Source organism: Litoribacillus peritrichatus (assembly GCF_039537985.1).
Taxonomy (GTDB): Bacteria; Pseudomonadota; Gammaproteobacteria; order Pseudomonadales; family Litoribrevibacteraceae; genus Litoribacillus; species Litoribacillus peritrichatus.
Map to the genome: position 1 here is coordinate 1183995 of NZ_BAABBN010000004.1, position 57671 is coordinate 1241665.

Consider the following 57671-nt stretch of genomic DNA (forward strand, 5'->3'; position numbering starts at 1 on the left):
TGCAATTTGATGGCTCGATAAGCTTGCGTCGGGTCACTTTGCGTCGATGAGAGAAGTATCTATTTTTCTAGTTTATTGATAAATGGATGTTATGTTGAATGATTGTCAATGCTATATTGACAATCATGGACACTCTTGATGGTATGAAAACAGTGATTGCAGTAGTGGAGACGGGTTCTTTTACTGCAGCAAGTGAGCGCTTGGGGTTATCTAAAGCCTTGGTGAGCAAGTATGTTGGTGAAGTTGAATGCAGTCTTGGCGTTCGCTTGTTTAATCGATCAACAAGGCGGCTGGCCTTAACGGAAGCAGGACGTAGCTATTATGACCAGGCCTTACCTTTATTAGATGAATTCTCCGCATTAGTCGATAACGTTTCCGGCGATCAATCAAGCCCCAGAGGACTTCTGAGGATTAGCGTGCCAGTGGCTTTTGGTGAAATGGAGCTTTCCCCGGTTGTTCCTAAATTTCTGAAATTGTACCCGGATTTGCAGATTGATCTTCAGCTTTCTGATCGAATGATTGATATGTTAGAAGAGGGGATAGATGTTGTGATCCGTATTGGCGGTGTGGATGACTCAAACCTCATTGCCAAGCACATCAAAGACCTTCCTCTTATATTGTGTGCCTCTCCCGATTATCTTGAAGAACACACCTCCCCGACAAACGCCAATTGCATCGCGAAACATAATTGCATTATCGACAGTAACTTTCGTATTGGAAAACAGTGGCCAATTGTATCTCCTGATGGCGAAACATCCTCAATAGAGGTTCAATCCCGAGTGGCGGCTAACAGTCCAAGAGCGGTTAAGGAAATTGCTCTGGCTAGTGGTGGTATCGGAATGATCCCAAAGTTCATTGTCGAGAAAGAGCTGGCTGATGGAACGCTGGTGGAAGTTTTACCTGGTTATCGCACACTGGAATTTGGATTATTTGCGATTTATCCGCACCGAAGGTATTTGCCGAGAAAAGTTCGTTGTTTTATAGATTTTTTGGTCGAGGAGTTAGAAGGCAGTTAATTGGCTTTGTAGCGTTAAAAAGTCCCCTTTATTTACCCAATAAAGGGGACTAGATAAATCAATACCTATTGATCCGCTCGGATATTAATCCAGCTTAGATACTTCCCAGCTCTTTAGTAGCTGTTCGTAAGGTACTGTTTCTCCAGGTGGTTTTTCGTTCGGCAGTTTAGCCTTTGGAGAACCTTCCTGAGACAACCAGTATTCTGCATCACGCTTAGGGTTCAACTTCGGACCACAGTCACCTTGTACTTTAGAACGCTCCAGGCGCTTAAGTACTTTGTCCTGTGCTTTTGCCAAACCATCAAGCGCTTCTTGCGGCGTAGATTCACCACTTGCAGCTTCTGCAATGTACTGCCACCAAAGCTGAGCCAGCTTAGGGTAGTCCGGTACGTTAGTACCCGTTGGCGTCCACTGCTTACGCGCTGGACTGCGGTAGAACTCAACCAAACCACCTAACTTAGGCGCAACATCTGTCATTGCTTGAGAATTGATGTCTGACTCACGAATAGGCGTCAGGCCAACCAACGTTTTCTGCAAGGAAACCGTCTTAGACACAGTGAACTGAGCATACAACCATGCAGCCAGGCGGTTTTTCTCTGGTGTTGATTTCAGGAACGTCCATGAACCAGTGTCTTGGTAACCCAGCTTCATGCCTTCTTCCCAATACGGGCCTTTCGGAGAAGGGGCCATACGCCACTTAGGTGTGCCGTCTTCGTTCATGACCGGCAGACCTTCTTTGGTCATGCTTGAAGTAAAGGCGGTATACCAGAAAATCTGCTGTGCAATGCCGCCTTGAGCAGGCACTGGGCCAGCTTCTGAGAACGTCATGCCTTGTGCTTCTGGTGGCGCATATTGGCGCAGCCAATCAACGTATTTGGTGGTTGCGAACACAGCTGCTGGGCCATTAGTTGCACCGCCGCGCTCAACACTTGAACCAACGGGTTGGCAGCCCTCTACACGGATGCCCCATTCATCAACAGGGAAGCCGTTGGGTAGGCTCTTGTCGCCGGCACCTGCCATTGAGAACCAGGCATCGGTGAAACGCCATCCAAGTGATGGATCTTTCTTGCCGTAGTCCATGTGACCATAGACCGGCTGGCCGTCGATTTCTTTTACGTGCTTAGTGAAGAATTCTGCAATGTCTTCATAGGCAGACCAGTTTTTAGGTACACCTAACTCGTAGCCGTATATGTTTTTAAACTGTTTTTTCAAGTCAGCGCGAGCAAACCAGTCAGCACGGAACCAGTAAAGGTTAGCGAACTGTTGATCGGGCAGCTGATAAATCTTACCGTCGGGACCTGTGGTAAAGTCGATGCCGATGAAGTCTTCAAGATCAAGTGTCGGAAGGGTCAGATCCTTCGCTTCGTTTTTGATCATGTCAGAAATAGGTACAACTTTACCGTAGCGGAAGTGCGTACCAATCAAATCGGAATCGTTGATGTATGCGTCGTAAATACTACGACCAGACTGCATTTGTGTTTGCAGTTTTTCAACCACGTCACCTTCCTGAATTAAGTCGTGGTTGACTTTAATGCCAGTGATTTCTTCAAAGGCTTTAGCCAGTACTTTTGACTCGTATTCATGGGTTGTGATGGTTTCGGAAACAACGTTGATGCTCATACCACGAAACGGCTTCGACGCTTCAGTGAACCATGCAAGTTCTTTCATCTGGTCTTCTTTACTCAGACTGGACTTAGTGAACTCTTCATTTAGCCACTTTTTAGATGCATCAGAAAACTGATCGGCGTAAGCCGTTGCACCCATAGCGGATAAAGAAATGGCTGCACTGAGTACGAGTCCCTTCGATATTTTTGTATTTATTTTCATGTCTAGCCTCTTAAATAGCTATCTCAAGTTTCGCGTAGACCAGCTTTACATAAAGCTGGCTCGTAAGCGGGCTGCACTGACATTGCACAGCCTTCTTAATGTCTTCTCCGGGGTGGTAGTTATCCCCATCGAAGTACAATTCCTACCCATACCACAGATATGGCAAGTGCAATCCATAAGCTGACTTCGCTTACCCCCAAAAACAACAAGTGGATAAATGCACTGCTTAATAGTCCTATAAATAGTCGATCCCCTCGTGAGGTCTCGATAGGTAGAAAACCTTTGCGCTCCGTACTTGGAACTTTAATTTCGTAAATGGTCATACAGATCAATATACAAGCGATGACGCTGAAGAATATTGCTGTTGTGGGTGTCCATGCCATCCAACTCATCATAAAAATTACTCCTGTTTCAGCCCATTTGACTACTGTCCAAATGGGTTGGCTGAATGTTTAAACGCGTCCCAGTGCAAAGCCTTTGGCGACGTGATTTCGAACAAACCAAATGACCAGTAATCCAGGCAGAATGGTGAGCACCCCAGCGGCAGCGAGGACGCCCCAGTCAATGCCCGCAGCCCCGACGGTTCGGGTCATGATGGCGGCAATGGGTTTGGCGTCAACAGAGGTCAATGTTCTTGCCAAGAGCAACTCGACCCAAGAGAACATGAAGGCGAAAAACGCAGTCACGCCAATGCCTGAGCGAATCATTGGTAAGAAGATTTTGACGAAGAATTTCGGAAAACTGTAACCATCGATGTAGGCCGTTTCATCAATTTCACGCGGCACACCCGACATAAAGCCTTCCAAAATCCAAACTGCCAATGGAACGTTAAACAAACAGTGGGCAAGGGCGACAGCGATGTGGGTGTCGAACAAACCAACGGATGAATAAAGTTGGAAAAACGGAAGTAAGAATACCGCTGGTGGCGCCATGCGGTTGGTCAGCAGCCAGAAGAACATCTGCTTATCACCCAGGAACTTGTAGCGGCTGAATGCATATGCAGCCGGCAGAGCCACTAACAGGGTGATGATGACGTTCATGGTGACATAAATCATCGAGTTAAAATAACCGGTATACCAGGTCGGGTCTGTAAAGATTACGATGTAGTTTTGTAATGTAAATTCCGAAGGCCAAAGGGACAAGCCACCGAGAATTTCTTCATTGCTTTTGAACGACATGTTCAGCAGCCAATAAATAGGTACCAGTACAAACAAAATGTACAAGGTGATACCAATTGCCTTTTTGCGTGTCATTTCCATGGTGATCTCCTTATTTGTCCTTATCCATGTGGCTGATTGTTGTGAAGAACAACCAGGAAACGAGTAATACAATTAAGAAATAGATCAACGAGAACGCCGCCGCCGGGCCTAAATCAAATTGACCAATCGCCATTTTGGTTAATGTCTGGCTCAAAAATGTGGTTGAATTACCCGGACCGCCACCAGTAAGAACAAATGGCTCGGTATAGATCATGAAACTGTCCATGAAGCGAAGCAGAATGCCGATCACTAACACATTTTTCAATTTTGGAAGTTGAATGTGGCGGAAAACGGCCCATTTTGAAGCTCGGTCAATTCTGGCGGCCTGATAAAATGCTTCAGGAATGGCGCGCAAACCTGAGTAGCAGAGCAGTGCCACTAATGGTGTCCAGTGCCATACGTCCATCAACAATACAGTTGCCCATGCGTCGAAGGGATTGGATGCGTAGTTGTAGTCAATGCCCATGCCCGTCAGTGCTGATCCGAATAAACCGATGTCGGCACGGCCAAAGATTTGCCAAATGGTGCCCACTACGTTCCATGGGATAAGCAAAGGAATTGCCACTAAAATCAAACAAACTGAAGCCATTTTACCCTTGGTTGGCATCATGAGTGCGATACCAATACCGAGAGGTATTTCAATGGCAAGTACAGCGAATGAGAACATGAACTGGCGAAGTAATGATTCGTGGAGACGAGTGTCTCGCAGAATTTCACTGTACCACTCAGCGCCTACAAAATAGGCGTTATTCTGATCAAAGATGTCCTGAACGGAATAGTTCACAACAGTCATTAACGGAATGATCGCCGAGAATGCTACGAGTAGAAATACCGGCAGAACTAAGAACCAGGCTTTGTTGTTTTCTACTTTTCTCATGACAGCGCCTCCTCAACCAGATATTCGTCGATGTACAACTTTAACCATTGAGTTGGAAAGTTAACGTAAGCCGATTTGGTTGGGGACACAGCATTCTCTTCCAAAATCGCTTTAATTTCCCATTCACCTAATTTCACGGTAAGCACTTTGTAGGTACCAAGATCTTCTTCATATTGAACTTCACAAGGATACGAGCCTTCGGTGGGTTCTTGGGTTACCTGGACAAATTCAGGTCGGATACCGATTTTAAAGTTTTTAGAGGGAGAAGCCTGAAGAATTGCATTTAACTCAGACGATAACGGAATTTCAGTATCACCAAACAGAACGCCATGGGGGGTGCGTTGAACCGGAGTGATGTTCATGCCCGGGCTGCCAATGAAGTAGCCCACAAAGGTGTGGTTCGGCTTTTCAAACAGTTCACGAGGTGTGCCAAACTGAACGATTTGTCCGTCGTACATCACTGCAATCTGATCAGCGAAGGTTGATGCTTCCAGCTGATCGTGCGTTACATACACCATGGTGATGTTGAATTGCTCGTGAATTTGCTTGAGCTTACGGCGCAACTTCCACTTCAAATGCGGGTCAATAACGGTCAGGGGTTCGTCAAATAAAATGGCAGAAACATTATCACGTACCAAGCCTCGACCCATGGACACTTTCTGCTTTTCATCGGCAGTGAGGTTTTTTGCTTTTTTCTTGAGTACGTCCTGCAGTTCAAGAATTTCAGCGATTTCATTTACTTTGGCGATGACTTTTGCTTCAGGGACCTTCTGGTTACGGAGCGGAAATGCCAAATTGTTGAATACCGTCATTGAATCGTATACGACCGGGAACTGGAAAACCTGCGCGATGTTTCTGTCTTCCGGCGGTATTTCATTCACTACAACATTGTCGAATAATATCTCACCACCAGATGGCGCCAGCAGGCCTGAAATAATGTTCAATAGCGTACTTTTGCCACAGCCGGAAGGGCCAAGCAAGGCGTAGGCTTTACCGTGTTCCCAGACGTGGTTCATTTCCCGAATGGCATAATCTTCCGGGCCACTGGGATTTTTGCTGTAGCTGTGAGCCAGCGATTTCAGATGAATCTCAGCCATGAGCTGCACCTCCTAATACTGAAGAAGGCGCCTTGATCAGGTTGCCCTCCATATCAAACACGAATAATCGATGTGCGGGCAGATAAACATTCACATCCGTATCTGTGTGAAACTCATACACACCTGATAACTGCATGACTAACGGGAAGTGCTTGTTACGAACGTGCAGGAAAGATTCCGAACCGCTGATTTCAGATAGCTCAACGGTCACTGCAAGCTCAAGATCGTCGTCGTTTTGTGGAACCAGGCCAATGTGGCTCGGGCGAATACCAAATTTATAATCGCCCGCAGGTAAATCCTGAAGTTCCTGAACTAACGGGAAATGAATGGCTTCACTGATGAATACCTGGCTGTCGGTAATTTTACCGTCCACGAGATTAATCGGTGGCTCACTGAACAGTTCTGCCGCATCAACATTGCTCGGGTTCCGGTAAACGTCAGCGGCCGGGCCAGTCTGAATTAGGTTACCTTCGTGCAGTAGGGTCGTGGTGCCGCCAAGGGCTAATGCTTCGTTAGGTTCTGTAGTGGCATAAACCGCAATGGTGTTTCTGGCTTTGAACAAATGTCTGAGCTCTTGCCGAAGCTCTTCACGTAACTTGTAGTCAAGGTTAACCAAAGGCTCATCAAACAACACTAAACTGGCGTCTTTGACCAGCGCTCGTGCCATTGCTGTTCTTTGTTGCTGTCCGCCGGATAATTCCATAGGCAATTTTTTCAGGTGTTGTTCAATGTGCAGTAATTCCGCAACTTCCTGTACTCTGCGCGTAATCTCGGACGACTTCACTTTTGCTAATTGAAGCGGCGATGCAATGTTGTCCCAAACCGTCAGGTTTGGGTAATTGATGAATTGCTGGTACACCATAGAGATGTTGCGTTTCTGTACCGGCACGCCAGTCACATCAACGCCATTCATTAACACGCGACCGGAGGACGGTTTGTCTAATCCGGCCATTAAACGCATCAAAGAGGTTTTTCCCGCCAGTGTTCTTCCGAGTAACACGTTGAAAGAGCCGGGCTCTAAACTGAGGTTGGCATTATTGATGTGTGTTTCACCATCAACAACCCGACTCACATTTTCTAAAGTAAGCGACATTTAGCTGTCCTTTCTTATTTTTGTAATTACAAACACTGCTTCACAGTTCAAACTCGATCTGTTCAGAATATTCGTTATCGATAAATTCCATTCAGGGGTCACGAAACAGCAAGTAGGATGCCAAAGTTCTTAATGATTACAATGCGGTGTCATTAACTGTTTGTTTTTTAAAGTTTATTTTGTAGTATGTTCAGATTCTGTTTAGTCCGTTGAACAGTTTTTTGAAAGAGTGTTCATTCGCTTTGTTGTTGACATTGAACAGTTTTGAACAGTTAATGTGAACAGTTTTAATGTGATCTGAGACGGATTTAACCAATTATCCAGGTATTTATAATTTTCTGAGAGTTTTGACTGATGCAAGTAATATCACCTTCAAAAGACCAGGATGAGCTGATAGAAAGCTCATGGCGTCGTTGCCGGAAGTATGGGTTGGATCATCACACTTCGCCGTTCTTACAGAAGCTTAGTCAGAGCGATTTTAGTTCCATTGTTGACGAACATCAGACCTTGGTGACTACCACCAACAATGAAGTTTTGCCTTATTACGAAAACATTCTTTCAAATACCCAGTGTTTAATTGTACTCACCGACAACCAAGGGCAATTGCTTGATAGTTGGGGTGATCAGCGCTTTCTGAACCGTAATATGAAAGAGTTTTTTACTCAGGGAGTCAGCTGGTCGGAACGTTATAATGGCACCAATGCTATCGGTACGGTATTAGCGACAGGTAATGCGGTTCAGGTGGAAAAAGATGAGCACTTTCTGAAAGCCAACCGATTCATGATAGGTTCAGCTGCGCCGATTCTGAATTCAAACAAAGAAATGATTGGCGTTCTGGATGTTTCCAGTGATGCGTATTTACCCCAGGCGCACACCTTTGGTTTAGTTAAATTGATGTCTCAGTCAGTTGAGAACAGATTAATCATGAGTGCATTTCAACAAGAGCACTTTGTTCTCACTTTTAATACCAACCTGGAAAACATAGACAGTGCCTGGTCGGGGTTGGTTGTATTTAATGAGCAAGGCATAGTAATTTCAGCCAATCGAAGAGCTGAGTTGATCCTTGGTCATGACATTGCACTCAGCAAAGTCTCCAATATTTTTAATTGCTCTCTGACGCACTTCAAAAACCATCCGGAAAATTTACCCATACCTTTGGTGGCGCTTGGAAAATACGAAATGCTTGGCGTCATCAAACGTCCGGTTAATGTTGGTATAAAAGTGAATGACTTTCGTAAGAACACTGCTGTCTCGCCAGCAATGTTGCCGGGTACCGAAGGTCAACAACAGACAAGCAGTGATGAAATATCGTTGGATCGAATCGGCTTTGGCGATGAGCGGGTTGCAAAGTGCATCCGACAAGCTGAACGTATCATTGAGAAAGAAATTCCTATCCTGATTCATGGTGAGACCGGGGTAGGAAAAGAGGTGTTTGTAAAAGCGTTACATGAAAAAAGTGCTCGTAAACAATACCCTCTGGTCGCGGTGAATTGCGCTGCAATTCCGAGTGAGTTGGTTGAATCTGAACTGTTTGGTTATGAGAAAGGTGCCTTCACAGGCGCCAGTGCCAAAGGTGGAATCGGACTGATCCGTAAAGCCAATAAAGGCACACTGTTTTTAGATGAAATTGGCGAAATGCCGGTGAAAGCTCAGGCTCGTTTATTACGGGTGCTGCAAGAAAGAAAAGTGACGCCTCTGGGGTCGACCGAGTCTTATCCTGTGGATATTAAGGTAATTTCTGCGACGAACCGATCACTAAAAGACGATGTCGAGAAAGGCTTGTTTCGACAAGATTTGTATTATCGGGTGAGTGGTTTGAACCTTGAGATTCCCCCGTTAAGAGAGCGTTCAGACAGAAACGACTTGTTTAAAGAACTGCATCGAATTCATCGCAGTGAAGAGCAGGCCGCCGAACTGTCTGATGAAATTTTGAAATTATTTCAAAAGCACCCTTGGCCAGGAAATATTCGCCAGCTGGTGAGTGTGATTCAGATTTCGTTGGCCATGGCAGATGATGAGGTGATTCGGCCAGACCACTTGCCTGATGACTTCTTTGAGGATATACGCCGCCAGGAACGATTGGCCTTGGAGGAGGCCATCACAGAGAGTCACCCTATGAACCGCAATCTGAATAATGAGGCAATATCTTCCTCTGTTGCTCATCAACCTGACCAGGATGTTTTCGATGTGTATCAAGCCAACAAAGGAAATATATCCCGAACGGCTAAGGCACTTGGTATTAGCCGGAACACCCTGTATAAACGGCTTAAAGAGCTTAAAATAAAATGATTTTGGTTGTTTTGTAGCAATCTGCTACAATCATTGATGTCTACATCAATTTGGAGTTTTGCTATGGCTAAAGCGTCTTCCCCTGTTCGGTTACAGTCAGAACTTATGCAAGCGGCGGCCATCGTCGGTCAAAGAATGCATCGCAGTACGGCTGAGCAAATTGAATACTGGGCTGCATTGGGCCGAAGTGTCTCTAATTCTGTTAATCCGGATAACCTATTGGCTGTAACCAGTGGTTTGGCACAGTTAAAAGTCATTCCCATTAACGCACCAACGATTGACCCGGACGATGTGTTTGCAAGCATTGAGAGGGATCGCTCATTAGGTCGTTTGTCTGAGTCAGTCACGGATGTGCCTGTGAAGTACCAGGCGTCTGTAAAGTATCCTGGCCAACTAGAACAAGTAGCGTCAGATGGAACAATCATTGTCGGTCAGTTCTCGATGGGCAAGTTCACACCAATGGAGCTGAATCAGTAGCATGACAAGGAAGCAACTGTGGTTATTGGTTGGCGGTAACGGATCAGGGAAGAGTACCTTTTACCGCAATTGGTTAGCGCCTTTGGGTTTGCCGTTTGTAAATGCCGATATCATTGCAAAAGAAATTTTTCCTGAAAGCCCGGAACAACACAGCTACGAAGCGGCATTAATTGCAGAAGAAATGAGAATGTCGCTGTTGCAAGAAGGTCGGAGTTTCTGTTTTGAAACTGTGTTTTCGCACCCAACGAAAATTGATTTTGTGGCCAAAGCAAAAGCTCTTGGCTATGAAGTTATCATGGTATTCATTCATCTTGGCCAAATCCAACTGAATAAAGCACGTGTTTCGCAGCGTGTCGTTAGCGGCGGGCATGACGTCCCTGAAGACAAGATTGAAAGCAGGGTGCCCAGAGTCATTGAGAACGTTAAAACGGCCATACCGTTGTGTAATCAAACGCGTATTCTTGATAATTCCAGTTATCAGGACCCATACAAACCAGTGGCTGTCATTAAGGAGGGGCACATTAATGAAATTATGGACCCCATGCCTGAATGGGCGTTGTACTTACTAAACTACGCCTAATCATTCAAAGTGTCTTGCTCGTTTGATTTTCAACTGCAAACTCATCGAGCGTGTAGGCATCGGTCATGTACTCAGGCTTTTCCAGCGGCGCTCTTTGCATTGGCATAGAGGCCTTTGCCAGCGACAATTTTTTAAGTACGAATGGGCCGTTTTCTTTAGCATCCTGAATCATTAAACCTGAAAAATTAAGTTCAACCCAATGACGTCCCTTGTCGAATGACTGAGATACTTGGGTTGTTCCGACTGCAATATTGGTACTGCTGTAGAGCGATCCCTGAATATAAAACCGGCTTGATTGCTCTACGTCCACCTCCGCTTCAATCACAAGATTTCCGTCCGATGTAAGTTTATCCCTGAAGCTTCCTGTTAGCTGAATGTCTGGCTTTGAGACGGTAAAGGTAATGGCGTCAGTGATTGAATGTTCTTTACTATGAATCAAAACCTTATAAATGCCTGGTTCGCTGATGTCCAAGCTGCTATTTGCCAAATCAATAAGTGCTGTGTAGTGACGATCGCCTTCATTATCTACCAGTGCTATCTGACCAATGTTTTTATGGTTGAAGATCACTTCCGTAGAAAAGTCGGATGCTAATTTATTCCCATCCACATCCTGAATAAAAGCATGAATGGAGACTTCATCGTCTTGGAGGTAATATTTTTTATTGCTCCAAAGGGTGAGCCCGAGCGATTGTTCTTCGTTGAGTGTGGTTCTTTCGTCAATGGAGTATCGCTGAGTCAGAGGGTCTTGTGCTTCAGAAACAAAACGGCGATTCTCCGGTGGGTATCGTTTGTAGTTATCGAAATCTTCAATTAACGCTTGCTGAAGTTGCGTTTTTTGGGCTTGGAAACGAAGCCGTTCAATGGGGTGCTGAGGTGTTTTGGCCTGAAGCTTAACTGCACTCTTTAACGTTGGTTCGTTATGATCGCTAAAACCAAAATGTGTGTCTGTAACCACTGGATTTGCTGATTCGATCGGCTTTATGTTTTTACTGGCAGTTATGGTTTGATCTTTCTGGTCATATCCGAGCCAAGCTAGGAACAGAGCAACGACAGGTAATAACCAATATCTCGATTTCATGACAGAACTCTTTGGTGATTCGTGAGGAAAAACAGAAAGACTCTAAGCAGGAAATGGCTTAGAGTCTTGATATTGCTGCGCTTATTGAGTGCAAGCGGCAATACGCCCGGCGATGTTTTGTCCATCACCACAGGTCATGTCATCTTCAACACTCACGTAGTTTGGTGAGGCAATGCCCCCATTTCGCTCAGAATCATGGTCAGTGTAGATGCTGGCCATTGTGTATGTACGTGGCGTTCCTTTATTTTCGTTATTACAACGGAAAATCGGGCTGCCATAAGCGACGCCCCAGAATGTTTTGTATTGGTTCAAGTCATCCCAAAGATTACGCTTTGGTGAGCCTGCACAGCCCATTTGCGAAGCCAAATTGATGTAACCATCATCTTCACCGGTTAAGAAACCAGCCGACGCGCCTTGAGCCCCCGGAAAGCTCTTGTAACCTCCCATGGCATAAACCGGTGCAGCCAGGTTGGTGCCGATCATGTTACGAGCCAGGTATGAATCATTCGTCTGTAGCCATTCAACGCTTGGGTTACAGTCTTTACCCAAGAAAGCCATATTGACTAGGGAATCCAACCAGCTGCCATTACAGACTCGATCCGAACCTTCAGTACCACCCATCGCACCGCCGAGGGTGAAAATACCTAATACGTCTTGAAATGCTTCGTCATAAGGTACGGTGGTGGTTGAACCGTCTGCATTAAACGCTGTATTGAAGTAAGGTGATCCGGCAGTGGCATTTCCCGCCATAAAGATCATCTGCTGTGCTCCCTGACTGTGAGCAACTACGTAGAAATCGTCCGATGCCGCACATTGAGTTCCCGCTTGATCATGGGTGTAACCATCGCCATTGCCTGCCTTAATGGACTTCATTTGTCGGGCAATTTCGCCAGCCGTTTCATTGCGCCAATACGGGTAGCCACTTTCGTCAGTGGAGTCGTAACCAACGATGGCGTAATTATCGGTTGGTGAATCTAATAGATAGGCCAGGAAATCACTGCCCTGATACTCATCAAAGTACGAGTCTCGCCAATAATCCAATGCGGGTTGATTGGTGCCGCTTTGAACGTTGCCTTGTGTACCATGACCGTGAACCATGATGTAGCAACTGTCCGCAGAGGCTGTATTGCTCATTAACGCACTGGTTAATGCCAGAGTACCGGCGAGGGTCGCTGTGCCTTTCGCGAAAGATGAAAAGCGTTTGGTGTTCTTTGTTTTCATTAGTAGTGGCCTTATTGCGTATTATTTTTATTTCGCATCCTGCCTCGGGCTTCTCCATGTATTACACCGTTTGCTCCTAAGATGACCTTAAGAGTCTGAAATTGTTGTGTAATTAAGCCTTCACCAATGTTAGTTGTTCTTCAGAATGGCACCATGACCGGGGCGGACAGATACAAATGCCAAAGCGGCCATTATTGTTTTCTGGCGGCGATGGTTGTGATTTATTACCTGTCTTGTGTTTGTTTTTTATGCAGGGGGGTTATTTCGGGGTGTTTTGTTTGTATAAGTTCGGAGCGATGCCAAACCACCGCTTAAACGCCCGGCTGAAGCTGGCGGCACTTTGGTAACCAAGCTCAATGGCCAGTTTTTCAATGGTGATGTCTTGTTTTTCAACACGCTTTAAGGCAATTCGTTTTCGTTCATTCTCAAGCAGTGTTTTATAAGAGACGCCTTGGCTGTTTAGGTGGCGGCGTAAGCTTCTTGAACTCATACAAAGCTGTTGACTGAGGGATGCCATTGACACATCGGTAAATGACATATGGCGAATGGACTGTTTAACCCTTTGTATTACTTGTTGGTCTTTCTGAGTTTGCTTTAACTGTTTCTGGCAAAGGGCTTCATTTTTCTGGGCGTAGGCCTGATTACTAAAGATAATGGGCTGTAGAAGCGTTTCTTTTGGAATAATGACCCGGTTTGCACTGCAATTGAAGCGGACTTTATTTCGGAAAAAACGAGCATAATGATGCTCAGATGCTTCTGTTGTTTCAGGCTTGTCATAACTGAATTCAAATTCAAGTGGAAAGTTTTTTTGTCCTAAACAAAATTTCCCCAGACAATAAAGAATGGCGAAGCTGTATTCCACAAAGTGAGGAAGCGCCTTGCCTAACGGTATTTTTTCCTCAATAGAGAAAACACCGTAATGATCTGTAATGTCCAGATTTAATTCCATTAGTTGAGTGAATAAGTGTTGATATTGAGTCAGTAGCTCCATGGCGTTTTGGGTATTTTTGCTGCACATGACCCGACAGGCTAAGACACCATCGTGATTAATAAAGAACTGTTCTCCCATATGAAGCGCATAGGCCGGATCACTGGATAGTACTCGTGCATTATGGATTAGACGTAAATATTGCCCGACTTCAAGAGCGCCCTCAAACTGAGTCAATTCATGTAGAGAAATGTTAGTCTGGTCCAACATTTTATGAATGGAGTGGCCCTGATTCACAATCATCTTAATCAGAGGTTTAATGTCCGCCAGTTCCATTTTGCGGACAGACTTAGCTGTGCTGGGCACAGCGCGGCCCCTTTTATTTAGTGGGTAGCGGGAAGCCCCTGAATGACACTCAAGAGAAGTTAGTACCATAATCACGTCAGAATTATTTTTATTATTGCATTTGATCGACAAATTAATCGTTTGATAGACAGGTTTAAATGGTTTTGTTGAATGCTTGTTTAATTTAAAGCACTTTGGAGCGGGTTGTGGGGTGGTTAGGACTCTTGGTCAGGTTTTTTTGTTAGTGACTCTTTGTTAGTGGCTATTCGTGATTATTTATCCGAGTCTATGTAGTTTTTTAGCATAAAGTTTCGTTTTTCAGGCGTGAGCTTTTGTATGTTTTGCCAAATGAGTTGGGTGTTTTCTGGTGATTTTTCTGCATATTGATGTGAAAAAACCAAATACCATCGGGTTGTTAAAAAGGGGATTTGAATGGCTGTGAGTTCTTTATTCAGGTCTAAATCATCGATGATTGCATGGCCGGTGAACTTTTCAATGACGTATCCGTCAATTCGGCCTTGGGCAACCATAGAGAAACCTTCTTTGGGTAGGTAGGTTCCATCGTTCAAGACGCCTAAGTGGTCCAGCTTTTTATGAACCACGTAACCGAGAGGCGCAGAAAGACCATTATTTATATTATGAAACTTTGTGCCATCCCAGCTTAATTTTGTGTTGTTTCGAACGAATACTAAGTATTCAACTGTCCATAAACTGGCTTTTTCATTTGGAGGTTGATTGTCCGGTTTATAAAGCGGCGGGTACTTCGCCCAGGATTCTCGATCAGGCTCCCAAATAGACGCAAATAAACCATCGGCAAGTCCTTGCTCTACACGCCATTTACAACGTTTCCAGGGCTTTCTCTCGAATTGAATTTCAAGAGGATAAGCCGCAAAGTTAATGATTTCCAGCAGAAGACCAGGTCGACGAACCGGCACGTTATCTGTGCCTGTCATGTAGGGGTGTAGGTGCTGATTTTCGTAGCAAAGCAGGGGCCCTTGCTCATCGGCAAGCGCAGGCACGCTTAAAAATAACGCAACAGCGTATAGGCAAGCAATTCGAGTTGTTTTTTGGGGCAACGTGTTTAGAACGGCAATACAATACAACATGAGCATTTGCCTCGGCCGAAATCATGCCTGAATGCAGAAAATAAGACGAACTGTACCGATATATGTTAGTTCATTTCTGTTATTCCGTATTTAGACCAAATGGTTTTTAAATGCTCAAGAGATTCCAGTTTGTCTAAAAACAGGTTGATTTCTTGGACGGTAGGGACAGAGTTGTCTCTGACCAGTATCGTGTGATGGTACTCTTGATCCAAAATCTCTGAAACTAACAGAGTTTCTTGCAACAATGGCTGAGCTTTAAACAGCTTTTGTAAAAAGGATTTTGTTACTACTGCAATGTCTCCTCGACCCGAGGAAATCATATTGACACTGCCCTGGTGGTCTGAAGTCAGTAGAATGTTGAAATTTTCATTCAGGTATTGTTCATTGCTGTTAAAGTTGGCAAACCCGTAGTGGTAACCCCTGATGCCGACCAGTTTTTTTCCTTCCAGCGAATTAAAGTAATGTTGAGTACGCTTTGGCTTTTTTAGCGCAATGTAAACCTCAGAGCCTTTTAGATACACCTTCGAAGGTTTTACTGGATAACCTTTCCAGCCCCATACCTTGTTTTCAAAAAAGATCAGGTCGTACTCTTTTTTCTGAAAAGAAAGGTATCGTCGGTTGGATGCTGTCAGGACAAACTCAAAATGGTATTGATCCTGAATGGCATTGAATGCATTGATCATATCGAAGGTCATACCAGATAGGTTGCCTTCACTGTCTTCTTCAACAAAAGGGGGGAAAATGTACCCTCCAACTTTGACTGTCTCAGAAGCGCTTGCCACTGAACTCAATTGAAACCCTAAAATGAAAAAGAGAATAAATCTCAGCACACAAGCTCCTGATCATACTGGTATACAATAAATGTCCGTTTAGTCCTAGAAATATAGCTTAGTCACGGGAGTTCTCAAATTATGGTGGGTTGTGTTTAGCGTTGAAGTAACCTTTGAGGTGTAAAGCTTTACAACTTTTCTGGAATATTATCGGGTTGCATAGGGCGCCATTGCAGGGTGTTTTATGCTTAGCCACTTATCCATGACGACATTTTCAAATGCCGTTTTCATTTGTTTAGCGGATTCGGTTTCGTTCATACCTCCGACGCCAGTGCATAAGCTTGGAATCGCTATGCTACGAATTTTAGCGCCTCCAGAAGCGTTATGTTTAGCCAAGCAGACCAGTAACCCCTGTTCTGCGGTAAGCTGATCAGGACAACAATCAAAGTAATCCCCAACCTGACGTAAACAACTGGAATACATGTTGATGGTTTTAGGGCTTTTGCCTTGTAGGGTAAGTTCGTTAAGATAGCGTTGATACAGAGAATTGAAACGGGTCTGATCTTGAATGTTCATGTTGGAACTCCTCATACCACTTTCGGGATTGAAGGGTCTAAGAAGTACAGTTGATCAGGTCTTCTGCCGCGAAGCGGCTTCGTTCAACAAGGCAATCAAAGATCGCCCAAGGAAACCTTGGGCTGGACCGTCGCTACGCTCCGGCCCTTTATTGGGGCGTTGAGGCTGTAGAAAAACCTAATTAAAGCTCCGAATTTGATAAAATGGCTCATCCACTGATGAGCCATTTTTATATGCCCAACTTCAAACCCTATGATTACAACCAAACCGCAATGGTTGTGATTAATTTCGAAGAACAAATCCAACCAGGCTCATTCGAATATGCATTGCATAATCTGATCAGTCATCGGCTTGATCTTTCGATTTTTCACCCGAGGTTTAAAAACGATAAAAATGGCCGGCCAGCTTACGATCCCGTGATCATGCTAAAAATCATCCTATTTGCTTACTCAAAAGGGATCACTTCAAGCCGAGAGATACAGTGGAGCTGTGAGACAAATATTATCTTCAAGGCACTTTCCTGCGACACCGTACCCCACTTCACATCCATCGCCAGCTTTGTAAGTTCGCACCCTTAACAGATTCAGACCATCTTTGAATAAGTGTTGTTGGTTTGTGACGATGAAGGCTTGCTAGGTAAAGAATTACTGGCTATCGACGGCTGTAAAATGTCGTCCAATGCCGCCAAGGAGTGGTCTGGTACATTCCAAGAATTTTCAGAGAAACATCAAAAGATAAAGAGGCAGATTAAGCATCATCTCCGGGAACACCAGAGAGAGGATCAAGCAACAGAGGATCGAGATGCAAGACAACAGCGAGCAGAGCAAGCCATAGAAACCCTAAATAAAGCCGCTGATAAAATAGAACAATTCTTGAAAGAAGCCGAGCCACGAAAAGGGCAAGGCAAACGAAAATCTGAAGTTAAAAGTAATATTACGGATAATGAATCCGGAAAAATGACCACCAGTAAAGGCACTATTCAGGGATTTAATGGCGTAGCGACGGTGGACAAAAAACATCAAATTGTTGTCGACGCACAAGCGTTTGGGGAAGGTCAGGAACACCACACTTTAGAGCCTGTGCTGGAGAGTATTAAGGATCGGTTTAATCGACTTGAAATCTCAGCAGATATCTATAAAACGGGCATGATCGTGACGGTTGATACGGGCTTTGCCAACGAATCAAATATGAAATACCTGCATGAAAACAGCAGTAATGGCTATATACCGGATAATCAGTTTAGAAGTCGTGATCCGAAATTTACAGATCAAAAAACCAAATACGGTAAACGTAAACAGCATCTCAGAAAAACCAAATTAGCAGAACTTATCCTGGCTTCAGAATTTAACTTCGATCCTGTAAATCAGATCTGCGTTTGCCCTGCGGGGAATCAAATCAGCCATCGTGATGAACGAGAGGATGGTAACGGAAACACTAAAGTTTACTTCGAAGGACGATTAAGCCAATGCAAGAATTGCGATATAAAACATCAATGCATGAAGAACCCGGAGTCGGCGAATCATCGTAAAGGGAGTGGTAGGCAAGTATCGTTCATCTTAGAAAATAAACGCGCGCCCAATTATACGGACTGGATGAAACATAGAGTGGACAGCGCGAAAGGCAAGCAAATTTACAGTCACAGAATGTCAGTGGTCGAACCTGTGTTTGGCAACATAGGTACAAACAAAGGGCTTAACCGCTTTAGTTTAAGAGGCAAGGAAAAAGTGACGGGTCAATGGCAGTTGTTCTGTCTGGTGCACAACATAGAAAAGCTCTGTAATTATGGACAATTAGCGGCCTGAATGGGGTGGGGATGGGTAATATCGCGCTTATAGAGGCATATTTCCCAAATTAGGTGATATGAACGTTGCTGATTGAAAAATAGAAGAAATAAGGGCAGAGTGAGTAAATCAAAAAACAAGGATTGGCTTGGAGGAGAGACCTGCTTCAAAAAAAGGTTTTTCTACAGGCTCGTTATGAGTTAGGGAGAAATTAGTGAAGGATGTTCTAGATAAGCTAATTGAGAGCTTAAATAATGGAAATATTCTGCTTGGAGTAGTGATAGTCGCAGTCGCTCTGGTTTTTAACTACAAGAAAATTGTTGAGTTTCTTGAAGAGCGAAAAAAGGCAAGAATTGCCAAGTTGACTGAAGCTCTAAAATGCGATTTTGTTACTGGATTAACTAAATCGCACCTAGAAGAAGAGTTGGCAACAGAACAATTTAAGATAACAACTGGCATTCGATTGGAAAAACAGTTTAGGGAATCTGTAATTCAGGCTCATAAAAATGCGAATGGAGAACTTGCATTTGTTCATTTTAAAAGAGCTCTTCCTCACTTGTTCTATGAGCAAAACATTCTTAAAGTTAAAGTCTCACTTTTTGAAAATATAAGTTATTGGTTTAACTTGATTTTTGGGTTTGTTCTAGCCTTTTCCGGGTTGGCTCTGATGGTTTTACCCAGTCAGATAGAGGGAATTAACTTTGTTCAATTCTTTACTATCTTTGGGCTAGGTTGCTTCTTTATTGCCATTGCATTATTTATGCTTGCCCAAACATTCCCCGTAGTTTCTGCTAGAAAAATAGAGAAGTACCTTTTAGACACAACTCATAACAATTCAATTCAGCCGACCGCTGACGCGCCGGCTGATTGAGGCGTTGGTATGACTCCCCACGTCAAGTGGCACAGAGCTGGCCGAGGCACTTTTTCTTTTAGTGCCTTAATTGTTTTAATTAAGTCGAGCCAACGCATAGGATGAAGCAAGTAATTTTCGACGGTTCTCATGCTGATATTCGTGGGTTGCCTCTTTCGAGGCCTTTTCAACCTTACTTATTACGTCGTGGTGCCAGCTTCACTGCGACTATCTTCAGTCTATGCTCGCGGATCTATAAGGCTTTCACCTTATAGCCAACCTAACGCCGTCGGTGATTGCACCACACCCGCTGCTTGATCCAATGCGCTGAATCTGAACTCATCATGCTGGTATTCTCGCTAAACGTGTTTTGGGGTCGACTCGGGGTAATACTACTTCTCGGGATATCGATCAGCTTTCATTTAAACGAACGGCGCGATCATTTCACGAGCAATGGCCGTGACAACCACGTTGTAATGTTTACCTCGTTTCATGAGTCGCTGGTAACGCTTACATAATCTGAGTTGAGCTTGCCATGCTGTATCTATCACGTTTTTAGGAAGACCTTCCTGTCGTATCTGGAGTTCCTTTGATATATTCGCAGCATATTGATAGCTGTGAGCGCCTTCGATTAATAACCTTCGGGCGCGCGAGTTCCCACATTTAGTGATTCCGCCAAGTTTTCGGGAGCCCCCAGAAGAGTGTTCGGTCGGGGTTAATCCCACATAGCTCATTAACTTTCTTGGGTGGTCAAAGCGGGAGAGGTCGCCGAGTTCGGCAATGACACCTGTAGCCACCAGTAATCGTATGCCCCGTAGGGCTTGAATGGCTTGAACTACAGGATAGTAACGCCACTTTCTCACTTGATGTGTCAGTTCATTATCTAATCGTTGAAGCCGATTGATGCGTTCATTGATTGCTTGAATTAATTCCTGAAGAACGATTTGCTGTGCAGGATGAGGCAGTACCATTTCGGTTAACCAGCGCATGTGCTTCAACGACCAGTTGGCTGTACCGCCGTACTTGATGTTGTTTCTTAATAAAAAGGCATGAAGCTGGTATTTAGTGTCGTTTAAATCTCGCATCGCCGTTTCACGAGCACGAGATAGATCACGAACGGCTTCATCTTCAGGTTCGGGTACGTAGATAGGATCAATGTCGCCATTTTTCAGTAACTGGGTCAATATGAGAGCATCACGCTTGTCGGTTTTGACGCGTTGACCGGGTTTCTTTGGGATCATGGAAGGCGCAACGAGATAGCAGCAATGGCCGAGGGAGGTGAGTAAACGATAGATCCAGTAACCACAGGGACCTGCTTCATAGACGAAGTGCAGAGTGGCGTGTGGACAGACTTGAATTAGAACGTGATTGGAGTTGTCGCGCCAGCTTAATGAAGGCTTGTTTGTTGGTAAGAATTTTACCAAGGTGGTTAGGCGAATTCTCTCTGCCATCAATGACATAGGCGACTTCGGTGTTTACTTTGTGGGTATCTAAGCCAATAAAAAGTATGCTATCGTTTTTCATGGTGCTGATCTCCATTTATAGTCTTCGAAAACTATATTATGGCTCTGGCTTTGCTAACCCACGAATTGGAGGTCAGCACTCTCTCGTGGGGAGTCGTGATGTCTAGGCGTTCGGTATGAAATGCATCCAATGTTCATCTGAAAAACTCAAGCATCCAGATAAGCAAAGCTCTATGGAGTTGGTTAAATGCTTGTCATGTGGACATGAGTTTTACGTGCATTGCTTTTATCCAATACCAGATGTGTTTCAAAGTAAGCACAAGATTTACCTTGGGTATTTTTCGGTTTCAAGTCCAAAAGACACTGTAGCAAGTTTTATTAAATTAAAGAGTATACTGAAAGGTTGTGAGTGGTTTCAGCTTTCGAAGCTAGAAGCTCAAAAGCTGGAAGGTAAAACAAAATGGGAGCTTGGCCAGTTTCTGGATATAGAAGTAGAGAAAATACGGCCCCTTTGTAAACAGAAAAATATTGAGATTGAGTTCAATGAAATTAAAGAGTAGTGGCCAGCCTAACAAGCGGTTGAATTGGGATGCCAATTACTACGCTGCGCTACGTAATTGCCTTCCATTAACCGTGCGTTAGCTATACCGCAAGAAGTTTAAACAATGGAAGATTTATTAACTAATTTAGATAAGTTGGTAGTTGAACATAAGCTTGAATCTCTTGCTTTTGAAGGAGCTAAGCAATGGGCTGCATCAGAAGACTTTGATATAGACTATTCTATAGCTTCTCAATTTAAGTACGATTTTCATGCTCATAAGCTTTGTTTTAAGCACGAATTTAGACCAACACCATACATAGAAACTTATCTCAATATTACGCTCGATGAATTGGAAGTGGGTTACTACTGTTGGGTTTCTGATTTAAATGGTGAGATACTTGACGATATGTTAGTTATAACTGATAACCAGTTAAAGAATAGCTAACAAGGCCATTAAACCGTGGACACAAAACAGCTGGCTTGTGCTCTTTCGTCGCTAAGTATAGCCAGCAATTTTGTGCCGTTTATGGCGGCGTGTGTGTCAGGCATGACACTTAACTAGAAAGGTGAAAGTTCTCTTACCAGGTATTCGCAGACGGAAGGCCGCCCCAACCGAAGGTTAGCGAAAGGGCAAGGGCGTAGTCGTGAGGCTGGGTCTGAAGGAAGTCCAACGCAAAATTGCGGGGCGATGTACAAGAACACAATCTGAGGTGTGACATGAGTGAGGCCAGTGGGCACGTGATCATTAAGTCTTCCATCTGCATTTGTCTCATGTTTTATAAATTGTGCGTCTACGCAATGAAAGTTAAGTCTGAAGGCGGCCCCGACTTACCCTGAGAGGTCTGTCATATGTCGATGGAACGACTGATCTGAAAGCAATTTCAGGTGATCGTATGACAGAAGTCAGCAGAGAGCATAGTAGGTTAATCTCTTTTAACCGAAGGCTTGAATAAATTCAGCTTAGTAATCATCCGTGAAGTACTCAAAACATTACCTCCGTCAATTCGTTTTGAATCTTAAATCTACTTAAGGGAGCTGTTTCGAGTGAGAAATCGGATTGAATCAAACAGCAAATTATCACTTTCTCTATTTGATCGCGTTTTAGGTCGGGATAACCTGATTCGTGCATTGAAACAAGTTCAACGCAATAAAGGGGCGGCGGGCGTTGATGGAATGTCGGTAGACCAACTGACTGAGCTTCTTAAAAGCCACTGGTTAACGATCAAAGCCAAGCTGCTTAAGGGGAATTACTCCCCTAAGCCGGTACTGAGGATTGAAATTCCAAAAGGCGACGGTACTCATCGTCCCTTGGGTATCCCAGTTGCACTCGACCGAGTAAAACAACAGGCAATTGCTAAAGTATTAGAGGAAGAATGGGAACCAAAATTTCACCCGAATAGCTACGGTTTTAGACCCACGGTGTTCTTGTTCTAGTACTGCCTTCCAAGTCATAGATCAGGCCTCTTACATTGACTCAGCAATCTGAGGAGCAAATTCAGCTAAGCTATTTTTTATCCGGTTTAACATATAGTTTCCTATAGTAAACATTGGCCTACACATTGTGCAGTAAGCAAGAGAACCTTTTTCGCTAAACAAAGCTTTTTTTTTTAAATAATCTCTGCAAAATTTAAGGTTATTGTTGCCTATTATTTTTTGTATTTCACCTGATTTCGGGGAGTCTTGAGTAATATGCGTAACTATTGTCTTCTATTTCTTTTTTGGTTGGCCCCTGGTTGTGCTTTTGGTAACCCGTTAATTATATTGACCGAGCTGGACCCTCCTGCCCAGTATTATTCTGAAAGTGGCGAACTGACTGGATTTGGAATTGAAATCGTTCAGGAGATTCAGACGTTAGTTGGTAACAGTGATCCTATTTCTGTGGTTCCATGGGCGCGGGCCTACCATATGATTGAAACGGAAGATAACGTGGTTCTTTTTCTTATGGCCAGGAATCAGCTTCGAAATGAGAAATTCAAATGGGTGGGGCCAGTTCTTGAATTTAGCTTTGGCCTCTATGCCAAGGAGGATTCAGAAATTAGCAGCCTGAGTGAACCTGAAGCTCGAAACTTGAAATCTATTGGTGTTTATAGGAATGATGTTAGAGATCAGATTCTGACTCAAATGGGATTTGAAAACCTGAAGCGCGTAGGCGACAAATTACAGAATGTAAAAATGCTAATGACGAATCGGATTGACGCATATGCGTCTTCGTCTCTGAGTTATGGTATTGATGCCTCTGAAGCAGGCTATAAAGAGAGCGACTTAAAGCTTGTTATGACTTTCCAGACGATACAGGCTTACATTGCAATGTCTTTGAATGTTCCCGACCATGTAGTAGCCAGTTGGAATAGCGCTCTAAAGTCTATGATTGATGATGGAACTTATATAAAAATCCTCAAAAAATACTACCCAACCGCAAACTTACCGACCAAGGCTATTACGGAGTTCGATTAAACAGCTTTTCTGTCTGGCTGGTATTCACTGGTGACTCAGCGGGAGAGGGGTTAGAAAAATTTTAAGTTCATTGGCATTACATCGATCGTTCCATTTCACCCTCAAGATCCAGCAATAAATCTTCTAGCTTTTCAGTGTATTCGCCCGGCTCTTGCCATAGGTTACGCTGAATGGCTTCGATCATTTTTTCTGTCATTTCTTTCATGGCGGTAGGGTTGTTGTTTTTTAAAAATTCCGCATTTTCCGGCTCAAATAAATAGCACTCTGCGACGTTGGCGTATTGGTAGTCGGAGATCATGTCCGTGGTGGCGTCGTAGGCGAATAGGTAGTCCACGGTGGCGGCCATTTCAAACGCACCTTTGTAGCCGTGTTGCTGCATACCCTTGATCCACTTAGGGTTGGTGACTCGTGAGCGTATGACTCGGTTGAGCTCTTCTTGCAGCGTTTTGATTTTGGGTTGGCTCGGATTGGAGTGATCGCCGTGATACACCTCCGGTGTTTCTCCTTTGATGACGCGTACAGCGTTGGTCATCCCGCCCTGAAATTGATAGTAGTCATCAGAGTCAAGCAGGTCATGTTCGCGGTTGTCCTGATTTTGAATGACAGCTTCCAGGGAGCCAAGTCGTTGTTCAAAGGCTTCGAAGGCTTGCGTACCCGTGTTGTTCTGGCCGTAGGCGAAGCCGCCCCAGTTAACGTAGGCTTCTGCCAGATCGTTGGCGTTGTCCCAACAACCTTCATCAATTAAACCTTGCAGGCCAGCGCCGTAAGCACCGGGTTTGGAACCAAAGACTCGGTATCTGGCCTGCGTGGTAGCTTTTTTCAGTGGAATACCTTGAGCAGTAAGTGAGGCTACTGCACTTTCAATGTTATTTTTGATGGTGTTGGTTTGACCAGGCTCTTCATGATCGGCAAGTGCTTGTACCGCAGCATCAAAGATATGCATGACGTTGGGAAATGCATCACGGAAAAAACCGGATACCCTTAACGTTACATCGACACGGGGGTGATTCATCATCATGTTGGGCATGATTTCAAAATCCACCACCCGGTTTGATCCGGGTGCCCAGATCGGTTGAATACCCATTAACGCAAAAGCCTGTGCGATGTCGTCGCCGCCGGTCCGCATGGTGGATGTACCCCACACGGAAATGCCGACGGATTTAGGGTAATCGCCATGGTCTTGCAGGTGCCGCATGATGATCTGTTGGGCCGAGGCTTTGCCCAGTACCCATGCGGCAGGGGTTGGAATGCTTCTGCTATCGACTGAATAGAAGTTTCTGCCTGTCGGCAGTACATCCAGTCGGCCGCGAGTTGGTGCACCACTGGCACCGGGAGGTACATAACCGCCGGCCAATCCATTGATGACTTGCTTTATCTCTTGCTCCGGACTGCCATCATACGCCGGGAAGACGGATTGAGTCAGATGGCTGATCAATGCTTTGGTCTTGGGTAAATCGTGGTTATTTAAGAGGCCTTCGGCACATTGTTCCTGATCGGATTGATTGAGCCCTGCCAAAATGTGCTTTGCTAGATGCTCTAACCGTTCCAGGGTGTCGGCTTCGGTGCGCCAAATTTGTTCATTTATGTTGCTCAGTAAAGCAGGGCGGTTGCCTTCCCAGGGTTCAGCGGGTGAAATGTCTAAAGGATTAAACTCAGAGTCTTGGTTTGGTTGGGCGAGTTGCAAATCCTGACTTAAAGCGACAATTATGCTGGCATCTTCAGGACGTTGTTGGCCTCTGGGCAGTCGGGCGAGCGCCACTAGCGTGTCTAAACGCTGTTCTTTATCGGGCTGTTGACCAAAAATGTGCAGCCCCCCGCGAATTTGCGCTTCTTTTAATTCGCATAAATAGGCATCGAGTTCATTCAGAATGGAATCAGGGTTGTCTGATTCTTCGTCCCGTAGGTTCAGTTCATTGAGGATATTTGAATCCTGAACCAGCTTGATGATCTTTTTGCGTAAGAATTCTTCTCTGCGAATGTCCAGCCCCATGGCTTGATAAAGTTCGTCCACCAGCTGTTCTAACTCGAACAATTCGCCGTAGGTTTCCGCTCGTGTCATGGGGGGCATCAGGTGATCGAGCACAACTGCTTGGCTACGGCGTTTTGCCTGTGCGCCTTCGCCGGGGTCGTTGACAATAAACGGGTACAAATGAGGCAAAGGGCCTAACGCGATGTCTGGCCAACAGGTGTTGCTTAAGGCGACGCTTTTGCCGGGCAACCACTCAAGATTGCCGTGTTTACCAATGTGCATGATGGCATCAATCTGGTATTCATGACGAAGCCAAAAGTAGAAGGCGAGATAGCTGTGTGGTGGCACTAGGTCCGGGTCATGGTAGTTTGCGGCTAAATCGACATTAAAACCGCGAGCCGGTTGGATTCCAACAAAGGTTTGGTCCAACCGTATGCCTGGAATCATAATTCGGCCGGATCGAACCTTGGGATCATTTTCAGGGTGACCCCATCGTTCTAATACGGCGTCTTTGCTGTCTTGCGGTAATTGCTCAAAAAGGTGCTGATAAGATTCCAGTGAAATACTTTGCTGGCAGGCACGAAAGTCTAAGGTGTTCAGATCATTGGTCACATAGTTAAGTAGCTCATTGACCAGTTCAGTGCCTGAATCCGGTATATCGCCCACCGGATATCCTGCATCTTGCAACGCTTTCAGAATATTCAGTGTAGATGCCGGTGTATCTAACCCAACGCCATTACCGATGCGACCTTCACGTGTGGGGTAGTTGGCAAGAATCAATGCCACCCGTTTTTGTGAATTTGGTTTTTGGGCTAGTGTTGCCCAGCGACGCGCCAATTCAGCCACAAACTGAGCGCGCTCGGTATTGAGTTGATAGTAGATCGGATCGTATTGGGTTTTATCGCTCTTTTCTAAAGCCTCTTTGAAACTGATGGCGCGGGTGATGATTCGGCCATCCATTTCGGGCAAAGCGATGTTCATTGCTATGTCTCGAGCCCGTAAACCCTGTGGGTGTTCTAACCAATCCTCTTCGCTGTTTGCTGCCAGAATGACTTGTAAAACCGGTGCATTGACATCGAATAAACAGTCTGGTTCGAGATCAGCGGGTTGTGAGCTTAAATGCTGGTTACCAAGCTGACCACTTGATTCCTTGTCTTGAGTTTGTGAGGAAGCAGAACGAATGGAAAAGGCCGTGGTATTCAGAAAGATTTTGCAGTCGCTTTTGGTGGCCAACTCGTTGACGATTGCTTTGCAACTCTCATCTTTTAAAGAAGTAACGGCAATGGGCAGAACGGACAAACATTGTGCTTGAAGTACTTTAATGAATTCAGAAAAGGCTTGTGTATTGCCGGATTGAAAATGGCTTCTGTAAAAAAGTAAAACGGCGACTGGGTGTTCCGGGTTTTGGGTGCTAAGCCACTCCTGATAACCGATTTCGTGTCGATCCGGGCAGTAGATTAAGGTTTTTGGTAATGGCCTGGGTTCTTCAAAAATAATTTCAGTGTTCTTGTCTGTACCATTCACACTAAAGAATGTCTGCTGAATATAGCGGAAAAGATTTTCAGTATTACGAATACCGCCTTCTCGCAGATAGCGCCATATCCGATGTAATTCCGTATTGGGCAAGTTACTGGCCGCTTGCAGTTCGGTATCGACTTCATCGTCGCCCGGTACAATGGCTAGTTTGGCGCCGGTACGGGCACAAATCTCTTCGAGTTGCTCAACGCCATAGGGAAGGTAGGCTTTACCGCCCAGTAAAGAAACAATGATCAGCCTGGCGTGTTCAAGGACTTTGTGGGCGTATAAATCAAACGCAGCGGGCTTGGTGAGATGAACAAAGTTTGCCAAACGAATGCTTGGGTAGTCGTCTGGCAATTGTTCTGCGTATCGGGCGAGAAGTCCTAATGTACTGTCTTGAGCACAGAGGATGACAATGTCAGCTGGCGTTTGCTGGAGATCAATGATGCCTTCTTCGTCACTGAAACCACCGGGTTTTGCGGCCAATAAATGCATTGCTGTCCTCTGTATTCAAACAATAGTTAAACTTCTGCAGTTTTGAGCGATGCAGTCAGATTGGCTTCGTTCAGATCTTTACCGATCAATACGATGCCACTGCTTCGTGTTTCATCGGCTTGCCATAAGCGATCAAAGTAACTGTCGATGCGTTGGCCAACACCCTGGATGACTTGTCTCATGGGTTTGCCCGGCAACGCAGCAAATCCTTTGGCTCGGTAGATGTTGTTATCGGCGATGAGTTGCTTGATCACTGAAATCAGTTTGTCACTGTCAACTTCACCGAGCTTGATGGACAGTGAGTCAAAATCATCGTGCGCGTGTTTATGGTGGTGACCGTGATCGTGGTGGTGATCGTGGTGGGTATGAACGTGATTAATACGATCTTCCGACGCCGCTTCCAACCCCATGATTAACTCAGAAGCAATTTCACCATTACTGACATTGATCAGTTTGACTTCGTCAGAAATTCGACCTCGCACTGTGTTCTCAACCTGGCTGCGTGTGGCTTCGTCCAATAGGTCGTTTTTGCTGACGACGATCAGGTCGGCGGAGTTGATTTGATCTTCCAGCAGTTCTTGCAGGCTAGGGTCGTGATCCAAACTGTCATCGGCTTTGCGTTGTGTTTCCACTTGCTCAGGGTTGTGTGCAAAACGACCATCTGCAACAGCTGGCCCATCAATTACGGTGATCACCGAGTCTACGGTGCAATGGGCTTTGATCTCAGGCCAGTTAAAGGCTTGAACCAACGGCTTAGGCAGCGCAAGCCCAGAGGTCTCAATCAAAATATGATCAATGTCGTCACGGCGCTCAACCAATTGCTGCATGACAGGCAGAAACTCTTCTTCCACTGTGCAGCAGATACAACCGTTGGCTAATTCGTAAATGCCGTTTTCATCGTTAGCTGGAGCTTCAGCGTTTTCGTCTTCACAATCCAAAGGGCAGCTTCGAAGAAGTTCAGCGTCAATGTCCAATTCGCCAAACTCATTCACGATGACAGCAATACGCTTACCGTTCGCTTGTTTCAGAATGTTTGAAAGCAGGGTGGTTTTACCGCTGCCAAGAAAACCGGTAACAACTGTGGCTGGAATTTTATTGAGTTGCATTTTTTCTATTCCTTGAAATCAGATTAACTTATTTCGTTTGATTGTTCTGGTCGTTTAACTTTTCGCGGTGTTGCTGGCTTGTTTTTTGGGCGATACACGTGTGCTTGATCTTCGCTGTAAAGATAAGAGTCTTTAAAGTCGTCCGGAGCCAATACGTGGCCAACCAGAATCAACGACGTGCGGGTAAATTTCTTTTCACGCACTTTTTCAACGATGTCCCCCAAAGTGCCGGTGACTTTGTCCGCGTCTGGCCAGGAGGTACGATAACAAACGGCCACCGGGCAGTCCTCACCGTAAAACGGGATCAAATCTTCCACCACTTTATGGATGCGGGTAACGCCTAGATGAATCGCCAAGGTTGCGCCGTGTTGCGCCAGAGATTTCAGGTTCTCACGTTCTGGCATCGGGGTTTTGCCCGCATAACGGGTCATAATCACCGTTTGAGAAACGCCTGAAAGGGTGAGTTCTTTATTCAGCCAGGCTGCAGAAGCACTGGTCGCTGTGACACCAGGAACCACTTCATACCGGATATTAAGCTCGTCCAAACGTCGCATTTGCTCACCAATGGCGCCATAGATGGACGGATCGCCTGAGTGTACACGGGCTACTTCTTTGCCTTCATCCACCGATTGTTTGGTTAGCGCAATGATTTCATCAAGATTAAGCGGTGCTGTATCAATGATGGTTGCGTCAGCTTTGGCACTTTGCAGAATTTCTTCCGGCACAAGTGAGCCTGCGTACAAAATAACCGGGCAACGCTCGATCAAGCGAAGGGCTTTAACAGTGATCAGATCCGGATCACCGGGGCCTGCGCCGATGAAATAAACACTCATGCGTTGGCCTCACTTATTTCAGTTGCTGACTCATTCGCAGTGTTGGCTTCTTTTGAGACCAGTTTCTTCGAATAGCCACGAGGGGTATAAACCCAATCACGGATGGAGTCGCCTTCGCCCACCTGAATATGTCGGCTCTCGCTGTTTCCTATCATCACTAAGGTCAACATGTCTACTTGGGTGGTGTCCAGTTCGGCCAAGGTGGTGACGGTTATTTTTTCGTCTTTGCGGGTTAAGTTGCGACCAATAATCACTGGTGTGGCAGCAGGACGGTGTTCAAGTAAAATTTCTTTTGCGCGGCCCAACTGCCAATCACGCTTAATTGAAACCGGGTTATAGAAGGAAATGACAAAGTCGCCTTGGCCTGCCGCTTTTAATCGGGTTTCAATGGTTTCCCAAGGGGTGAGCAGATCTGAAAGTGATATTGCGCAGAAGTCATGTCCTAGCGGAGCGCCTATCTTGCTGGCAGCGGCCTGCATGGCTGAAATTCCAGGAATGACTTCGATATCGATGGTTTCCCAATCCGCTTCCGGTTCTTTTTCCAAAAGTTCGAAGACCAACGTAGCCATCGCAAAGATGCCGATGTCACCACTTGATATCAGCGCGGTGGTCTCTCCCTTAGCGGCCAATTGAAGGGCCAGGCGAGCACGTTCAATTTCTTCACCTAATGGACGGTCATGGCGTGTTTTGCCTTCAATCAATTCACCCAGCAGATCAAGGTAAAGGCCGTAGGCTACTAACTCTTTGCTTTCAGCAATGGCTGAACGGGCAATCGGTGGCAAGTATTCAAGACCGCCTGGGCCGGTTCCGATAACGTATAGCTTGGACATTCGAGTCTTCATTCCTTCATTTTATGAAAGCAGTGTCGCTCTCAATGCTAACTTTTATAACAACGAGCCACAGCACAGGTGGCTTGTTTGTTTTTATGTTTTGGTATGATCAATTCTGGTTTAGGCGCAGGTTTATGTGATCTTTCTGCTTCCGTGATTTCATTTTTGATTTGTTCTTTTGTAATGAGTTCTTCTGCGGCTACTAACGCTGCGGCTTCGGCCACTCCATAACATCCCACTTCTTTGAAGACGATTTCCGACTTATAACTCAATTGATCTTCAACGTCTCTAAGTCTCAGAGCAGGGTATGTTTTGAATGGCACACCTAAAGTAGCTGCCAGTTCAATCAAGCCAACTTCATCGGCTTTTACATCAATGCTGGCGATGGCAGAGATTTGATCGAGCTTGATGTTTTTCTTAGACAGGGTTTCTTCTAGCAAAGTACGCAGAACCAACTCCGGGCAATGACGTTCGCAGCCCATACCAACAATGTATTTCGGTTCTAAATAATTTTGTGCGCTGGTGATAATGTGTTGTGCATTCAGCTTTGCTGCTACCAGTCTTGACCATTCATTTGCGCCCCCTTCGTGGCCGGACAACACGGGAATGACGTAGCGGCCGAGTTCGTCCAAAACCAATACGGCTGGGTCTGAGAATTTGTCTTTTATCACTGAGGCCAGAGTTCGCACAGCGATGCCCATGGCACAGATAAGTATCAACGGTGTGCCAGCATTAAATAGTTCGTGGATGGTTTCAGCAAATGGCTTGGGTTTGTGAAGATGACGGGCTGCCAGTTGTTGTGCCATTATTTTCTCAGCAAGCGCATTACCTGAGTCCGTCAGACTCACCACAGTGGCATGACCGGAAAGATTCAATGGATTTAAATCTGTCATGAATCTAACTCCACTTTCTGAGATCACTGTGACGGGTCACGATGAATAAAGAGAAGTAGGGGCCTGCTTCATTGTCGAGTTCGTTGAGATCATAAACAATGCGTTGGTTGTCTCGGGTGGCGTACTCAACATAAGTGGCGTCTTCCAGACGTCCTGTTTCTTTGAGTGCGTCAATGATTCTCGGTCTGGCCCGGCCAGCCTTCATGATCACCAAATTATCGAAATTTGTGAGTTGTTGAATCAAGGCTTCGGAATCAAGCCGACCAGAGAGTACCGCGTAATTTTCGGTCTGCATGGCCAAGGGTATGCCTGCGACGGCGCCAGCAGCTTGAGGCGCGCTGATGCCGGGAATGACTTCGCAGCTGTATTGATCGCATAGTCGTTCTTGTAAGTAAGCGTAGGACCCGAAAAAGAGAGGGTCGCCTTCGCATAAAAATGCGACGTCTTTACCTTGGTCTAAAGCGATCCGGATTTGCTCTGCCGCCTGATCATAGCGTGCATTGGCATCTGAACGGTCATGCTTGTAACCCATCGCAATGGCAAGTTCTTGTGGTGGTACTTTTCGCTGATCTATGAATGCTTTAACTATGGACTTCGCCTGCGAGTGACCGGCCGAATGCGTTTGACCTGTGATACGGGTTTGATCTTCTGCGTTGCATAAATAACAGAGGACATCAGCATCTTGAATTATTCGATAGGCTTTTAAGGTAATGAGTTCCGGGTCGCCAGGACCGATACCTACGCCATACAGCTTGCCACGAGAGGTTTGCGATGAAGTCATGAGTCTTTCACCCCTGCAATCGATTGCGCTGATGTGGATGTCGCAAGTTTTCTTATTTGGGCAATCAGCACCGGTAATTGAGGTCTTAACAACAGTTGTCCTGCAATTTCATCGCCTTTGGAGACTGAAACCTGAGACCACTCAACTTCCGCATTATCAGGTATATTTTCTAATGCTTGATATAACTCAGATTTGGTGGATTCGGTGACGGCGGTAATGACAACTCGTCCATGTTCTTTGAGTCGCTGGAAGCTCAATTCAAGAATGTCGATCAGTCTCCCGCCAGACCCTCCAATGAATACTGCATCCGGGTCGGGTAGGTTGTGGCAGGCATCCGGTGCATAACCTTCAACTACTTTCATATTACTGATAACACCAAACTTTTGTTGGTTGAGCCTGCAGTATTTTAAGCGTTCTGGATGGTGCTCTATGGCAAATACATGTCCTGTTCGGTTCCACCGTGCCCATTCGATAGCAACACTGCCGCAGCCTGTGCCTATGTCCCAGGCAATTTCACCACTCTTGGGAGATAAATAGGAAAGTGCTGCCAAGCGAACTTCCCGTTTGGTAATTAAACCTTTGCCGGGCGCTTTTCCTGTCTCAAAGGCATCATCAGGTAATCCAGGGAACTCAGGTGTCAGTTGATTTGGGTTAGATGACAGGCATTGAATGATGGTCACGTGAAGCGGATGAAACTCGAAATTCATTAATGCAGGGTCATTTACTTCAAAGCTGTGTATGGCCTGATTCTCACCGCCTAAATCCTGACAAACCCACAGTTTGGATTGGTCAAAACCGGCAGATATCAGCTCATTTTCTATCGCAGCAGGGTGGCTGTATTGATCAGTCAGTATTGTAAAAAACTGGTTGAGCCGTAAACGAGATCGAATGCTTTCCAGCGGCCGACCGTGCAAACTGATGGTTTCGACGTCTTGGTGCGGCAAGCCTATTTGGGCACACGCTGCCTGAAAGCTTGAAACATTGGTGTGGAATACCAGATTATCTGCTCCCAGTGTTTTTGTTAACCAGGCACCTAAACCATAGAACAATGGATCACCTGAACCTAATAAAACAATGGTTTCACTTTGATGGTGAATGAGCCAATCTTTGAGGGACGTAAAAGGCGAGGGGTAGTTGAGCTTTTTTGCTTGTGTAGCTAAGTGCTCAATCTTAGACAACTGGTGTTCGGCACCGATGACCCACTGAGCTTCAGAAATTACGTTTACGGCACGATCGTTCAATTGTGGCCCGGCCTGGCTACCCACGCCTAACCCTATGATGTGTATTGGCTTGCCTTGCCATAATTCAGCCATTAAAAACGAATACCTCTCGACAAACGTAAACATGCGTTCCAGGCGCTTGCGGTCAGAGCGCTGCCGCCTCGGCGACCTCTGACAGAAATGGCATTCAAATCGTGTGCTTCCGCTGCTTCAATGAGTGCTTCTTTGGATTCTGCTGCACCGACAAAGCCGACAGGTATACCGATGATTAACGCAGGTTTTTCGCCGCCTTGGTTGATCATTTCAAGTAAACGAAACAACGCAGTAGGGGCATTACCAATGAGCACGACGCTGTCTTTTAATTGAGGTTTCCACATTTCCAACGCTGCCATGGATCGGGTTTCACCACGTTGTTTGGCTAACTCAGGGACTTCTGGGTGGTTCAGGAAGCACAGTGCTTCACTGTTCTGAAAGCGACGGGTTAAACCGTGCTTTACCATTTCTACATCGCACAGCAAGGTGGCGTCATTTGCTGCTGCCTGAATACCGGACTGGACGGCTTTTTTGGACAAGAAGATGTCATCCATAATGCTTGGATCACCACAGGTATGAACCAGTCGCATGGCAACCTGTGCTTCTTCTTCGGTTAACCCTTCGAGATTACAAAGTGCACGAATTTGTCGGAAGGATTCCACTTCAATGGCATGTGGGTCTTTCTCGTATTCGTACGGGGGAGTAGTTACATCAGTGCGATTATCGAAGGTCATGTCGGGTCGTTAGCAACAGTTTATTATGAAACTCCCGCTTGTGCGGGAGTGGTGGACGCCATCTGAAGACGGGAGTGTCTAGTGGTCGTGATCGTGGCTGTGACCATGATGGTGGTGATGACTGTGGCTATGGCTGTGATCATGATCTGCATCCGTACCGGCACCTCGAACATGGTGATGGTGACCTTCCTGAGGTGCGCCGACTTTATGTTCGCTGCCGAGAATCTGTACCCGGTACTGGCACATCTGGCAGTTCATGTTGCCTGTGCCTTCTTCGGTTTCTTCCATTTTCTCAAGGAAGGTTTCAATCACAAGCGGGTGATCGTTCAGGTAGGGGGCTTTGGCAACGGTAACTTCAGGGTGATTTGCCTGGTATTGGTCTGCCCATTCGTAAATCTTCTTAACCAAACGACCTGTGAATAGGAAGTATGGGAAAACAATTACTTTCTTGAAACCAAGACCGTGTGCACGCTCAAGTGCTTCATCAACCAGAGGTGAGGTCACACCGCTGAAACAGGTGATTGCCCAGCCGAAGCCCATGCCTTCTTCCAGCATCCGCGTGATTTTAGTGATGTTGGAGTTTGCATCGCTGTCAGATGCGCCACGGCCAACCACCACGAGCAAGGTGTCTTTACGGTCGTAATCGTCGAACTTGGCTTTCAGTTCTGCTTCAGATTCTTCAATGCGAGCTGCAGCCGCACGAACCATTTTAGGGTGTACACCTAAGTGTGTCCCGTAGGTGATGTTCAAGCCTTCAACTTCGGCCTGAAGGGTGTTTAATTCACTTGGGATATCGTTCTTGGCGTGACCAGCCGCCATCAACATGCCTGGAATGGCCGTGATGTTCTTACAGCCTTTTTCAACCAGTTTATCAACACCGTCAGCGATGACAGGACGAGCAAACTCCAGAAACCCGGTTTCACAAAGTCTTTCTGGGTATTTTTCCTGGAAGTGCTTTGCGAGTTGATGAAACTCTTCAACTGCTTCTACGTCTCGTGAACCGTGTCCAACAATAAGCAGAGCGGGTTTTTGATTATCTGTCATAGGTGTCTCTGTAAACTTCTTGTTTAATTTTTTCAATTAAGGCCTCAAGGTTGTCTCTGAAATGTTGTTTTATCTCAGGACGATAGTCAGGCCGCTCCAATAGAATTACGGGTATATTCAGTTGCCGGGCTGCTTGTAATTTTGTATCAACAGCCTTTCCGCCACTGTTCTTGCAGACTAGCACATCAATCTTGTGTTGCTGCATCAGTGCGGTTTCATTTTTCAGTACGAAAGGACCTATATCACGAACGATTTTGAAGCGGGCTGTTACCATCGGCTCAGCAATTGCTGAACGAATCAGCCAAAACTGATTTTCAGAAATCGATTCGGTGTCTCTTACGGCAGATTGGCCAATTGTAACAAAGGGGCGTTTGAATTGGGATAATAGTTCTTTCGCATGAGGCCAGTTTTTTGCCGGAATCCAGCGGTCTTGATCAGAAGCTGACCAATTTGGTCGGTGATAGCCCAAATAACGCACACCCAGTGCCTGACTGACTTCAAATGCATTGTGGCTGATTTGGGTGGCGTATGGATGAGTGCAATCTAAAATACAGTGGATTTGGTGCTGGGTAATGAAGTATGCCAAGCCGCGCTGACTGTCAGAACCGAAAGTATATTGTCCTTGAATATCATCAGAAGACGGTGTGTATTGGTCGGCGTATTGGCTGAAGCCACCTTCAATAACGGTGCAATCCAATTTGGGCTTTCTTACCGTTCCGGCGATGCTGTATATCAAATGAATGTTGTGATTGTGACTTAAAGACGCAATCGACTTAACCAGCTTGATGGCGTCGCTTGTGCCGCCGAGCAAAAGCACATTGAATATGTTAGTCATTGTCCTGGCTGGCTCTTAATGTTGGCTTTTGGTTTTGAATCAGTGGCCTTTGGTTTTGACCCAAATGCCCAATTTGCATGGCCAACCATGTCGCCTTTTTTACTAATGGCCCAAACCTCCACTTGTGTTGTTTCGGGCAGAATAGATTTGGCTTTGTTTCTGGCCAGTTCACAAATGCGATTGGCAAATGGAATGTTTGCTTGTTGGCAGAGTTTAAGGGCTTCCAGGCTGGTATTTGAGTTTAGGATGGAAGCTATGAGGTCGTCTTCCGCACCTACATGCTTGGCTTGTTTAGCAAGAAATGGAAAGTCGATGCTGGACGCCCGGCTGTGAAGGTCCAAATGTCCTGCCGCCAATTTTGTTAATTTGCCAAAGCCTCCCACAATGGAGAGCTTTGCTACCGGTGAATGCTTAACGTGCTTTAATACAGCACCAGCAAAGTCCGCCATCTCGATCAGCCCCATTTCAGGGATGTCCGGGTACTGCTTAATTGCAAAGGCTTCAGAGGTGCTGCCGGTACAGGCGGCAATATGCTGAACATCGTTGGTGTATGCGACGTCTATGCCTTGATGGATGGACGCGATGTAAGCGGCGCAAGAGAAGGGGCGTACTATGCCAGTGGTGCCTAATATCGATAATCCACCGAGAATGCCTAACCTTGGATTCATGGTTTTTAAGGCGAGGTCTTCACCCCCTTCGACACCAATAAACACATCGAAGCCGCCGGAATAGTTTTGCTCGTTGGCCAGCTGATTGAGATGCAGTGTCATCATCTTTCTGGGAACCGGGTTGATGGCGGGTTCGCCTTTCGCCAATGCCAAGCCATCGCGGGTGACTGTGCCGACACCCTTGGCGGCATGAAAGTAAACACCAGGCTGTTTATTCAGGCTTACTTCTGCAAAAACCGTTGCACCATGGGTGACATCCGGGTCATCTCCGGCATCTTTAATGGTCGAGGCAAAACCAACGTTATTGTCTCTCAATAAGCAATTAGTGATTTGAAATTCAACGTGTTGGCCTTTTGGCAGGGTAATAGTGGACGCCGTTGTTGGCTCTCCTGTAAGCAATAGCCGTGCAGCTGCATAGCTGGTTGCTGTTGCGCAAGCACCAGTGGTATAGCCGCTTCGTAAAGGTTTATTGGCTTCAGGAGTTTCTTTACGCATCCGATTTAAGCTGTGTCAGTTTGTTTTGAGCAAGCAGTCAACAAGCCGCTGGCCGTGAATAATTCAATCATAGCCGAATGGTTTGAAGGAAAATAAAGATGAAGGTAGGAAGTCGTTAAACCTTTGTTTCGGAAAATAGGCTCGCCGGGTGCCGGGTGGCTGATTCGTTTGCCGAACGCAATCGGTTCTCCTTGTTGTTCACTCCGGCTTCTGTGGTGCGCATGGCCGCGTACTTCACCTTCTGGCAGCATGGCTGATTGCATGCCCTGGCATCCGCCTTTGGGGCGCATGAAACCATGACCCGAGATTAAACCTGCCATTGGCCAGGTCTCGCCCTTCAATGTGGTTAACGACTCTTGTATGTAAAGCATGCCGCCACATTCAGCCAAGATGGTTTTTCCTGACTCATAAAAATCAACTAACGCTACTTTCATACACTCGTTTTTACTGAGCACTTCAAGGTGAAGTTCGGGGTAGCCTCCGGGCAACCAAATGCAATCTACGTCCGGGATTTGATCATCGTGCATGGGCGAGAAATAATGAAGCTCCGCGCCGTGCGATTCTAAAAAGCGAACATTGGCCGGATAAATAAAACTGAATGCTTCGTCTTTGGCGATCCCGATTTTAACGTTTGTCAGTGGTTTAGACTCAGTGCTGTTTTGTGATGAGGTTTCTTTAAATATCAAAGGATTAGGAAGATCAGCTAAACCAGTTTCAGCAATGATGTTGGCAATGGAGTCCAGCTTCGTATCGTAATCTTCAATTTCATGAGGTCTTACTAACCCTAAATGGCGCTCAGGTAAGACCATATCGTCGGACTTCCGAAAAGTAGCCAAAACCGGGATGTCTTTCGGCATGCTTTCGATCACTAATTCACAGTGGCGCTGGCTGCCAAGATTGTTGGCGATGATGCCGGCAAAAGGCAATGAAGGGCGGTAGCTTTTCAAACCTAGTGCTAATGCGCCCACGGTCTGTGCCATCTTTGGTGCACTGATCACTGCCACTACGGGGATACCAAAAAATTCAGCCAAATCAGCACCGCTGGGGTTGCCATCGTATAATCCCATGACGCCTTCAATCAGAATCAGGTCTGCGGTTTTTGCTGCCTCGTAAAGATATTGGCGGCATAAATCTTCACCCATCATCCACAAGTCAAGCTGCTCGGCCGGGCTACCTGCTGCCTGTTCCAGTATGAGTGGGTCTAAATAATCCGGGCCGGTCTTGAAAACGCGTACATTCAAACCTTGATTGCGGTGGTACCTGGCCAGCCCTGCGGTGATGGTCGTTTTTCCCTGGCCGGAGGCCATGGCACTGATGAATAAAGCAGGGCATTGTACGGCGTTCATTGATCGTCCTGGATATCAAAGCTTGATAGGAGAGGCAGTTAACTGGGTGGAGTTTACCATTCAATGCCGGGTTGGGCTTTTACACCTTGGCGGAATGCATGTTTTTCATCCTGAACGTCACTGATGGTGTCTGCGATTTCTTGCAGATCTCGGTGCATTGTTCTGCCGGTAATCATCACGTTCTGATGTTTTGGGCGGTTTTGAAGGGCTTCAATTACAGGTTCGACAGGCAGGTATTTATATTTGAACATGTAACTCATTTCATCAAAAATCAGGATGTCGTAAGACGGATCTTTGAGCATCTTTTCCGCAATGGCCCAAGCCTGTTGTGCGGCTTCGATGTCTTGGCTTTTGTCCTGTGTTTCCCAGGTGAAGCCATGGCCCATGACATGAAAATCCACTTGCGGGTGATCTTTAAAGAAAAGATGTTCACCTGTGCTGCGACGTCCTTTGATGAACTGAATGACGCCCGCTTTTTGATTGTGGCCTAACGAGCGGGCCATAGTGCCAAAGGCTGAACTGGATTTACCTTTGCCATTGCCTTTTAACAGAATCAAAACACCACGTTCTTCAGTCGCTTTCGCGATACGAGCATCCACGACTTCTTTTTTCTTTGCCAAGCGGGCTTTGTGCTTGTCTTGTTCGATTTGGTCGATGCTCATTGTTTAATGTCCTTATTAGTGTGCGTTTAGAATCTGTTTGTTCAACGTACTTGGTTTAGCGGTCTGACTAAGAATGGCTCGATACTTTGGGTGTTTGAACGTCCAGGTTGGGTAAGTCTTCTAAATGGACGTAATGAGCTTTCATTTCCTGGGCCAGTTTTTGACACCGAGCGAGCCTGATTTGATTCAACTCTGTGTCTATGATGCTAATGTTGGCGTCCAGGTTGATATCTGAAATTTGATCTTTCACCCGACCATCGGTAAATAAGTATAAATAATTTTGCTGGGACGGGCTTTTTAATTTCGTTTTATGAAAAATTTCTCGTGCTTTTAGCAGTGCGAGTCGAAGTGGTGTGCCGCCACCGACCTGTATTTGGTTGAGCTGTTCAACAATATTCTTAGGCGCTCGTTTAGGAGAAATAACCAAACCCACTTTACCGTTACCGAATTGAAGGAGTGCGACGTCTTCGCGCTTCAAATAAAATTGATTCACCATTTGGGAAACAATGCCTTTGGCCTGACCTAATGCGTGTTTGTTTTGGGTCGAACCAGAGCAGTCCATCAAAATGACATGCAACTGACTTTGTTTATGGAAATTTCTGGCGTGGTGCAAGCGCTCAATTTTAGGTGTTTGGTCTGAAGTGCCTTTGAGGTTGATCGGGTCAGATAAGGTAGCAGGCCATGAAATTTTGGAAGAGGCCTGACGTTGGCTACCAGCGGTCAACCCGTTGGTGCTTTGAACTTTACCTTTTCGTTTTTTTTGCAGTTCATCAGAGGTGATGAAAGACAAGCTATTATGAGGCGGCTTTGAGAAAGGCAAGTTTGTTAATAAGGCCTGGCCGTTTCGTTCAAGGACAGTGTTCATTTCTGTCGTGGTCTCGGACGCAGAATCACCTTCATGAGAGCTGGTTTGCTTGGGCGAGTCGAGCTCTCCCCATTGCGTTTGCGTATCTTGGATTGGGTCATTCAGACTTTGGCTGCGATCCCTGAAGCTGTCTTTGGGTCTTCTGCCGGAAGAGCTTTGACCTTCATTTTTGTTTGAACCTGACTTTTCGTTCTTGTTGGAATCCGGTTCGTTAGGCGTTCCATTGGGAGGCGTATTTGGCGATGTAGGTGGCTGGTTGGTTCTTCGGTGCGTTAATACAAACTCTGCCACAGAATCGATGTGATTTTGTGTCACCTTGATAGAACCTTCCCACGAGGCCTGCGCTTTTGCTGCTCGTTGCATTGCAATATCTGCGCGTAAACCTTCGACGTGTGCCTGTGAGCAAAGTTCGGCTATGTACAGCTGTTGCTCTACGTTTAATTGGACATCCTTGAGTAATGAACGCGCCGTTAAGATTCTGTCTTTCAGTTGAAGTTGATCTGCTTCGTATTGCTCTGCAAATGACAAAGGGTGTTGATCAAATGCAATACGGCGATTGACCGCTTCGACACGCTGGTGTGGCGTGAGTTGTTCGTGCATATCGACAAATAAGCCGAATCGATCCAGTAGCTGTGGCCGTAACTCACCTTCGTCCGGGTTCATGGTGCCGATTAGCACAAACTTGGCCTCGTGCTGGTGTGATATGCCATCCCGCTCTACATGGTTGATGCCGCTTGCTGCCACATCCAATAATAAATCGACAAGGTGATCCGGCAATAAGTTAACTTCATCGACGTATAAAATGCCCTGATGAGCGCGGGCTAGTAAGCCTGGCGAAAAGGCAACCTCACCATTGGCCAGTATTTTTTCCAGATTTAAAGAGCCGACTAATTTTTCTTCCGTCGCACCGAGCGGTAAGGTAATGAATTCTTTTTGATTTGACGTGTTTGAAATCAGTTCGCCAAGGCCTCGGGCTAAAGTCGTTTTGCCTATGCCCCGCGGCCCACTGACTAAAACCCCGCCGAGATGAGGTTCAATGGCGGATAATATGAGCGCTTGTTTGAGTTTTTCCTGACCTATTACCGCAGAAAAGGGGTAGTGAAGATGTAATGTGCTCATATTAATTATTTGATACTCACAAATTTGTCCAGAAGCCTATGGCTTTAAGCGCAGACTTCAATAGGGTGCCGATGCTATCAGAGCGTGACCACTTGTCAATTATAGCCGGGTTACTTTAGGTTTCGATTCCGCCAGAAGAGGAAGGTTTCGATGGAATTTATGACATTTTGTTGCAACTTTGTAAAAATGAAATAAGCTATCTGCTACTTTTCTCTGTTAGTTGCTATGCACGTGTCTGATTTTCAACACAATTCTCAATCCATTATGTGTCCCGCATTAATTATTTCTGCGCCATCTTCCGGGCAAGGTAAAACCACAGCGACCGCTGCATTAGCACGCCTTTTCCGAAATCAGGGTAAACAGGTTCGGGTATTTAAAATTGGGCCGGATTTTCTCGATCCGATGATTCTTGAACAAGCCTCTGGTCAACCTGTATATCAGCTGGACCTCTTCATGGGTGGCGAACAGCATTGCCGACATCTGTTATATCAGGCGGCGTTAACGTCTGACCTGATTCTTATAGAAGGTGTAATGGGGTTGTTTGATGGTCACTCGTCCGCTGCAGACTTTGCATTTCGACTTAACATACCTGTAGTGGCTGTTATGGATGGCTCTGCGATGGCTCAATCCTTTGGTGCGATTGCGTTTGGTTTGGCAAATTATCGGGCAGGTCTTCCGTTCGCAGGTGTGCTGGCAAACAACGTTGGCAGTGAGGGGCATATGCGTATGTTACGAGACAGTTTGCCTGAGAATATGTTTTGGTTTGGCGCGCTTTTTCGATCAAAAGAAACGAGCGGGCAGGACATCAGCTTACCGTCTCGCCATCTGGGTTTGGTTCAGAAAAGTGAAATTGAAGATTTGGATGAGCGTTTGGATTGTGCTGCGCATCAACTGGCTCAAACCGGACTCTCTAAACTACCGGAGCCAGTTGAGTTTCAGCGGGTTGAAGATGTAAGCAGGTACGATCAACACATCAATAAAGGTATCTATGAATTAAAACCACTGGCAGGGTTAGCCGTTGCTGTTGCCTGTGATCAGGCGCTCGGCTTTATTTATCCGGCCAATGTTGATGTGCTGAAGCTGCTTGGTGCAGAGGTTGTCTATTTTTCGCCGCTGGCGGATCAGGTGCTGCCTGAAGCCGATGCTTTATACCTGCCGGGCGGTTACCCGGAACTGCATCATCAGGCTTTGGCACTCAATCAGTCTTTGACAGATCAAATTAATGAGTTTGCTGATCAGGGTAACCCCGTATTGGCTGAGTGTGGTGGCATGATGTGGCTGGTTGATGAATTAACCGATATTAGCGGTGACACTTCTGCCATGCTTGGTATACTGCCCGGTCATGCAAAAATGCAGAAACGTTTGACTGCGATCGCTATGCAACAAGTGGATTTACCGGAAGGAAAATTGGCCGGCCACACCTTTCATCATTCAAAGCTTGAAACGAAAATGGAGCCCATAGCGAAAGGAAAAAGTCCGTCGAACAAAGCAACCAGTGAATTGATTTACCGAAAAGGACGCATCACCGCCAGCTATGTCCATTATTATTTTCCTTCGAACCCGTCAGCGGTTGCTAAGCTGTTTTCTAAAGATGTTGTTTGAGACCCGAATTCATGAGTAAGCACGCGTTCAGTGATTCAGAAAAACAAGCCGTATATAGAGCCATTGCTGAACGCCGTGATATGCGTCATTTTAATGGAGAGCCGGTGGATGAACAGGTTCTTGCTCGATTGCTCCAGGCCGCGCATCAAGCGCCTAGCGTTGGTTTAATGCAACCTTGGCGAATTATGCGCATTACCGATGTGGCGCTTCGTGCAGAAATTCGTGATCTGGTCGAGAAAGAACGCGTTCATACAGCAGATGCGCTGGGTGAGCGAAGTGCTGAATTCATGCGTCTCAAAGTCGAAGGCATAGACCAGTGTGCTGAAGTTTTTGTGATGGCGCTTCAGGATCAAAGAGAACATCACGTATTTGGCCGAAGAACTCTGCCGGAAATGGATTTAGCCTCAGTATCTTGTGCCATTCAGAACCTTTGGTTGGCTGCGCGTGCCGAGGGTATTGGCGTCGGCTGGGTTTCTTTATTTGACCCGCAACAGTTGAGTGATTTACTTAATATGCCGACAGGCAGTAAGCCGGTGGCTGTACTTTGTATTGGTCATGTGGATGAGTTTTATTCAAAGCCAATGCTTGAACTGGAAGGTTGGACACAAGCCAAACCGCTGGATGATTTTCTGTGGGAAAACGGTTGGCAAAATACACCGATGAACGAGGAGTGAATGGATCATGGCCTTGGTGATATCCGTATTTATTTTGATTTTTGCAGTGTTGTTGGATTTAAAGTTTGGCGAACCTAAGCGTTACCACCCATTGGTTGGGTTTGGTCATTGGGTAGTCAAGTTGGAGTCGTTTTTAAACCATGAAACCAGTTACAGTGAACGACCAAATGTGGTGATTAAAGCCAAGGGCACCATTGCCTGGGCCATTGCCGTGGTTCCGATCGCTTTCGTTTTGGCTTGGTTGGTTGCACGGTTGCCTATGCCGATTTATGTGGTGGTTTCGATTGCTGTGTTGTATTTGTCCATTGGCCATAAAAGCTTACAGGAACATATTCTTCCTATTGCAGAGGCTTTATTGAAAGGCGACCAGGATGAGGCCAGAAGGCTGACATCTATGATTGTCAGCCGCGATCCGGCAGAAATGAATATTGAAAAGTCGGCCATTGAGTCGGCGCTGGAAAATGGCAGCGATTCGGTTTTTGCGCCGATTTTTTGGTTCTTAGTTGCAGGGCCGGTGGGCGCTTTGGTATATCGACTGGCGAATACGCTGGATGCAATGTGGGGATATCGAACCGAGCGTTATTTTAATTTTGGCTGGGCGGCCGCAAAAATAGATGATGCGCTAAACTATATCCCCGCCAGGTTGACTGCATTCAGTTATCTGGTGGTATCTAAGTTCATGGCCGACGCGGATGCCAAGGTGGGCGGGTTTCGCAAGGGTTTGCGTTGTTGGCGGGAGCAAGCAGCGTTGTTGTCTAGCCCCAATGGTGGCCCGGTAATGGCGGCAGGTGCCGGTGCGCTCGGTATTACTTTAGGTGGCCGCACTTGTTACCACGGAAAGTGGCAGGAAAAACCTGAGTTTGGTTGTGGGCCGGAAGCGACCGCTGAAGACATTCCAAGAGCCATGCAAATGGTTACCTACACTTTAGGTCTATGGGTTTCCATACCTTTCTTGGCGGTGATATTGGTGTTGTTCATGGGATGGGCCGCTTGAGTCGAGAGTTGTTAGAAAGTTCGGGTTTTCCTGTCTTGTCCTCTGCTGAACACGGCGGTCAGCTTCGTAAAGCAGCGGATTTGTTTAATATTCCATTGAATGATTGGCTCGATCTTTCGACAGGAATTAACCCCAACGGTTATCCGGTGGGGCACATTCCAGCCGAAGTCTGGCAACGTCTTCCTGAAGAAAATGATGGGCTCGAACTTGCCGCTAGCCGTTATTATCAATCCGAACATTTCGTGGCCTTGCCTGGCAGTCAGTGGTTGATTCAATCATTGCCATCTTTCATAAACGCTGGTGCTTCTAAATTAAAGGTAGGTGTTTTTGAACCCTCTTATTTTGAGCACGCAAAGGCTTGGCGTGACAGTGGTCATCAGTTAATACCACTGAAACACGATCTGCCAGAAGACGAAATAGAGCGGTTGCTGATCCAGCTTGATGTGCTTGTAGTTGTTAACCCAAATAACCCCACAGGTCGGATTTTTCAGAAAAATACACTTTTAAAGTGGCATGCTGTTCTTCAACAAAAAGGCGGTTACTTAGTTGTGGATGAAGCCTTTATGGATGCTGATTCGACAAACAGCCTTGTGCCTGATGCTCATCAAGCCGGATTAGTCGTATTACGTTCTTTAGGCAAGTTTTTTGGTTTGGCGGGCGTTCGCCTGGGGTTTGTCTTTGCGGAACAAGGCTTATTAACTGAAGTAAAAAACCGACTTGGCCCGTGGTCGATTGCTCATCCGACGCGTTGGGCGGCCAAACAAGCGCTCGAAGATCGGGGTTGGCAGAACACGACAAGAAATACTCTGAAAGCGGAAAGCGAACGATTAATTAACTTTCTTGAAGTAGCTGGATTGAATGCTTCAGGGGCAACGCCATTGTTTGTGTGGGTGGAATCGCCTGTTGCTACACAGTGGCATCAATCGTTAGCACAGCAAGGGATTTTAGTTCGGTTGTTTGTTGCTTCGTCGGTTTCAGGGTCAGCATCTTTACGGTTCGGGCTGCCTGCAGATGAGCAAGGCTGGCGGCGACTAGAATCAGCACTCGACTACTCATCTAACGAAATAATGAAAACAAACAGGTAAACGAATGACCAATAAAACTTTGATGGTACAAGGCTGTACTTCTGATGCAGGCAAGAGCATGTTTGTGACGGCACTTTGCAGAGCCATCAAGCGCAAAGGTATTTCGGTCGCACCTTTTAAACCACAGAATATGGCACTCAACAGTGCAGTAACGGCAGAAGGCGGCGAAATCGGCAGGGCGCAAGCCGTTCAGGCGGTTGCTTGTGGCTTGGCGCCTCACGTGGATATGAACCCGATTTTATTAAAGCCGAATTCGGACACCGGATCGCAAGTCATTGTTCATGGTAAAGCCATCACCAATATGACTGCGGCTAAGTATCACGATTATAAACTGACCGCGATGGATGCTGTGGTGGCATCACATCAACGTTTGGTGAATCAATACGACTGTGTGATGGTGGAGGGCGCCGGTTCACCTGCGGAGATTAATCTGCGAGCGAATGACATTGCCAACATGGGGTTTGCAGAACGAGTGGACTGTCCCGTTATCTTAATTGCTGATATTGACCGGGGTGGCGTATTTGCACACTTGGTAGGTACTTTAGAGTTGCTTTCTGAAACAGAACAAGCACGGGTTGTTGGGTTTGTGATTAACCGTTTTCGTGGTGATATTGGTTTATTAAAACCTGGGCTGGATTGGCTGGAAGAAAGGACGGGCAAACCTGTGTTGGGCGTGATGCCGTATTTGCATGGCCTGCACTTAGAGGCCGAAGACAGCTTAGCGTTAGACCGTCACCGCGCGGCAGAAGGCGACAAATTTCAGGTGGTGATTCCTCGGTTGCCACACATTAGTAACCATACCGATTTTGATCCGTTGACGTTACATCCGCAGTTATCTGTACAGTTTGTTGGTAATGATCAGCTGATAAGTGCTGATGGCCAATATCCTAAGGCCGACTTAATTATTCTTCCTGGTTCAAAGTCAGTCGCGACCGATCTTGAGTGGCTTAAACAACAAGGCTGGCAAGATTACATTCAACGTCATTTGAGGTTTGGGGGCAAAGTACTGGGCATTTGTGGTGGTTATCAAATGCTGGGCAAGACTCTGGAAGACCCGGACGAGATCGAAGGGGATGTTAAGCAAACGGAAGGTTTAGGTTTGCTGAGCATTTCGACTGTGCTTAAACCTGAAAAACAATTAAGGAACGTTCAAGGTGAGTTGAACATACCTTTAGCGGATGAACTGCTTTCAGTACCGGTTTCCGGGTATGAAATACATGCAGGCGTGACCAGCGGCAAGGATTTGGAAAAGCCATTAATAACGGCTTTAAACACAGATATAGGCCAGGATGGCGCGAGATCAACCGATAACCAAATTATCGGGACATATCTGCATGGATTGTTTGAAACCACCGAAGCCTGTAATCTCATCATGAGTTGGGCTGGTCTTAAAAATGCGCAGGCACCAGACTACGAAAAACTTCGTGAAGAAGGTATAGATAGAGTGGCGGATGCGGTTGAACAACACTTTGATCTGGATAAAGTGATTAAACTGTTAAATCTTTAAGTTTGGTATTTAGGACTATTTTCCATGGATAGGGTTAAGCATTTCTTCTGTTTTATATTCGTGCTCGTTCTGGTGGGTTGCAGTGACACCAAACAACTTTCACCACTGTCAACGGATGATACCATTCTTGCCTTTGGTGATAGCCTGACGTATGGCGTTGGCGCTAAAAATGGTAAGACCTACCCGGAGGTTCTCTCTGAGCTCACTGGCATACAAGTCATTAATGCCGGTGTGTCTGGCGAGACTACGTCCAAGGGCATACTCCGGTTTTCGGATGTTCTTGATGAGCATCAGCCGCAACTCATTATTCTGCTGGAAGGCGGTAACGATGTGCTGCGAAACCATCCTCCATCACAAACCAAAAGTAACCTTGCCTAAATGATAGAAGCTGCTCAGACGCGAGGTGTTGATGTGGTGTTAATCGGTGTTCCACAAAAAAGTCTGTTTTCCGACAGCGCGCCCTTGTATGGCGAACTGGCCGAGAAATACGGGTTGGTTTTTGAAGGTGAACTGCTTGCTGATATGCTCCGAAGTGCCAAATACAAATCTGACCCGATTCACTTAAATGCCGAGGGGTATGAGGTGTTTGCGGAAGGGGTTTATGAGGTGTTGAAGGTGAATGGGGCGGTTGAGTAAATTTCACATAGTAGGAGTGTTAATAAATGAGTTTAGGGACAATCATTAGAAATTGTAGGTTTTTACCTGTGCTGATGGCTTCATCGGTGCTTTCAAGTTTGGCATTCAGTTCGTCTGGTATTGAGCGTCTTGGCGATAGACAACAACAATCGAGACATTACGAAACTACTTTAATGTTAGATAAGGGTATTCTACATGGAAGGATAAAAGAACAGTTTGATAGCTGCTGGAAGAGTGAACCAAAAAAATTCACCAAAATCACTCCTCAAGTATATGGTGATATTTGGGAAGAAGAGAGTCGCTCGGTTTTTAAACTGTATTCAAATCCTGGGGCACCTCAAAAAGTCTTTCATACTCAAGTAGCTGAGATTTGGCTGTATGAGGATGGTAGTGAAGCAACAAAAGTAAAGATAAATACTCAAAAGGTCATCAATACTGAAACACTTATTTCTTGGGTGAATGGTCAAAAGGAATGTGCTTACCTGGATCATGGCTATTAACTGTAATAGCAGTACCATTTCTGATCACTAAGTAGTGAACATTCAATGAAATTAATACTCTCTCTTTTTATTTTAGTTGGTGCTTTTGTGGCTTCCTGGAAATACTACTTCTGGGAGCCAAGCGACTTCAGCAAAGACTCATTGGCCTATCATTTAAAAATAAGTCCTCAAATAAAAGCGTTTCCATTGTGGGAACCGAGCTCCGAACCTCTCTTTAAGTACTTCACTGGCGATGGTGTGAAGCAAACCACCGTTGCTATGATGTATAACTCAAATTTGAGTAAACGAGATTTGGTGCACCGGATTGAAGACTTAGGTCTTACATGCCGAATTTCCTCACAAGTTGTTTTTTGTACCAGAAATCATAACATTTCAATTATCTTGACTAGCAGTTTGGGTTCTACTGACGTGATTGTGGATGTGACGTTTATTGGGATGGAAGTTAATAGCTAACATCAAGGTCTAACATGGAAAGCAAAGAAATCGAATTTGATTCTGAATTATTTAAAGATTTGAAGAAGATTGCTGATCGAGAGGGGTTTCAGGAGTGTCTTGAAATATTGTCGACTTACAATAATCAAAAGCTGACCCTGAGTCAGGATCAGGCCCAATATTTAACAGATGTGCTGGGTTTTGAAGCCACACGATTGAGTCTTAAATCCCCTTATTCAGATGAGCACCCAAATTACACCGAAGAGGGTGCGGACGAGTGGGCTGATTTTTGCCAAAGTGTTGTTCCTCATGCGATGAACTGCATCAAGAGATATTTTGATGTGGAAGAGGAATGATTTGTAGTAGTTCAGACTTGCTCTGAACTACTACATCTGAACTAATTCATTTAAAGGTACAGACGGGGTTCATTCAGCCCGCATTCATCCACGGGCTTTATCATTAACTTAAAGAGGGCTTGCTCTCAGTTGCAATGATGGATGGTTTGGATGAAGTCTCATGTCGGTTTAATGTTTTTAGTCTTACTCTTATCTGGTTGCGGCACCGTCAACACGGTTTTCCGCGATGAGTATGTTGTCCATGTCAACATGAAAGAAGTTAAGACGAAATGCAGTTCCATTTCTCGAATATACAGTGGCGTGTCGTATGATTTATGTTTATTGCATGCTGAGCCTTCTTCATCGCCACTGATTTTGTCTGCCCCTGTGCCATTTGTGTTGGTTGATATTGCACTGTCAGGTGTTGCTGACACTGTTTTATTGCCGTACGGTATCTACAAGCAAGTTGATGCTGGCAACATCGAACTGAATCGTTAAGTGACCTTGCTTTCCTAAACTAAATTCAAATTTTGACCTATCTATGAAGCTTTCTTTGGTTGTTTTTATTACAACCAAATTGGGCTTTTTCTGTAATCACTTGTAGTAACTATTTTCCTCACTCTGGCTAGTCTTACTGTTTAGCGAGTTGTCAGCGACTTCTTGTGAAATAGGTAAGTTGAACGCGAATTTTAATCTGTACCCATTCGATTGGATTTAAGGAGAATAGGATGTCTAAAAATACAAGCCGTGCAGACTTTTTTAAGAGTAACCCCGCAGCCAAAGCCTGGTCAGTACTGGATGATGCTGCAAATAAGCAGATGGGGGTTACCTCTGGGTGTCCTAAGCTCGAAGAGGGTTGTTTCAAAGGAAAAACGGCCATTATTATTGGCTCTGGCGTCAGCGGACTAACAACTGCCTATGAGTTACTGGCGAAGAAGACAGGTATGAAAGTGACGATTCTTGAGGCGCAGAACCGAACGGGTGGTCGTTGTCTGACTTTACGTACTGGGGATACGCTAGTTCAAGATCAGGACAGTGAGTTGTTTCATTCAAAAAAGGGGAGTACCCAGGTTGTACGCTTTGATCGTCCGCAGGGTGATAATGAACCTTATCTCAATGCGGGGCCGGGTCGTATCCCGTCTGGCCATAAACGTTTATTACAGTATTTGAAAACCTTTGGTGTGGATGTCGAAGTCTATGTGATGGACAGTGCTTCGAACCTGGTTCAAACCACTGAAGGGTACGGTGGTAACCCTGTGGTGAGTCGTCGTTTGGATCATAATACCCGAGGCCATGTGGCTGAAATGGTCTATAAAAATGCTGACGTCTTAATCAATGGCCTGAATTCAGACTGCTCTGATGAAGAGAAGTCGTCACAGGTTGAAAAGCTGAAGGATCTGATGGTCAGTTTTGGTGATCTTAGCCCGAACGGTGATTATAACGTAGGGGCGGCGCCTGATGGTCAGGATGAGAATTTGAAAGCGTCTGATCGAGCTGGCTTTTCGGTACTGCCTGGCGTCGACAGTGGAGTAGTCGCTGAGATGCTGAACCTGAACAGTTTGTTGGATTCAGAGTTTTGGAAAGTTAATTTTTATCAACCACAGGACTTTTTATGGCAACCAACCTTGTTTCAGCCTGTGGGAGGGATGGATCAGGTGCAACATGCATTTGCGCAACAAGTGGCTGCTCTTGGCGGCACCATCCATTTAAACAGCCCTGTGAAGAAAATTGATTGGGACGAGGAAAACCAACAATTTGAAGTCCATGTCGCTCAGTTGGGTTCAGATCAATGCGAAGTGCTCAAGGCGGATTATTGCTTCAGTAATGTCGCGATTCCATTTTTGGAAAAAATGTTGTCAGATCGATTGCAGGGGGCAGGTGCAAATAAGGGCTTTGATGAAAGCTTTAAATCGGGCTTGAAGGCAGTATACAAAGCGCAAAATACCCCTGAACTTAAAGATGGGTTTCCGGATCGATTTTTAGCGTGTACTACCAAAATAGGGTGGCAGGCTGAACGCTCTTTATGGCAAGGCGGCCCTGTTGCGACGTGTCATGATGAGCACCTAAAAAGGCCGGATTCAGAAAAAGGGGTTGTCCCGATTTTTGGCGGTATTTCCCGAACCGACAATGAGATCGTTCAAATATGGTATCCATCGAACGATTATCATGATCAAAAAGGCATTTTGACAGGGTGTTATAACTATTCAAAGAATGCCTATGAGATGGGGAATTTACCCATTGATAAACGTCTCGAACGGGCTCGTGATGGTGCTAAGTTATTTGGTAAGGAATTTGGAGCGGGGCTGGAAAACGGGGTTGCGATTGCCTGGCAACACATGCCTTATATAAAAGGCGGTTGGGCGCAATGGCACTTGGTGGGTGAGAATACCGCCGAAAGTGTTCATCACTTTAATCATTTAACACAAGGCACGGGCGTTGATGGCAGCAAGCAACCGAACTTCTTTATTGTTGGTGATCAGTTGTCGTCATTACCTGGTTGGCAGGAAGGCGCCATTGTCGCTGCATTGAATGCTTTGTCGCGAGCCGCTGATTGCAGTTTGCCTATCCCTCATCTTGCAAGTTTGCCAGATACACGTGTTATGGTTGAAGGTGTTTAGTTAATCGAATCGGCAGGATTGCTTATATTTGTTAAGGTGCTTTAAAGCGCAAAAAAAAGCCCGCTTTGTGTACCTCATAAGAAGTCATAAAGCGGGCTTTTTTACGTTAACACTGCTCAAGTTTAGAGAAGCGTCAACGAGGCAGTTAAGGCGAGGCAAAAATTGGTGAGAGAGCGGAGTTTATAAGTTATAAATGAGCAACTCGAACCAATTTTTAACAACGCCTTAACAACGCAGGTAGCTTCTAACGATTAGTTAGTTGCTTCAACAATACGCTTCATATCTGTCATGTAGCCACGTAGCTCTTCACCGATGTACTCAACCGGGTGGTTACGGATAGCGTCGTTCACTTCAACCAAACGAGCGTTGTCTACAGAAGTAGAAGTTAGCTCAAGACCTTTACCGATCTCAGCAGTAGTAATAGAAGGCATGAACTTCTCAGCCAATAGAGGCACTGCAGCGTGAGCGAACAGGTAGCAGCCGTATTCAGCCGTGTCAGAGATCACAACGTTCATTTCGTAAAGCTTCTTACGAGCAATTGTGTTAGCGATCAATGGCGTTTCATGAAGAGACTCATAGTAAGCAGATTCTTCGATGATGCCAGACTCAACCATAGATTCAAACGCAAGCTCAACACCGGCTTTAACCATAGCAACAAGCATGATGCCTTTGTCGAAGTACTCTTGCTCGTCGATTACAGTGTCACAAGCGCCTTCTTTTTCGAAGCCTGTTTCAGCCGTTTCTTCACGCCACTTTAGAAGGTTCGCGTCGTCGTTTGCCCAGTCTTCCATCATAGTCTTAGAGAAGTGACCTGTGATGATGTCGTCCTGGTGCTTGCGGAACAATGGACGCATAAGCTCTTTCAGCTCTTCAGCCATGTCGAACGCTTTGATCTTAGCAGGGTTAGAAAGACGATCCATCATGTTAGTGATGCCGCCGATCTTCAATGCTTCAGTGATTGTTTCCCAACCGAACTGAATCAATTTAGCTGCGTATGGGCCGTCGATGCCTTCAGCAACCATTTTGTCGTAGCCCAAGATAGCGCCAGTCTGCAACATACCACATAGGATAGTTTGCTCACCCATAAGGTCAGACTTAACTTCAGCAACGAAAGAAGACTCAAGACAACCTGCACGGTCACCACCAGTTGCAGAAGCGTATGCTTTAGCAAGATCCCAGCCTTCGCCACGTGGATCGTTTTCAGGGTGAACAGCAAGAAGAGTAGGTACACCGAAGCCACGCTTGTATTCTTCACGTACTTCAGAACCAGGGCACTTAGGAGCAACCATGATTACTGTGATGTCTTCACGGATCTGCATGCCTTCTTCAACCACGTTAAAACCGTGAGAGTAAGCAAGTGCAGAGTCTTTCTTCATCAAAGGCATAACCGCTGTAACTACGGCAGTGTGCTGCTTATCAGGAGTTAGGTTAAGTACTAGATCAGCTTGAGGAATCAAGTCTTCGTAAGTACCAACAGTGAAACCGTTTTCAGAAGCGTTAACGAAAGAAGCACGCTTCTCTTCGATTGCTGCTGCACGTAGCGCGTAAGAAATGTCCAAACCTGAGTCACGCATGTTCAAACCTTGGTTAAGGCCTTGCGCACCACAACCAACGATGACGATTTTCTTACCTTTAAGATATTCACAACCTTCAGAAAACTCTGAACGGTCCATAAAACGACAACGACCAAGCTGGTCCAACTGCTCACGCAGGTTTAGCGTGTTGAAATAGTTATTAGACATCTTGTCTCTCCTATTTGTAGGTTATTCGGGATTTCAATGTGGTGCATTCTAGGCTAAGTTGATCGTTGCGTAAAATGCTATAATTGCTTTTTCTTATTGCACTTCTTGCAATGAAGGTGGTTGCAGGTAATGCAATGGCTACATTAGTTGTTGCTTTGATGGTGCGTATAGTACTGCTTGAATGAAGGTTTTGCTATGGAATACAAAGATTTGGAAGTATTTGTTCTGTTGGCAGAACATCAGAATTTAGGGGTAGTCAGCCAATTAATTCATTGCAGTTCTTCCACTTTAAGTCGACGTTTGAAGCGTATGGAAGAGGGCGTTGGTGCCAATTTATTTGACCGGGAGGGAACGCGATTACGTTTGACGGAAGAGGGCGAGTTATTCCGTCAACATTCTGAACAAGCCTTGGAGTTATGGCGGCAGTTTAAATTGTCTGTTCAACGTCAGGCAAGTGAGCTGCAGGGCCAGTTAAGTATTTATTGTTCAGTGACTGCGAGTTACAGTTTTTTATCCGAATTACTCAGCCGTTTTCGGGCGCAACATCCTTTGGTTGATATTCGTTTAATCACGGGCGATGCCGCTGAATCCATTCCTCATGTGCAATCCGGTGAGGCCGATGTGGTGATTGCCGCGCGTCCGGATCAACTGCCGGCTAACCTGACCTTTAAAACCATCACCACCGCACCCTTATTGTTCATTGCCCCGGTTGGGTTACAAACAGTGCCTGAATTACTTGAAGATGATATTGCCTGGGACAAGGTGCCTTTGGTGTTGTCGGAAACGGGTCTAGCAAGAACAAGAGTGGATCGCTGGTTTAAAAAGAAACGTTTGAAACAGAATATTTATGCGCAGGTTTCGGGTCATGAAGCCATTGTCAGTATGGTGAGTTTAGGTTGTGGGGTTGGCGTCGTGCCGGACTTGGTATTAAAGAACAGTCCCTTGATGAATAAGGTTCGAATAATGGAAGTATTGCCTGAGCTTGAACCCTTTGCAGTTGGCTTATGTGCTCAAAATAAACGCCTCAATGAGCCCTTGATTGCAGCTTTGTGGCAGACGGTGATGTGGGAGTAAGGCCTCATTGAAGGTTGTTGTGAAGGGTAGTGTTAAGGGAGGTATGTAGTTAAGCAGTATAGCAGAGGCAGCCAACCGTTGTGGCTGCGCTTAAGCCAAGTTCGAGGCTCTCGTTTACAATGTGGCGCTCGCCAATTGAGAGCTGCATGTCATCGCGTATGAACTATAATAATTAGACTTCTTTCTTGTTTGAAAGCCAGCGGAACACGCTAAATTTTGAAAACAATCTTCAGTATTTTAGATAAACGCTCGACCAAATTTATTTGGTGGTTAACTTTGTGTTTTTTACTGGTTTTGGCTGTTTTTTCGACTTTGTATGGTGACGTAATATTTTTAGAACTTTTTTATGTTTTTCCAATAATTATCGTTAGCTGGTATGGCTCTAAAAGGTCGGGCGTTATTCTGGCTATAGTGTCTTCTTTGGTTTTACTGTTCGGTAATGCTCTTCAAAGTGGGTTTGTGGCTATAAAAATTCTGAGTTACGGTATTCCGTGTGCATTGAGCTTTTCCGCTTTAGCAATACTCATAACTAATTTCCGAAATGTTCACCGTGAGGAGTCCCTCGCCGCTGACACCGATAATTTAACAAACATTTACAACTCACGAGGTTTTTATATTGAGTTGGCCAATGAGCTAGTGCGTTCATCCAGATATCAGCACATATTTTCTCTTGCTTTTATAGATATTGATAACTTTAAGTTTATAAATGATTCACGAGGTCACAGTGCCGGCGATCAATTACTCATAGAGGTTGCCAAGAGTTTAAAAAAATCTATGAGGGAAACTGACACTGTAGCAAGATTAGGTGGTGATGAGTTTTCTTGTTTGTTGCCTGAAACAGGACAAGAAGAAGCTAAAGCAGCTTTTTCAAAAGCCAGTACCTTATTAGCACGACGTATGGACCATGGTAAATGGCCGGTAACGTTTAGTGTTGGCATGGTAACATTTGAAACGATGCCTGCTGATATTAAGGAAGCGATGAAAGTTGCAGATGAACTCATGTACTCTGTCAAAAACTTCGCTAAAAATGATGTTTCGTACAAAATATGGCATGGCAGAATCTGAATTAATACTGGCTAACCTTTTGGATTAAACCCTTCGGGCCGAACCTTTCAGGTCGAACCTTTCAGGTCGAACCCTTCAGGTCGAACCCTTCTATTTGGTATTGCTTCATATTCCGGCCTGTAACAGGCTCAAAGGTGATGTCAGCCCAATTCCTGAAAGACATTTTTTATTTCTTAAATAACTACCTCTGTGTCCGAAAACTCTCATACCGGGTCAGACTTATCCCGGTTTTATATAAGAGATTGCGGGTATGCTGAAGCTGCAATGGTTCATACTTTTTAAATCGTGAGCTTCTAACCTTTTAATAGTGTTTGTAAAAACCACAATTTATTAAGGGGTTATTATGTCTAATATCAATAGCTGGCCATCAAAGTCGCTAGTCGGGTACGTTTCGGCCTATGGTTCGAGTGTACCGGCAAATGTTTCAGACAACATGATCAGAGAGGCAATTCAGAACAAGTATACGGTATTCGTTTATGCGTTTGGCTACGTTCATAAAGACAATCAGGTGTCTTTGCCTTCTGGCGTAGAGACTCCTGTGTCAAATCTGGCAGAACAGATCAATATGATTCATCAGGCCGGTGGTTTGGCGCTGCTTTCCTTTGGAGGGCAAAATAACACCTTCTTACCCACAGATCCGGTTGAGGCTGCAAAAAACACGGTTTTGCTTTGTCAGTATCACGGTTTTGATGGTGTCGACCTGGACTTGGAAGACATTGAAGTGGGCGTTGATTTTCTTGATTTATACGTCAGTACAATACGGCAAAAGGATTCATCTTTATTCATCACTGCGGCACCTCAAATAGCCGGGGGCTATGGCGGGCCTGCTTCCCTGGCACCTGCTAATGTCTTTACAACCAGTTTTTTAAAATCGGCGAACTTTGATGCGCTGTTCATACAGGAGTATAACCAATACGGCGGTGCTGTGTTTGATGGCCTTCAGGACACGGATGTAGGCTTTATATCGGCAAGTTATGGGCCTCTGACCAAGATTGTACCGGCGAGGACTAAAATTGTTGTCGGGGAACCAGCCTCGGGCAGTGCAGGTTCGGGTCTGTCTGATCCAAGTGATGTGGTAAAAGATATAGATTCAGGAGAAGTAATGCAGAGCCCTCAATACGGCGGCATTATGGTTTGGTCTATAAATTTTGATTATGAGCAAGATTGGAGTTTTAGCAGAACCGTTCACCAGGTTGTTGAGCCCGTATCTTCTTTTGAAACCCTGGAGGCCTAGGGAACCTCTTACATGAAAAGAGTGCTCGAAAGGCCTGCCAGTCCGCTGAGACAGGCCTTATTTCTTTGGATATACTCTGTTGATTAATTATTTTCATGTCTACGATTGTAGAAAAACCTGAATTCATTTACGTTCTGGTTCTGAATTCAGGTTTGTAAGGGATACGCATGACAATAATGCAAAAGGTATATTGGTTCATCGCAACAGTGGGCAATCTGGTCGCGCTGATCGCTTTTAATGTTGCAGAAAGTTCGTTGGCCACGGCCTTTTTACTGTTTAGCTTAGTCTATACTGTTGTTGGTTTTTATGACCTGAAATACAGTAAGCATAATCTTAATCGTCTTTATCCTGTTGTTGCTTACCTTCGTTATTTTCTTGAATCTTATCGGGTCGAAATTCAACAGTATTTCATTGCGAATGATACAGAAGAGCGGCCATTTAACCGTGAACAGCGTTCTTTGGTTTATCAAAGAGCCAAAGGTGTCAGGGACACGATTGCGTTTGGTACACAACGCGATTTACTTGAAGAAAACTACTTGAGCCTGTGGCACTCATTAAGCCCTAAGCACGTGAAAGACGATGTAAAGCGCATTACCATCGGAGGGCCGGATTGCACACAGCCTTATGAGGCGTCTTACTTAAATATCTCGGCCATGAGTTTTGGTTCTCTGAGCAGTAATGCCATTGAGGCTTTGAATTCTGGTGCTAAAAAAGCAGGGTGTTTTCATAACACAGGCGAAGGCTCGGTCAGTCCATATCATTTGAAACACGGTGGGGATATTGTTTGGCAAATCGGTTCTGGGTTGTTTGGCTGTCGGGATGAAAATGGTCGCTTTAACCCGAATATGTTTGAGCAAATGGCCAAAAAACCTCAAATTAAAATGATCGAGATTAAGCTCAGTCAAGGGGCTAAACCGGCTCATGGCGGTGTACTGCCTAAGGCAAAAATTACACCTGAGATTGCCGAAATACGACATATTTCGATGGATAAAGATTGCATATCTCCAGCAGTAAACCCGGAATGCACAACACCAGTCGCCTTGTTACATTTTATACAGAAATTGCGGGCGTTAAGTGGAGGTAAGCCGGTTGGGTTCAA

54 protein-coding genes and 1 pseudogene (1 of these 55 only partly in view) are annotated in these 57671 nt (G+C 45.5%); 27 read left to right on the top strand and 28 right to left on the bottom strand.

The window, feature by feature from the left end; all coding sequences use genetic code 11:
- Positions 1-125 precede the first annotated feature (125 nt).
- The gene (locus tag ABD744_RS06560; RefSeq protein ID WP_344796672.1) at positions 126-1016 is read left to right on the top strand and encodes a LysR family transcriptional regulator; all 891 of its coding nucleotides are present in this window, start codon (positions 126-128) and stop codon (positions 1014-1016) included.
- A gap of 84 nt (positions 1017-1100) precedes the next feature.
- Here ABD744_RS06560 and ABD744_RS06565 read toward each other — a convergent pair whose 3' ends face one another.
- The 6 genes from ABD744_RS06565 to ABD744_RS06590 form a co-directional block, all read right to left on the bottom strand.
- Positions 1101-2780, bottom strand: a complete 1680-nt coding sequence (locus ABD744_RS06565; protein ID WP_425562150.1) for an ABC transporter substrate-binding protein — start codon at positions 2778-2780, stop codon at positions 1101-1103.
- A 182-nt stretch (positions 2781-2962) separates the two neighbouring features.
- Positions 2963-3235: a DUF2160 domain-containing protein gene (locus ABD744_RS06570; RefSeq protein WP_344797717.1), complete on the bottom strand. Its 273-nt coding sequence runs from the start codon at positions 3233-3235 to the stop codon at positions 2963-2965.
- A gap of 60 nt (positions 3236-3295) precedes the next feature.
- A complete protein-coding gene (locus tag ABD744_RS06575; protein WP_425562136.1) occupies positions 3296-4102 on the bottom strand; it encodes a carbohydrate ABC transporter permease in 807 nt (268 codons plus the stop codon).
- 10 nt (positions 4103-4112) lie between these two features.
- Positions 4113-4979 carry a carbohydrate ABC transporter permease gene (locus tag ABD744_RS06580; RefSeq protein ID WP_344796676.1) on the bottom strand — a complete coding sequence of 289 codons (867 nt, stop codon included), beginning with the start codon at positions 4977-4979 and terminating at the stop codon, positions 4113-4115.
- Positions 4976-6076 carry an ABC transporter ATP-binding protein gene (locus ABD744_RS06585; protein WP_344796678.1) on the bottom strand — a complete coding sequence of 367 codons (1101 nt, stop codon included), beginning with the start codon at positions 6074-6076 and terminating at the stop codon, positions 4976-4978. The genes ABD744_RS06580 and ABD744_RS06585 overlap by 4 nt, the downstream gene beginning before the upstream one ends.
- Positions 6069-7169, bottom strand: a complete 1101-nt coding sequence (locus ABD744_RS06590; protein ID WP_344796680.1) for an ABC transporter ATP-binding protein — start codon at positions 7167-7169, stop codon at positions 6069-6071. The genes ABD744_RS06585 and ABD744_RS06590 overlap by 8 nt, the downstream gene beginning before the upstream one ends.
- A 354-nt stretch (positions 7170-7523) precedes the next feature.
- Between ABD744_RS06590 and ABD744_RS06595 the strand changes: the two genes are divergently transcribed.
- The 3 genes from ABD744_RS06595 (at position 7524) to ABD744_RS06605 (ending at position 10515) form a co-directional block, all read left to right on the top strand.
- Positions 7524-9458, top strand: coding sequence for a sigma-54-dependent Fis family transcriptional regulator (locus ABD744_RS06595; protein WP_344796682.1), 1935 nt, complete (start codon positions 7524-7526; stop codon positions 9456-9458).
- A gap of 63 nt (positions 9459-9521) precedes the next feature.
- Complete coding sequence (locus ABD744_RS06600; RefSeq protein WP_344796684.1) at positions 9522-9935, top strand: TA system antitoxin ParD family protein; 414 nt, start codon at positions 9522-9524, stop codon at positions 9933-9935.
- Between the two features lies 1 nt (position 9936).
- The gene (locus tag ABD744_RS06605; RefSeq protein ID WP_344796686.1) at positions 9937-10515 is read left to right on the top strand and encodes an ATPase; all 579 of its coding nucleotides are present in this window, start codon (positions 9937-9939) and stop codon (positions 10513-10515) included.
- Between the two features lie 4 nt (positions 10516-10519).
- On the opposite strand, the gene ABD744_RS06610 is transcribed toward ABD744_RS06605, so the two are convergent.
- From ABD744_RS06610 to ABD744_RS06635, 6 genes are all read right to left on the bottom strand, one after another.
- Positions 10520-11593, bottom strand: a complete 1074-nt coding sequence (locus tag ABD744_RS06610; protein WP_344796688.1) for a DUF4785 family immunoglobulin-like domain-containing protein — start codon at positions 11591-11593, stop codon at positions 10520-10522.
- Between the two features lie 81 nt (positions 11594-11674).
- Complete coding sequence (locus ABD744_RS06615; RefSeq protein WP_344796690.1) at positions 11675-12814, bottom strand: hypothetical protein; 1140 nt, start codon at positions 12812-12814, stop codon at positions 11675-11677.
- 259 nt (positions 12815-13073) lie between these two features.
- The gene (locus ABD744_RS06620) at positions 13074-14108 is read right to left on the bottom strand and encodes an AraC family transcriptional regulator (protein ID WP_344796692.1); all 1035 of its coding nucleotides are present in this window, start codon (positions 14106-14108) and stop codon (positions 13074-13076) included.
- A 251-nt stretch (positions 14109-14359) separates the two neighbouring features.
- Entirely contained in the window at positions 14360-15193 is an 834-nt protein-coding gene (locus ABD744_RS06625) for a type 2 periplasmic-binding domain-containing protein (protein WP_344796694.1), read from the bottom strand.
- A gap of 65 nt (positions 15194-15258) precedes the next feature.
- Positions 15259-15984 (bottom strand): substrate-binding periplasmic protein, encoded by a 726-nt coding sequence (locus tag ABD744_RS06630; protein ID WP_425562137.1) that lies wholly within the window; start codon positions 15982-15984, stop codon positions 15259-15261.
- A gap of 186 nt (positions 15985-16170) precedes the next feature.
- Positions 16171-16539: a hypothetical protein gene (locus ABD744_RS06635; protein ID WP_344796696.1), complete on the bottom strand. Its 369-nt coding sequence runs from the start codon at positions 16537-16539 to the stop codon at positions 16171-16173.
- Positions 16540-16811: 272 nt separating this feature from the next.
- On the opposite strand from ABD744_RS06635, the gene ABD744_RS06640 reads away from it, so the two are divergent.
- From ABD744_RS06640 to ABD744_RS06650, 3 genes are all read left to right on the top strand, one after another.
- On the top strand, positions 16812-17117 hold the full coding sequence (locus ABD744_RS06640) for a transposase (protein WP_344797725.1): 306 nt from the start codon (positions 16812-16814) through the stop codon (positions 17115-17117).
- Positions 17118-17144: 27 nt separating this feature from the next.
- Positions 17145-18341, top strand: coding sequence for a transposase (locus ABD744_RS06645; protein ID WP_344796698.1), 1197 nt, complete (start codon positions 17145-17147; stop codon positions 18339-18341).
- 193 nt (positions 18342-18534) lie between these two features.
- Positions 18535-19191 carry a hypothetical protein gene (locus ABD744_RS06650; protein ID WP_344796700.1) on the top strand — a complete coding sequence of 219 codons (657 nt, stop codon included), beginning with the start codon at positions 18535-18537 and terminating at the stop codon, positions 19189-19191.
- Between the two features lie 321 nt (positions 19192-19512).
- Here ABD744_RS06650 and ABD744_RS06655 read toward each other — a convergent pair.
- Positions 19513-20694: pseudogene (locus ABD744_RS06655) on the bottom strand (IS110 family RNA-guided transposase).
- Between the two features lie 115 nt (positions 20695-20809).
- Between ABD744_RS06655 and ABD744_RS06660 the strand changes: the two are divergent.
- From ABD744_RS06660 to ABD744_RS06675, 4 genes are all read left to right on the top strand, one after another.
- The gene (locus ABD744_RS06660; RefSeq protein ID WP_344796702.1) at positions 20810-21193 is read left to right on the top strand and encodes a hypothetical protein; all 384 of its coding nucleotides are present in this window, start codon (positions 20810-20812) and stop codon (positions 21191-21193) included.
- A 105-nt stretch (positions 21194-21298) separates the two neighbouring features.
- Positions 21299-21619, top strand: a complete 321-nt coding sequence (locus tag ABD744_RS06665) for a hypothetical protein (RefSeq protein ID WP_344796704.1) — start codon at positions 21299-21301, stop codon at positions 21617-21619.
- A 599-nt stretch (positions 21620-22218) separates the two neighbouring features.
- Entirely contained in the window at positions 22219-22608 is a 390-nt protein-coding gene (locus tag ABD744_RS06670) for a hypothetical protein (RefSeq protein ID WP_344796706.1), read from the top strand.
- A 255-nt stretch (positions 22609-22863) separates the two neighbouring features.
- Positions 22864-23628 carry a substrate-binding periplasmic protein gene (locus ABD744_RS06675; protein WP_344796708.1) on the top strand — a complete coding sequence of 255 codons (765 nt, stop codon included), beginning with the start codon at positions 22864-22866 and terminating at the stop codon, positions 23626-23628.
- Between the two features lie 76 nt (positions 23629-23704).
- Here the strand turns inward: ABD744_RS06675 and cobN are convergent, their stop codons facing one another.
- From cobN to ABD744_RS06745, 14 genes are all read right to left on the bottom strand, one after another.
- Entirely contained in the window at positions 23705-27610 is a 3906-nt protein-coding gene (cobN, locus tag ABD744_RS06680; protein WP_344796711.1) for a cobaltochelatase subunit CobN, read from the bottom strand.
- A 26-nt stretch (positions 27611-27636) separates the two neighbouring features.
- Positions 27637-28716 carry a cobalamin biosynthesis protein CobW gene (cobW, locus tag ABD744_RS06685; RefSeq protein ID WP_344796713.1) on the bottom strand — a complete coding sequence of 360 codons (1080 nt, stop codon included), beginning with the start codon at positions 28714-28716 and terminating at the stop codon, positions 27637-27639.
- A gap of 23 nt (positions 28717-28739) precedes the next feature.
- Positions 28740-29549 carry a precorrin-4 C(11)-methyltransferase gene (gene cobM / locus ABD744_RS06690; RefSeq protein WP_344796715.1) on the bottom strand — a complete coding sequence of 270 codons (810 nt, stop codon included), beginning with the start codon at positions 29547-29549 and terminating at the stop codon, positions 28740-28742.
- Positions 29546-30379: a precorrin-3B C(17)-methyltransferase gene (cobJ, locus tag ABD744_RS06695; RefSeq protein ID WP_344796717.1), complete on the bottom strand. Its 834-nt coding sequence runs from the start codon at positions 30377-30379 to the stop codon at positions 29546-29548. The genes cobM and cobJ overlap by 4 nt, the downstream gene beginning before the upstream one ends.
- A gap of 47 nt (positions 30380-30426) precedes the next feature.
- Positions 30427-31272, bottom strand: coding sequence for a cobalamin biosynthesis protein (locus ABD744_RS06700; protein WP_344796719.1), 846 nt, complete (start codon positions 31270-31272; stop codon positions 30427-30429).
- A gap of 4 nt (positions 31273-31276) precedes the next feature.
- Entirely contained in the window at positions 31277-32053 is a 777-nt protein-coding gene (gene cobI, locus ABD744_RS06705; RefSeq protein WP_344796721.1) for a precorrin-2 C(20)-methyltransferase, read from the bottom strand.
- Entirely contained in the window at positions 32050-33366 is a 1317-nt protein-coding gene (cbiE, locus tag ABD744_RS06710) for a precorrin-6y C5,15-methyltransferase (decarboxylating) subunit CbiE (RefSeq protein WP_344796723.1), read from the bottom strand. Before cbiE ends, cobI begins: the two co-directional genes overlap by 4 nt.
- A complete protein-coding gene (locus tag ABD744_RS06715; RefSeq protein ID WP_344796725.1) occupies positions 33366-34040 on the bottom strand; it encodes a precorrin-8X methylmutase in 675 nt (224 codons plus the stop codon). Before ABD744_RS06715 ends, cbiE begins: the two co-directional genes overlap by 1 nt.
- Before the next feature lie 78 nt (positions 34041-34118).
- Entirely contained in the window at positions 34119-35084 is a 966-nt protein-coding gene (locus tag ABD744_RS06720) for a sirohydrochlorin chelatase (RefSeq protein ID WP_344796727.1), read from the bottom strand.
- Positions 35074-35919 (bottom strand): precorrin-6A/cobalt-precorrin-6A reductase, encoded by an 846-nt coding sequence (locus ABD744_RS06725; protein WP_344796729.1) that lies wholly within the window; start codon positions 35917-35919, stop codon positions 35074-35076. The genes ABD744_RS06720 and ABD744_RS06725 overlap by 11 nt, the downstream gene beginning before the upstream one ends.
- Entirely contained in the window at positions 35916-37082 is a 1167-nt protein-coding gene (locus tag ABD744_RS06730) for a cobalt-precorrin-5B (C(1))-methyltransferase (protein ID WP_344796731.1), read from the bottom strand. Before ABD744_RS06730 ends, ABD744_RS06725 begins: the two co-directional genes overlap by 4 nt.
- A 5-nt stretch (positions 37083-37087) precedes the next feature.
- Positions 37088-38428, bottom strand: a complete 1341-nt coding sequence (locus ABD744_RS06735; RefSeq protein WP_344796733.1) for a cobyrinic acid a,c-diamide synthase CobB — start codon at positions 38426-38428, stop codon at positions 37088-37090.
- A gap of 53 nt (positions 38429-38481) precedes the next feature.
- Positions 38482-39090, bottom strand: a complete 609-nt coding sequence (gene cobO, locus ABD744_RS06740; RefSeq protein WP_344796735.1) for a cob(I)yrinic acid a,c-diamide adenosyltransferase — start codon at positions 39088-39090, stop codon at positions 38482-38484.
- A 67-nt stretch (positions 39091-39157) separates the two neighbouring features.
- On the bottom strand, positions 39158-41074 hold the full coding sequence (locus ABD744_RS06745) for an ATP-binding protein (protein WP_344796737.1): 1917 nt from the start codon (positions 41072-41074) through the stop codon (positions 39158-39160).
- Positions 41075-41305: 231 nt separating this feature from the next.
- On the opposite strand from ABD744_RS06745, the gene ABD744_RS06750 reads away from it, so the two are divergent.
- The 12 genes from ABD744_RS06750 (at position 41306) to ABD744_RS06805 (ending at position 51457) form a co-directional block, all read left to right on the top strand.
- Positions 41306-42676: a cobyrinic acid a,c-diamide synthase CobB gene (locus tag ABD744_RS06750; protein ID WP_344796739.1), complete on the top strand. Its 1371-nt coding sequence runs from the start codon at positions 41306-41308 to the stop codon at positions 42674-42676.
- An 11-nt stretch (positions 42677-42687) separates the two neighbouring features.
- On the top strand, positions 42688-43350 hold the full coding sequence (gene bluB, locus ABD744_RS06755) for a 5,6-dimethylbenzimidazole synthase (protein WP_344796741.1): 663 nt from the start codon (positions 42688-42690) through the stop codon (positions 43348-43350).
- A 7-nt stretch (positions 43351-43357) separates the two neighbouring features.
- Positions 43358-44344: an adenosylcobinamide-phosphate synthase CbiB gene (gene cbiB / locus ABD744_RS06760; protein WP_344796743.1), complete on the top strand. Its 987-nt coding sequence runs from the start codon at positions 43358-43360 to the stop codon at positions 44342-44344.
- Positions 44284-45429, top strand: coding sequence for a threonine-phosphate decarboxylase CobD (gene cobD / locus ABD744_RS06765; protein WP_344796745.1), 1146 nt, complete (start codon positions 44284-44286; stop codon positions 45427-45429). The genes cbiB and cobD overlap by 61 nt, the downstream gene beginning before the upstream one ends.
- 4 nt (positions 45430-45433) lie before the next feature.
- A complete protein-coding gene (locus ABD744_RS06770; protein ID WP_344796747.1) occupies positions 45434-46936 on the top strand; it encodes a cobyric acid synthase in 1503 nt (500 codons plus the stop codon).
- Positions 46937-46960: 24 nt separating this feature from the next.
- Entirely contained in the window at positions 46961-47314 is a 354-nt protein-coding gene (locus ABD744_RS06775) for a GDSL-type esterase/lipase family protein (protein ID WP_344796749.1), read from the top strand.
- Entirely contained in the window at positions 47315-47572 is a 258-nt protein-coding gene (locus ABD744_RS06780) for an SGNH/GDSL hydrolase family protein (RefSeq protein ID WP_344796751.1), read from the top strand. It abuts the gene before it with no gap.
- A 26-nt stretch (positions 47573-47598) separates the two neighbouring features.
- Positions 47599-48072, top strand: a complete 474-nt coding sequence (locus tag ABD744_RS06785; RefSeq protein WP_344796753.1) for a hypothetical protein — start codon at positions 47599-47601, stop codon at positions 48070-48072.
- 45 nt (positions 48073-48117) lie between these two features.
- The gene (locus tag ABD744_RS06790; protein ID WP_344796755.1) at positions 48118-48525 is read left to right on the top strand and encodes a hypothetical protein; all 408 of its coding nucleotides are present in this window, start codon (positions 48118-48120) and stop codon (positions 48523-48525) included.
- A 14-nt stretch (positions 48526-48539) separates the two neighbouring features.
- Complete coding sequence (locus ABD744_RS06795; RefSeq protein ID WP_344796757.1) at positions 48540-48860, top strand: hypothetical protein; 321 nt, start codon at positions 48540-48542, stop codon at positions 48858-48860.
- A gap of 150 nt (positions 48861-49010) precedes the next feature.
- Positions 49011-49337 carry a YceK/YidQ family lipoprotein gene (locus ABD744_RS06800; RefSeq protein WP_344796759.1) on the top strand — a complete coding sequence of 109 codons (327 nt, stop codon included), beginning with the start codon at positions 49011-49013 and terminating at the stop codon, positions 49335-49337.
- 230 nt (positions 49338-49567) lie between these two features.
- Positions 49568-51457, top strand: a complete 1890-nt coding sequence (locus ABD744_RS06805; protein WP_344796761.1) for a flavin monoamine oxidase family protein — start codon at positions 49568-49570, stop codon at positions 51455-51457.
- 251 nt (positions 51458-51708) lie between these two features.
- Here ABD744_RS06805 and ilvC read toward each other — a convergent pair whose 3' ends face one another.
- Positions 51709-53199 (bottom strand): ketol-acid reductoisomerase, encoded by a 1491-nt coding sequence (gene ilvC, locus ABD744_RS06810; protein ID WP_344796763.1) that lies wholly within the window; start codon positions 53197-53199, stop codon positions 51709-51711.
- 195 nt (positions 53200-53394) lie between these two features.
- On the opposite strand from ilvC, the gene ilvY reads away from it, so the two are divergent.
- The 4 genes from ilvY to ABD744_RS06830 form a co-directional block, all read left to right on the top strand.
- Positions 53395-54273 (top strand): HTH-type transcriptional activator IlvY, encoded by an 879-nt coding sequence (gene ilvY, locus ABD744_RS06815; RefSeq protein WP_344796765.1) that lies wholly within the window; start codon positions 53395-53397, stop codon positions 54271-54273.
- A 216-nt stretch (positions 54274-54489) separates the two neighbouring features.
- On the top strand, positions 54490-55338 hold the full coding sequence (locus ABD744_RS06820) for a GGDEF domain-containing protein (RefSeq protein WP_344796767.1): 849 nt from the start codon (positions 54490-54492) through the stop codon (positions 55336-55338).
- Between the two features lie 343 nt (positions 55339-55681).
- Entirely contained in the window at positions 55682-56572 is an 891-nt protein-coding gene (locus ABD744_RS06825; RefSeq protein WP_344796769.1) for a glycosyl hydrolase family 18 protein, read from the top strand.
- Between the two features lie 167 nt (positions 56573-56739).
- Positions 56740-57671 carry the 5' portion of an FMN-binding glutamate synthase family protein gene (locus ABD744_RS06830; protein WP_344796771.1) on the top strand. Its footprint extends 730 nt past the window's final position, so only the first 932 of its 1662 coding nucleotides appear in the window; the start codon lies at positions 56740-56742; its stop codon lies beyond the right edge, outside the window.

Coding starts and splice junctions, on each gene's coding strand:
- ABD744_RS06575 (WP_425562136.1), bottom strand. CDS start 4,102: ATGGAAATGACACGCAAAAAGGCAATTGGTATCACCTTGTACATTTTG.
- ABD744_RS06595 (WP_344796682.1), top strand. CDS start 7,524: ATGCAAGTAATATCACCTTCAAAAGACCAGGATGAGCTGATAGAAAGC.
- ABD744_RS06790 (WP_344796755.1), top strand. CDS start 48,118: ATGAAATTAATACTCTCTCTTTTTATTTTAGTTGGTGCTTTTGTGGCT.
- ABD744_RS06560 (WP_344796672.1), top strand. CDS start 126: ATGGACACTCTTGATGGTATGAAAACAGTGATTGCAGTAGTGGAGACG.
- ABD744_RS06565 (WP_425562150.1), bottom strand. CDS start 2,780: ATGGGTGCAACGGCTTACGCCGATCAGTTTTCTGATGCATCTAAAAAG.
- ABD744_RS06805 (WP_344796761.1), top strand. CDS start 49,568: ATGTCTAAAAATACAAGCCGTGCAGACTTTTTTAAGAGTAACCCCGCA.
- bluB (WP_344796741.1), top strand. CDS start 42,688: ATGAGTAAGCACGCGTTCAGTGATTCAGAAAAACAAGCCGTATATAGA.
- ABD744_RS06700 (WP_344796719.1), bottom strand. CDS start 31,272: ATGACAGATTTAAATCCATTGAATCTTTCCGGTCATGCCACTGTGGTG.
- ABD744_RS06800 (WP_344796759.1), top strand. CDS start 49,011: ATGAAGTCTCATGTCGGTTTAATGTTTTTAGTCTTACTCTTATCTGGT.
- ABD744_RS06795 (WP_344796757.1), top strand. CDS start 48,540: ATGGAAAGCAAAGAAATCGAATTTGATTCTGAATTATTTAAAGATTTG.
- ilvY (WP_344796765.1), top strand. CDS start 53,395: ATGGAATACAAAGATTTGGAAGTATTTGTTCTGTTGGCAGAACATCAG.
- cbiE (WP_344796723.1), bottom strand. CDS start 33,366: ATGGCTGAATTATGGCAAGGCAAGCCAATACACATCATAGGGTTAGGC.
- ABD744_RS06775 (WP_344796749.1), top strand. CDS start 46,961: ATGGATAGGGTTAAGCATTTCTTCTGTTTTATATTCGTGCTCGTTCTG.
- ABD744_RS06665 (WP_344796704.1), top strand. CDS start 21,299: ATGGAAGATTTATTAACTAATTTAGATAAGTTGGTAGTTGAACATAAG.
- ABD744_RS06570 (WP_344797717.1), bottom strand. CDS start 3,235: ATGAGTTGGATGGCATGGACACCCACAACAGCAATATTCTTCAGCGTC.
- cobJ (WP_344796717.1), bottom strand. CDS start 30,379: ATGTCCAAGCTATACGTTATCGGAACCGGCCCAGGCGGTCTTGAATAC.
- ABD744_RS06585 (WP_344796678.1), bottom strand. CDS start 6,076: ATGGCTGAGATTCATCTGAAATCGCTGGCTCACAGCTACAGCAAAAAT.
- ABD744_RS06590 (WP_344796680.1), bottom strand. CDS start 7,169: ATGTCGCTTACTTTAGAAAATGTGAGTCGGGTTGTTGATGGTGAAACA.
- ABD744_RS06785 (WP_344796753.1), top strand. CDS start 47,599: ATGAGTTTAGGGACAATCATTAGAAATTGTAGGTTTTTACCTGTGCTG.
- ABD744_RS06715 (WP_344796725.1), bottom strand. CDS start 34,040: ATGACCTTCGATAATCGCACTGATGTAACTACTCCCCCGTACGAATAC.
- ilvC (WP_344796763.1), bottom strand. CDS start 53,199: ATGTCTAATAACTATTTCAACACGCTAAACCTGCGTGAGCAGTTGGAC.
- cobD (WP_344796745.1), top strand. CDS start 44,284: ATGGGTTTCCATACCTTTCTTGGCGGTGATATTGGTGTTGTTCATGGG.
- ABD744_RS06635 (WP_344796696.1), bottom strand. CDS start 16,539: ATGAACATTCAAGATCAGACCCGTTTCAATTCTCTGTATCAACGCTAT.
- cobN (WP_344796711.1), bottom strand. CDS start 27,610: ATGCATTTATTGGCCGCAAAACCCGGTGGTTTCAGTGACGAAGAAGGC.
- cobM (WP_344796715.1), bottom strand. CDS start 29,549: ATGAGTGTTTATTTCATCGGCGCAGGCCCCGGTGATCCGGATCTGATC.
- ABD744_RS06675 (WP_344796708.1), top strand. CDS start 22,864: ATGCGTAACTATTGTCTTCTATTTCTTTTTTGGTTGGCCCCTGGTTGT.
- ABD744_RS06640 (WP_344797725.1), top strand. CDS start 16,812: ATGGTTGTGATTAATTTCGAAGAACAAATCCAACCAGGCTCATTCGAA.
- ABD744_RS06625 (WP_344796694.1), bottom strand. CDS start 15,193: ATGTTGTATTGTATTGCCGTTCTAAACACGTTGCCCCAAAAAACAACT.
- ABD744_RS06825 (WP_344796769.1), top strand. CDS start 55,682: ATGTCTAATATCAATAGCTGGCCATCAAAGTCGCTAGTCGGGTACGTT.
- ABD744_RS06605 (WP_344796686.1), top strand. CDS start 9,937: ATGACAAGGAAGCAACTGTGGTTATTGGTTGGCGGTAACGGATCAGGG.
- ABD744_RS06780 (WP_344796751.1), top strand. CDS start 47,315: ATGATAGAAGCTGCTCAGACGCGAGGTGTTGATGTGGTGTTAATCGGT.
- ABD744_RS06730 (WP_344796731.1), bottom strand. CDS start 37,082: ATGCGTAAAGAAACTCCTGAAGCCAATAAACCTTTACGAAGCGGCTAT.
- ABD744_RS06615 (WP_344796690.1), bottom strand. CDS start 12,814: ATGAAAACAAAGAACACCAAACGCTTTTCATCTTTCGCGAAAGGCACA.
- cobO (WP_344796735.1), bottom strand. CDS start 39,090: ATGAGCATCGACCAAATCGAACAAGACAAGCACAAAGCCCGCTTGGCA.
- ABD744_RS06745 (WP_344796737.1), bottom strand. CDS start 41,074: ATGAGCACATTACATCTTCACTACCCCTTTTCTGCGGTAATAGGTCAG.
- ABD744_RS06660 (WP_344796702.1), top strand. CDS start 20,810: ATGAAATGCATCCAATGTTCATCTGAAAAACTCAAGCATCCAGATAAG.
- ABD744_RS06770 (WP_344796747.1), top strand. CDS start 45,434: ATGACCAATAAAACTTTGATGGTACAAGGCTGTACTTCTGATGCAGGC.
- ABD744_RS06725 (WP_344796729.1), bottom strand. CDS start 35,919: ATGACTAACATATTCAATGTGCTTTTGCTCGGCGGCACAAGCGACGCC.
- ABD744_RS06735 (WP_344796733.1), bottom strand. CDS start 38,428: ATGAACGCCGTACAATGCCCTGCTTTATTCATCAGTGCCATGGCCTCC.
- cobI (WP_344796721.1), bottom strand. CDS start 32,053: ATGACTTCATCGCAAACCTCTCGTGGCAAGCTGTATGGCGTAGGTATC.
- ABD744_RS06600 (WP_344796684.1), top strand. CDS start 9,522: ATGGCTAAAGCGTCTTCCCCTGTTCGGTTACAGTCAGAACTTATGCAA.
- cbiB (WP_344796743.1), top strand. CDS start 43,358: ATGGCCTTGGTGATATCCGTATTTATTTTGATTTTTGCAGTGTTGTTG.
- ABD744_RS06610 (WP_344796688.1), bottom strand. CDS start 11,593: ATGAAATCGAGATATTGGTTATTACCTGTCGTTGCTCTGTTCCTAGCT.
- ABD744_RS06580 (WP_344796676.1), bottom strand. CDS start 4,979: ATGAGAAAAGTAGAAAACAACAAAGCCTGGTTCTTAGTTCTGCCGGTA.
- cobW (WP_344796713.1), bottom strand. CDS start 28,716: ATGCAACTCAATAAAATTCCAGCCACAGTTGTTACCGGTTTTCTTGGC.
- ABD744_RS06720 (WP_344796727.1), bottom strand. CDS start 35,084: ATGACAGATAATCAAAAACCCGCTCTGCTTATTGTTGGACACGGTTCA.